Origin of the sequence: Brachybacterium tyrofermentans, assembly GCF_014897585.1 — a bacterium.
Classification (GTDB): domain Bacteria; phylum Actinomycetota; class Actinomycetes; order Actinomycetales; family Dermabacteraceae; genus Brachybacterium; species Brachybacterium tyrofermentans.
On record NZ_JABUXW010000011.1, the window covers coordinates 115,344 to 167,361 of the forward strand.

A 52,018-nucleotide genomic window follows, 5' to 3' on the forward strand; every position below is an offset into this window, starting at 1 on the left:
GCGCTGCACCAGGCGGCGCTCGTGGGCGCCGGCTACGGGGCAGGATCGCACCTCGCGATCCTCGGTCCCAGCCGCATGGACTACGTCGCCGGCATCTCGACCGTGCAGGCCATCGCCCGGTACGTGTCGCGCTATCTCGAATGACCCGGTGGCGCGCACGCATGGCGCCCCGGCTCCCCGCAGGACCCCACAGCATCCATCACTGACCGTGCCCGTCCGCCGCCTGCCGCGGCCCCGGGCGCCCCGACTCCCCGGTAAGGATCCTTCACCGTGAACGACGACTACTACGAGCTCCTCGGCGTCTCCCGCGACGCCTCGACCGAGGAGATCAAGAAGGCGTACCGGAAGCTCGCCCGGACCCTCCACCCGGACGTCAACCCCGACCCCGAGGCCTCCGAGCGCTTCAAGAAGGTCTCCCAGGCCTACGAGACCCTGTCCAATGCGGACAAGCGCCGCCAGTACGACATGGGCGGCGGCCCCGGCATGGGCGGTGGCGGCGGATTCGGCGGCTTCGGAGGCGGAGCCGGATTCGACGTCAACGACATCTTCGACATGTTCGCCGGGGCGACCGGCATGCGGGGTCGCAACCAGGGCCCCGTGCCCCGCCAGCGCCGTGGCGGAGATGTGCTGCGCCGGGTGAAGATCGACCTGCGCGACGTGGTCTTCGGCACCGAGAAGGAGGTCTCCTTCCGCACCGCGGTGCTCTGCGAGCACTGCCACGGTGCCTGCGCCGAGCCCGGCACCAGCCCCACCCGATGCACGGCCTGCAACGGCAGCGGCCACGTCCAGCGCGTCGCCCAGTCACTCCTGGGCCAGATGGTGACCATGGCGCCATGCCCCACCTGCGAGGGCCACGGCGACGTCATCGAGACCCCTTGCACCGGCTGCTCCGGCCACGGCCGCACACCGTCCGAACGCTCCGTCACCGTGCGCATCCCCTCCGGCGTCGAGAACGGCACCCGGATCCAGCTGCGCGGCGAGGGCGAGACCGGTGAGGCCGGCGGCCCCTCCGGTGACCTCTTCGTGGAGCTCGCCGTCGCCGAGCACGAGATGTTCGTGCGTGACGGGGAGGACCTGGTGATCACCATGGCCGTGCCGATGACCTCGGCGGCGCTCGGCGCGACCATCCCGCTGGAGACCTTCGACGGCACCCAGGAGATCGATGTGAAGCCGGGCGCTCAGCCCGGGGACGAGATCACCCTCAAGGGCCTCGGCGTCACCCCGCTGCGCCGCGAGCGCCGCGGCGACGTGCGCGTCGTGCTCGATGTCGCCGTGCCCACGACGCTCAGCGACGAGGAGCGTGAGCTGCTCCAGCAGTTCGCGGATCTGCGAGGCGACGAGACCACACGGCGCAAGGGCCACGGTCCCTTCGCCAAGCTCCGCGACCGCCTGCGCGACCTCTGAGGCGCTGATATGCCCACCACCCCGCCCGGGTTCCTGATCCTCGACGCCGCTCTCGAGACGGCGCGCGAGGGCGACACGCTGACCCTGGGTGGGGACGAGGGCAAGCACGCCGCCAAGGTGGCCCGGATCGGGGTGGGGGAGCAGATCCTGCTCACCGACGGCCCGGGTCGCCAGGTGCTCGCCGAGGTGACCGTGGCCCGCAAGGAGGCCCTCGACCTGCGTCTGCTCGAGGAGCCGTCGCCTGCTGTCCAGCGCCTGCCGAGGCTGGCGCTCGTGCAGGCGCTCGCGACGGGCGGTCGCGACGAGCAGGCCGTCGAATCCGCCACCGAGCTCGGGGTGGACCGGGTGGTGCCGTGGATCGCCCGGCGCTCCGTCTCGGTGTGGCGGGGCGACAAGCTCGTCAAGGGGCGTGCCCGCTGGACCGGCACGGTACGGGCCGCTGTGAAGCAGTGCCGTCGGCCCGGGATCCCCGCGGTCGACGCCCCTGTCACGACCCGCGAGCTCGTCGCCGATCTGCGTGAGCGCTCCGCCGCCGGCACCCTCGTGCTGGTCCTCCACGAGCAGGAGTCCGTGGGTCTCATGGAGCTCGCCGACGAGCTGTGGGCCGCGAGCGAGCACGGGGTCGAGGAGATCGTCGTGATCGTGGGCCCCGAAGGCGGCATCGCCCCCGAGGAGCTCGACTCGCTGCGCGAGGCCGGAGCCCGCTCGGTGCTGCTGGGCCCCGAGGTGCTGCGCTCCTCGACCGCAGGGCCCGCGGCGCTCGCGGTGCTCAGCGGGCTCCTCGGCCGCTGGGGCTGAGCCTTTCTCGCCCTGCCCTGAGCTTCCATCGCCTAGCGCGCGTCGCCGCTCAGATCGGAGCTCGGACGTCTCGCACGCCCCGAATCCCTCGATTCGTGTCGCTCGTGGGACGTTTCTGAGGAATCGGTGCTGAGGAATCGGTGCTGGGGAATGCGTGCTGTGAGGCGAGCAGGGGCTGTGGTGCCGTTTTCCCTCGATTCGTGTCGCTCGTGGGACGTTTCTGAGGAATCGGTGCTGGCGGCGTCTGGCTCGGGGTGAGCAGGGGCTGTGGTGCGGTTTTCCTTCGATTCGTGTCGCTCGTGGGATGTTTCTGAGGAATCGGGACAGAGGTAGGGGCAGAGGTGGGGAGCGACGCCGGGACGTCGCGTCGTCGGTCCGCGTGAGGCCCGTGCCGCGGCACGGGTCCCTCCGACCCCTGTTCGCCGTGTGAGGCAGGCCACGGTTGTGTAGTGTCATCCGCTATGCGCCGCGTCGACACCTGCCACGAGTCCCCGGCGACCGCTGATGGGTCCGGTGAGCGGCGATGATCCTCGCCGAGAACCTGGTCAAGGAGTTCAGCAGGCCCCGTCGGGTCGAGGGCAGGATGTCCGGCCTGCGATCCTTCTTCAGCACACAGAAGATCACCACGCGAGCGGTCGACGACATCTCCCTGCGCATCGACGACGGGGAGATCGTGGGCTATCTCGGCCCCAACGGCGCCGGGAAGTCCACCACCATCAAGATGCTCACCGGCATCCTCGTGCCCACGTCCGGACGCATCGAGGTCGAGGGGATCGTGCCCTGGAAGGACCGGCGCACCAACGCCCGCACCATCGGTGCCGTGTTCGGCCAGCGCACCCAGCTGTGGACCGATCTTCCGCTGCGGGAGTCCTTCGACCTGATCGCGAAGCTCTACGGGCTCTCGCCCGAGGACTATCGCCGATCGCTCGACGTCTTCGTGGACCTGCTGGACATGGGCCCCTTCCTCGACACCGCCGTGCGGTCGCTGTCGCTCGGGCAGCGGATGCGCGGGGACATCGTGGCCGCGATGCTGTACCGGCCGCCCGTGCTCTACCTCGACGAGCCCACCGTCGGACTCGACGTGGTCGCCAAAGCGCGGATCCGGGACTTCATCGGGGAGCAGAACCGCTCCGAGGGGACGACGGTGCTGCTGACCACGCACGACATCTCCGATATCGAGCAGCTCGCCCGGCGCGTGATCATCATCGACGAGGGCCGGATCCTCTACGACGGCGGGCTGGACAGCCTCCGGGCCCGCTACGCGCCCTTCCGAGAGATCCAGGTGAGCGCCCCCGAGATCCCGGAGTCCCTCGAGATCGAGGCGCTCACGCTGACCACCCTGGTCCCGGCCGGTGAGGAGATGCGCGCGACGTTCCGCTTCGATCCGGCGCAGATCCCGGCACCGGCGGCGATCGGCCGGCTCACCGCCGCGCTGGAGATCACTGATCTGTCCTCCCGCGAGCCGAGTGTCGAGGACGTGATCCGCCGGATCTACACCGACCGCGGGATCGAACCGCCTGTGGAACCGGCCGCCGCGGGACCGGGCGCCCCGGGACAGCGGTGAGCGCCCCCGCGCAGCGGCTGTCCGCTCCGCAGGTCCGCGTCGCGCTGCGGGCCTCGGTGGGCCATGCGGCGCGGTCCCAGTTCGCCTTCCGGGCCTCGACCTGGACCGGGATCGTGGCCTGCGTGCTCCAGGTGATCCTCGTGCACCTCGTGTGGACCGCCGTCTACGGCGGGCGTCCGGACGTCGCGGGCGTCGCCCAGGTCGACGCGGTCACCTATGCCGTGCTCGGTGTGCTCACCACCACGCTGTTCCAGCCGTTCATGTTCGACTCCCTGCTGGGGAGGCTGCGCACCGGGGCCATCGCCTTCGACGTCATGCGGCCCGTCTCCGCCGTCCCCGTGGCGCTGGCCCGGCAGCTGGGCGGCACGATCGCGCAGCTGCCGGCAGCGGTCGCGGCCCTCGTCGTAGGCCTGGCGCTCGGCGCGATCGCCCTGCCCGGCTCCTGGGCCTCCGGCCTCGCGTGCCTGCTGTCGCTGGTCCTCGGATTCGCGATCGCCCTGATCGTGAACTTCACCGTGGGGCTCGTGGGCTTCTGGACTCTGGAGACCGGCGGCGCCTTCCTCATCTACCGGATGCTCGCGCAGTTCTCCTCGGGCGCCCTGATCCCGCTGTGGTTCATGCCGGACTGGCTCACCGGCATCCTCACCCTGCTGCCGTTCTCCGCCCAGGTCTTCGTCCCGCTGTCGATCTACGTGGACCGAGATCCCGGCTGGCACACCGTGCAGGCGATCGGGCTGCAGGCCCTGTGGATCGCGATCCTGCTCGCCCTGGCAGCCCTGGTGTGGCGGCGAGCGATCCGCCGGCTGGTGATCTTCGGTGGCTGAGATCCCGATGACCCTGGACGACGGCCCCCGCCGGTCCCTCGCCCGTTCCGTCCCGACCTGGCGCACCTACGGCATCCTGCTGGGGGCGACCTGGCGCAGCATGCGCGTGCACCGCATGAACCTGATCCTCACCTTCCTGGGCAGCGCCGCGCTCCAGGGAACCCAGCTCGCCTTCATCGGTGTGCTGCTGGGAGCGTTCGGCACCATCGCCGGCTGGGACGTGGCCGAGGTGGCCTTCCTCTACGGCCTGCGGCTCACGGCGCACGGCGTATGCACCATCAACTTCGGGCAGCACCGTGCCAGCGCCCAGGTGGTGCGCAACGGCGACTGGGACCGCTATCTGCTGCGCCCGGCTCCGCCGCTGCTCCAGCTGCTCACCCGCTTCTTCAACCCCGGGACGATCGGGGACCTCGTGCTGGGCGTCTCGATCCTGTGCGTCGCAGCGACCGCGATCGATATCCGCTGGACCCCGTGGATCGTGCTGTACGTGGCGCTCGCGGCGATCAGCGGCGGGCTGGTCGAGGCCGGCCTGCAGATCGGGATCTCCGGTCTCGACTTCACGATGGGGCCCACGACCCGCGTGAAGGACACCATCGACCGGGTGCTGACGGATTTCGGCGCGTATCCGATGACGATCTTCGGTACCGCGGGCGCCTGGCTGCTGACCTTCCTGCTGCCGCTCGCGTTCATGGCCTATCTCCCGGCCGCGCTCGTGCTCGATCATGCCGAGGAGCTGGTCGTGCCGCTGTGGCTGGCCCAGCTCTCGCCGGTCGTGGGCCCGTTGGTGCTCATCGGCGGGATCGCGGTCTTCCGGTATCTCTCGAGGTACTACGCGAGCCCCGGGCACTGAGCAGCTGGTCCGGGGCCCCGGGCACGAGAAGACCCCGCCGACGCGATGCGCCGACGGGGCCCGGAGAACGGGGTCGGATCAGCCGACCGGAGCGAGCGCTGCCTGCTCGAGGGCGGCGAAGGCCTCCTCGAGGGCGGCGGACTTCTCCTCGGTGACGAACAGCTCGCCCTCGACCGAGAGGTCCTCGCGGAAGCCGAGGCCGATGCTGCCGATCACCTCGGCGTCCAGACGACGCATGAGGGCCTCCAGGAGCGGGAGCACCTCGCCCGCGGCGCCCCAGCCGTAGCCGACGAGCAGGGTGGGCAGCGCCGACCATTCGGCATAGAGGAAGTCGATCGCGTTCTTCAGGGCGCCGGGGTAGGAGCCGTTGTACTGCGGGGTGAGGATCACCACGGCATCCAGGGCGGCGATCCGCTCGCCCCAGGTGCGTCCGTGATCGGTGGTCTTCTCCGCACCGGACTTCGGGCTGGTGGGCTCGTCGAAGGACGGCAGGGCCACGTCGCGCAGGTCGATGAGGTCGAGGTCGAACCGGTCGCCGGCGGACTCGGCGACCCACCGGGCCACCTTCTCCCCGACGCGGTTGGGGCGGGCGCTGCTGATGATGATGCCAAGTGTCGTCATGATGCTTAAAACTTCTCATATCAGTCCCGGACTCCCAAACGGGATGTGCGCAGACTCGCTCCCGTAGACTTCCCGCTATGGGAAACACTGCTGCCGCACCGTCGGATCCGGACTGCGTCTTCTGCCGGATCGTGGCCGGGGAGATCCCGGCGGAACTGGTCCACGAGGACGATCAGGTGATCGCCTTCCGTGACCAGGCTCCGCAGGCTCCCGTGCATGTGCTCGTCGTCCCGCGAGAGCATCGCCGCGACGTGCTCGAGCTCGTCGAGCAGCCGGAGCTGCTGGGGCATATCGCCTCCGTCGGCGGAAAGATCGCCTCTGACCTGGGCGATAATGACTTCCGCATGATCTTCAACACCGGCGCCCATGCCGGACAGACCGTATTCCACGTGCACGCGCACGTCCTGGCGGGCGGGCCGCTCGCAGAAGGAGAGATGTGACGGATCTTGGCTGATGCCCTGACCCCGACGCCCGGCCGCGCCCCCGAGGTGCTGGAGCGGAAACTGGCGATCCCAGACGATCTGAGTCCGTTCCAGGTGCTCGGTGAGAACGATCAGGCACTGGCGGCGCTCGAGGATGCGGTGCCCGACACAGATGTTCATGTGCGCGGTCACGAGGTCATCCTGCGCGGCACCCAGGACGCCCTGCGGCGCTCCGAGCACATCATGCGCAGCCTCATCGACCTTGCCGGCACCGGTCAGGCCGTCACCACCGAGGTCGTGCAGCGCGCCGCGAACCTCTACGGCGACGACCGCGGTTCGGGCCAGAAGCTCGAGAAGGTGCTCTCGCGCACGGTGCTGTCCTCCCGGGGGCGCACGATCCGGCCCAAGACGCTGGGCCAGCAGAAGTACATCGAGACGATCGAGTCCTCGACGATCACCTTCGGCATCGGCCCCGCCGGCACCGGCAAGACGTACCTCGCCGTGGCGATGGCGGTCCAGCAGCTGCTAAACAAGCAGATCACCCGGATCATCCTCACCCGGCCCGCCGTCGAGGCGGGGGAGAAGCTGGGCTTCCTGCCCGGGTCCCTCAACGAGAAGATCGATCCGTACCTGCGGCCCCTCAACGACGCGCTGCACGACATGCTCGACCCGGACTCGATCCCGCGCCTCATGGCCGCGGGGACGATCGAGGTCGCGCCGCTGGCCTATATGCGTGGGCGCACCCTGAACGACGCCTTCATCATCCTGGACGAGGCGCAGAACACCACACCCGAGCAGATGAAGATGTTCCTCACCCGCCTCGGGTTCAACTCCACCATGGTGGTCACGGGCGATGTCACCCAGGTCGACCTCCCGGGCTCCCAGCAGAGCGGCCTGCGGGTCGTCGAGCAGGTGCTCTCGGGGATCGACGACATCTCCTTCTGCCGGCTCTCCTCCCGGGACGTCGTGCGCCACAGCCTGGTCAGCGACATCGTCGATGCCTACGGCCGCTGGGAGATCCGCCCCGGCGGCAGCAGGGACTCGCGCCATCGTGGCTCCACCGCGACCTGATCCCGGACCGGCCGTCGATCACCGATCCCCGAGCATTGAGCACCGAGAACCGAGAGCTGAGCAGCCAGACATGACCATCGAGATCCGCAACGAGACCACCTACGTCGTCGACGAGAACGAGTTCGTCGACTGCGCCCGCTTCGTCTTCGAGGCGATGCACCTCAACCCGGCCACCGAGATGTCGATCCTCTTCGTCGATGAGGACGCGATGGAGAAGCTCCACGTGCAGTGGCTGGACCTTCCGGGGCCGACGGACGTCATGAGCTTCCCGATGGACGAGCTCACGCCCGGCAGCGCCGAGCATCCCGCTCCGGAGGGCCTGCTCGGCGATGTCGTGCTGTGCCCGAGCGTCGCCGCGAAGCAGGCCGCCGAGGCCGGGCACAGCGCCGTCGAGGAGATGCTGCTGCTGACCTGCCATTCGATCCTGCACCTTCTGGGCTATGACCACATGGAGGAGGACGAGCGGAAGGTCATGTTCGACCTCCAGCGCCAGCTGCTGCTGACGTTCCTCGCCTCCCGGGGGAAGAGCTGAGCGCCATCGCCATGCCTGATCAACCTCCGCAGCGCGCCCTCGGCATGAGCAGTCCGGACAGAGCGGGCCTCCCATGCTGAGCACCGCGCTGCTCGTCCTCATCCCGCTGGGCCTGGCCTCGCTGGTCGTCTCGTCCCTGCTGATGGCCGTGGACGGCGCCTACCTCACGGTCTCCCGCGGTGCGCTGGAGAAGAGCCTGGCCGAGCATCCCGAGTCCGTGCGGACCCGGGTGCTCGGCCAGCACTCCGACACCGCCCGCACCCTCCTGTCCGTGTCGCTCGGGAGGATGCTCGCCGAGGCGGTGACCGTCACCGCGATCGCCGGCATCGCCTTCATGGGGGCCGACCGTCTCGGGATCGGCGCCAGCTGGCTCGCGCCGACGGTGGTGACCGTCGTCGGGGCTGCGCTGCTGCTGCTCGTGATCCTCGTGATCTCGCCGCGCACGATCGGCCGCAGCCGCCCCGAATCGGTGCTCATCTCGAGCCGCTCCGTGGTCGCTGCGGCGCGGGGAGCGCTCTGGCTGCCGGTGAGCGCGCTGACCGCGGTCGGCGCGAACCTCGCCGCCCGTCCCGGCGCGCAGGACCGAGCCGAGGACGGCGCCGAGAAGGCCCGCCAGAACGTGGACCGCGCCCTCGAGGACGAGCACGTCCAGGACGGCGAGCGGGACATGATCCAGGGCGTCTTCGAACTGCGCGATCGGATGGTGCGCGAGCTGATGGTGCCGCGCACCGACATGGTCGCCCTCTCCTGCGATGCCTCTGCCGAGTCGGCGGTCCAGCTGTTCGTGCGCTCGGGCTTCTCCCGGATCCCGGTCATCGGCGAGAGCGTCGACGACCTGCAGGGGATGCTGTACGTCAAGGACGTCATGAAGGCGATCCACGCTCCCTGGGACCCGCGCCCGGAACGTCCGGTCTCCGAGATCATGAGGCCGGCGCGCTTCGTACCGGAGTTCGTCATGGCCGACGAGGTGCTGCGGCAGATGCAGACCAGCCACGTGCACATCACCATGGTGGTGGACGAGTACGGAGGGGTCTCCGGCATCGTCACGATCGAGGACATCCTCGAGGAGATCGTGGGCGAGATCGCCGACGAGCACGATCCCGCCGAACCCGAGATCGAGGACCTCGGCGAGGGCCGCTACCGGGTCCCCGCCCGGGCCGGGCTGTCAGAGGTCGGGGATCTGTTCGACCTCGAGCTGGACGACGACGACATCGACAGCGTGGGCGGGCTGCTCGGCAAGGTGACCGGCCGCGTGCCGATCGTCGGCTCCCGCGCCGAGGCCTTCGGCCTGGTGCTCGAGGCGGAGAGCACCTCGGGGCGCCGCCGGCGGCTGAGCACCGTGATCGTCTCCCGGGTGAAGGACGCGCACGACGTGCACGACGCGCAGAACCCGCAGGACGCACAGGATGTACAGCACGCGCAGGACGACATGCATGACGCCGATCAGGAGACCGCAGATGACCGATGACCTCGACCCCACCAGCCCGGACGCCGGAGCCCCCGTCCAGCCCGACGCGCTCAGCGGGCCGGACGACCGGTCGGCGGACGGCGAGCGGCCGACGCACCGCTCGGGCTTCGTCGCCCTCGTGGGCCGGCCCAACGTCGGCAAGTCGACCCTGACCAACGCGCTGGTGGGGGAGAAGGTCGCGATCACCTCCAGCAAGCCGCAGACCACCCGTCGCGCCATCCGCGGCATCGTCACCGGTGAGGACGCCCAGATCATCCTCGTGGACACTCCGGGCGTGCACCGCCCCCGCACCCTGCTCGGCGAGCGGCTCAACGATCTGGTGCGCGAGACCCTCGGCGAGGTCGACGTGGTCGGGTTCTGCCTGCCCGCGGATCAGAAGATCGGCCCCGGTGACCGCTTCATCGCCGAGGACCTTGTCGAGATGCGCACGGGCCGACGCGGACCGCGCGTGGTCGCGGTCGTGACCAAGACCGACCTCGTGAACCGCGACCTGCTGGCCCAGCACCTGACGGCCGTGGACCAGCTGATGGACTTCGACGAGATCGTCCCGATCTCCGCCGTGAAGGGCGAGCAGATGGACGTGCTGCTCGAGGTGATCGCGAAGCAGCTGCCCGACGGGCCGCAGCTGTACCCGGACGACCAGCTCACCGAGGAGTCGCGTGATGATCGCATCTCCGAGCTGATCCGCGAGGCGGCCCTCGAGGGCGTGCGCGAGGAGCTGCCCCACTCGATCGCCGTGGTGGTCGAGGAGGTCGTGGAGACGGACCCCGACGACCCCTTCGTGCACGTCGAACCAGGAGAGGGCCGGCTCGTGGTGCGCGCGACCCTCTTCGTCGAGCGCGACAGCCAGAAGGGCATCATCATCGGCAAGGGCGGCTCGCGTTTGAAGGAGGTCGGCACCCAGGCTCGCGGGGAGATCAACCACCTCATCGGCCGCAAGGTGCACCTGGACCTGCGCGTCAAGGTCGCCAAGGAGTGGCAGCGCGATCCCAAGCAGCTGGGCCGCCTCGGGTTCTGACCCGGCTCCGGCGTTCGCATGGTGAGCGGATCCTGACGGCCGCGGCGACGGTGCTACCGTGGCGCTCATGCGTGGATCGCTGCTTCTGCTTAGCCGCCGCGACGGGACCTGAACGCCGGGACCCCGCCGCGGCTGACGTTGTGTCCGGCGACCGGTACCCCAGCGAGAAGGACCCCCTGATGACTGAATCCACCACCACCACCACCGCCCCTGCCATCGCCGCCGTCGGCGACCCCGCGGAGCCCGTCGTCGGCCCCACCGGCGAGGCCCCCCAGCAGCCCTCCGGCATGCCGATCCACAAGTACCTGCCCTTCCACGAGCAGATCCGCGTGGAGCTCCCGGACCGCACCTGGCCCACCCGCCGGATCACCCGCGCCCCCCGCTGGTGCGCCGTGGATCTGCGCGACGGCAACCAGGCCCTCATCGACCCCATGAACGCCGAGCGCAAGCTGCGGATGTTCGAGCTGCTGGTCGCGATGGGCTACAAGGAGATCGAGGTCGGGTTCCCCGCCGCGTCCGCGACGGACTTCGACTTCGTGCGCACCCTCATCGACGAGGACCGCATCCCCGAGGACGTCTCCATCCAGGTCCTCACCCCGTCCCGCGAGCACCTGATCGAGCGCACCTACCAGGCGATCGCCGGCGCCCCGCGCGCCGTCGTCCACCTGTACAACTCCACCTCGGTGGTCCAGCGCGACGTCGTCTTCCGGGCGGACGAGGACGCGGTGCTCGACATCGCCGTCCAGGGCGCGCTGCTGTGCAAGAAGTACGAGGAGACGATCCCGGACACGCAGATCACCTACCAGTACTCGCCGGAGTCCTACACCGGCACCGAGCTCGAGTACGCCCTGCGGGTGTGCAACGCGGTCATCGACATCGTGAAGCCCACGCCCGAGGACAAGATGATCGTCAACCTGCCGGCGACGGTGGAGATGGCCACGCCCAACGTCTACGCCGACTCGATCGAGTGGATGCATCGGAACCTCGATCGTCGCGACTCCCTCGTGCTGTCGCTGCACCCGCACAACGACCGCGGCACCGGCGTCGCGGCCGCGGAGCTCGGCTACCTGGCCGGCGCCGATCGGATCGAGGGCTGCCTGTTCGGCAACGGGGAGCGCACCGGCAACGTGGACCTGGTGACCCTGGGCCTGAACCTGTTCAGCCAGGGCGTCGACCCGCAGATCGACTTCTCCGACCTCGACGAGGTGCGTCGCACCGTCGAGCACTGCAACCAGATGCCGGTCCCCGAGCGCAGCCCCTACGGCGGCGACCTCGTGTTCACCGCCTTCTCCGGCTCCCACCAGGACGCCATCAAGAAGGGTCTGGAACGGATGGAGTCCGACGCGGAGAAGGCCGGCAAGGCGCTCGACGATCTGGTGTGGCGCGTGCCGTACCTGCCCGTGGACCCCAAGGACCTGGGCCGCTCCTACGAGGCCGTGATCCGCGTGAACTCCCAGTCGGGCAAGGGCGGGATGGCCTACCTGCTGCGCACCGAGCACGGCCTGGATCTGCCGCGTCGCCTGCAGATCGAGTTCTCCGGGATCGTGCAGCAGCGCACGGACTCCGACGGCGGCGAGGTGAGCCCGGACCAGCTCTGGGACGCCTTCACCGACGAGTACCTGCCCGCCACCGACGAGGCACGTCGCTGGGGCCGCTTCGCGATCACGTCCATCCATCAGGAGTCCACCGGCGAGGGCGCGGACCGCATCACGGTCACGCTCGTGGTCGACGGCGAGGAGCACACGGTCACGGGCATCGGCAACGGTCCGCTGGACGGCTTCGTCAAGGCCCTCGCCGAGCGCAAGATCGACGTGCGGATCCTCGACTACGCCGAGCACGCGCTGACCGAGGGAGACGATTCGCTGGCCGCCTCGTACATCGAGTGCGAGATCGGGGACCGGATCTTCTGGGGCGTGGGCATCGACGGCTCGATCACCCGTGCCTCGCTCGAGGCGATCATCTCGGCCCTGAACCGCGAGCACCGCGTCCAGCGCTGAGACCCGGCGCGGGCCCCGAGCGGCCGGTGCCCGCCCTCGGCGGGTCGTGTTCCGCCCTCCGAGGGACCGGCGCCCGTTCTCCGCGGGCGTGCCTCCCGTGATGTCGTGGAAGGTGCCGCTGAGCTGGCACCTTCCACGATGTGGCCCGGCTCAGTGCCGCCCGGTGTCGGTGCCGAACGCTCCGGGCGCCTCGTCGGCCCCCAGCCCCTCCTCGGGGAACACCACGGGCATCTCCCCGGTCAGGGTCGCGTGGGTCGGTGTGGGAAGCTCCCATCCGGGCTCCTCGTCGACCGGCTGGGGCTGGTCGGGAGCGGCGCCCCGGGCGGTGAGGGTGATGCCCACGCTCGCACCCACGACGAGCAGCGCGGCGGCGATGCGCAGGGCCGTCGCGTCCTGGCCGATCAGGAGCACCCCGGCGAACAGAGCGATGACCGGCTCGAGGCTCAGGAGGATCCCGAACACGTGGCGGGGGAGCCGTCGCAGCGCCGCGAGCTCGAGGGTGTACGGCAGCACCGAGGCGAGCAGCGCCGTGCCCACGGCGAGGCCGAGCAGACGCAGATCCACCAGACCCGCGACCGCTCCGGGGGCACCCAGCGGGAGCACCACGAGGGCGCCGACGGCCATGGCCACGGCGAGACCGTCCTGTCCGGGCACGAGACGTCCCACACGGGCGCTGCACAGCACGTACATTCCCCAGAACACGGCGGCGATCAGGGCGAACAGCACGCCGATGCCGTCCAGTGCGGTGTCGCCGGTGAGGGACTCCAGACCGAACAGGCTCACGCCGCCGAGGGCGAGCACCACCCACAGCAGATCGGTGCGGCGCGTGGAGAGCACGGCGGAGACGGCCAGCGGTCCGAGGAACTCGATCGCGACCGCGGTGCCCAGCGGAATGCGGCTGATCGACGCGTAGAAGGCGCCGTTCATCGCACCGATGGCGCCACCGAACAGGAGCACGGCGATCCACTGCTCGCGGGTGAAGCGGTGGAGCTTGGGCCGCACGATCACGAGCAGCACGAGGGCCGCGATGCCGAGGCGCAGGGAGGTGGTGCCCCAGGGGCCGAGCTCAGGGAAGAGCTGGGTGGCCAGGGCCGCTCCGAACTGGAGCGAGATACAGGAGCCGAGGATGAACATCACCGGGGTCAGCGGCACCCCGGAACCACCACGGGGTGCACCCGTGACCGGGGCCGATCCGGTGGAGGCAGGAGAAGCAGAGATCGTCACGCCTCCACTGTGGGGCCTCGCATCCGATCTGGTCCAGCGAATGTTTCCGACGTGTACCGTGAAGCAATGCTTAACGTCGAGAAGAGGGCGCGATGCTGAACCTCCATCGCCTGTTCCTGATGCACGAACTGCGCAGGTTGGAGACGATGTCGGCGGTCGCCAAGGCCCACTCGATGTCGCCCTCGGCGGTGTCCCAGCAGCTCTCCCACCTGGAGCGGGAGACCAAGGTCACCCTGTTCGAGCAGGCTGGCCGACGGGTCATCCTGACCGATGCGGGCATGCAGCTGGCCCGGCGCGCCGAGGAGATGCTCAGCCTGCTCGAGGCCACCGAGGCCGAGCTCGAGATGGCGCAGGGCGAGGCGAGCGGGGTGCTGCGCGTCGCCTCCTTCCAGACGCCGCTGATCGCACTCGCCCCGGCCACGGTGAGCATCCTCGAGCAGCGCCATCCCGAGCTCCGGATCGAGCTCGCCCAGCGCGAGGTCGAGGCGGCGTACGAGGGCCTCCTGGCGCATCGCTTCGAGGTGATCCTGGGCGAGGACTATCCCGGGGGCCGACGGGTCGTGCGGCGCGGCACCGACCGGGAGGACCTGCTCCGGGACCCGCTGCTGCTGGTGCTGCCGGACTCCGGTCCCTGGTCCGTGCCCGGCTCCCTCGCGGAGCTGGCCGATGCACCCTGGGCGCTGGACCCCGAGGACACCCGCACCGGGGACTGGGCGCGCACCTATCTGCGCGCCGCCGGCGTCGAGCCCCGAGTCCGCTTCGACACCCCGGACCCGCTCCTGCAGGTGCACCTGGTGCGCTCCGGCCATGCGGTTGCCTTCCTCCCGGGCATCATCGCCTCCGAGCACCTCGGTGGGACCCGACCTCTGCGGCTGCCCGGTGACCCTCACCGGTCCCTCTACACCGCGGCCCGGGCCGGGGCGGCGGGCCAGCCCGCGCTGCTGGCCTTCCGAGCCGCCCTGCTCGAGGCCGGTGGGACGCTCAGCGATCTGCACGCCCTGGATCGACTCGAGCGCTGAGCCCCCCCCCCCCCCGAGCAGTTCTCGGCGGAAGGACGGCAAGGCGGAAGGGCGAAGGGAAGGAGCGACGGGGAGGGCAGGTCTCGGAACCGCAACGGAATCCAGCACGACGGCGTTTCTCCATCGCAAGGAGGAGGCAGAAGCGGCGTCGCCCCTGTACACACGTGGTATGACGATGCGCAGCGGTCCCGACATCCCTGACCCGACCGGGCCCGAGCGACCACAGGCTGACCCGGACCAGGAGGACGAATCGTCGGCAGAGCCCAGCAGGTCCGGCGCCGCGAGGGCCCGTGCGCAGCGGCCGGGCCGCGGACGGTCCCTCCTCGTGCGCGGGCAGATTCCTCTGCTCCTGGTGGCGCTCGCCCTCGTGGTCGCCCTGGGCTTCGCCTCGCGCGGCGTCACCGCGGCGCAGGGGACGGATGCCCCGGCGGACGTCTTCAGTGCCGCACGTGCCTCCCAGGCGGCCGCAGCGGTCGTGGCCGAGCCGCGTCCCGTCGGGTCGGCGGCGAACGCCCGTGCCCACGAGGAGCTCGCTGACCAGCTGACAGAGCTCGGCTTCACGACCGACACCCAGGAGTCGATCGGGCTGCGCGCGATGGACGACGAGGGGGTCGCTGGGTATACCCGGAACCTCCTCGGAGTACGGCCCGGCACGGACCCCACCGGCACCATCGTCCTGGCGACGCACATCGACTCGGTCCCCCGCGCTCCCGGAGCGGCGGACGCCGGCGTCGGCGTCGCCACGATCCTCGAGTCGATCCGTGCGCTCGGACCGGAGGCTCAGCGCAACGATCTGGTGGTGCTCCTGGTCGACGGGGAGGAGCGCGGACTGCTGGGCGCGCAGGCGTACCTCGATGAGCGGGCCGAGGAGCTGACGCCCCCGGTGGTCGTGCTGAACCACGAGGCCCGCGGCATCTCCGGTCGCCCTGTGGTGACCCGGACGAACGGGCCGATGCACGACGTGCTCGGCGCGATGCCCCACCCCGAGTTCGAATCCTTCACCGATGCCCTGTTCGAGATCATCCCCAACGACACCGACTTCACCGTCTATCGTGCGGCCGGCTGGTGGGGGATGGACATGGCGATCATCGACGACGCGTGGGCGTATCACAGCCCCCAGGACGACGCCGCGCACCTCGATCAGAACTCGCTCCAGCATTATGGGGATCTGACCCTCGCGCTCACCCGTGACCTGGCGGGCAGGGACCTGGGCGCGCTGGAGGAGGGGTCGGGCGGGGACCCGGTGCAGACCACAGCCCCGTGGGGGATCGTCGGCATCCACCCGCTGCTGCTGACCGTGCTCGCTCTGTGCGCACCCATCGCGCTGCTGGCCGTGATCCTCGTGGAGCGCCGACGGGGACGGCTCACGCTGCTCGGCGTCGCGCTCGGGGTCGTCGCCGGGACGCTCGGCCTGGCCCTCGCGGTCGCGGCGGCGGTCGTGACCTGGCAGCTCGCCTCCGCCGCGACGCCGCAGATGCTCTCGCAGACGACCCGCGAACCGGTGCGCGCCGAGCTCTTCCTCCTCGCCGATCTCGTGGCCGGTGCGGTGGGGGTCGCCTGCTGCTGGGTGCTGGCGCGCCTTCTCATCGGTCGCGCGGCGCTGCTCACCGGCGCAGGACTCGCCATGACGGCGCTGCTCGCCGCACTGGCCCTCTATTCACCCGCGCTGGGCAGCTCGATGATCCCGCCCGCGATCCTCGCCGCCGCCGGGGCCCTGCTGGCGACGATGCTCCCCGCCGGCCCCGCGCTCGCGATCCGGGTGCTCGCCCTGCTGCCGACGGCGTGGATGCTCGGCACGCAGGTCTCCGCCCTCATGGAGTTCGGCATCGCCTCGTCCGCCGGCGGTCTCGCCGGGACCGCCGTGGTCGGGCTCGGAGCGGCGGCGCCGCTGTTCCTCGGACGCGGCGACGCCTCCCTCCCCTCCCGGCGACCGCATCGGCTCCTGATCCCGGTGCTGCCCGCCGTGATCACCGTCGGCCTCGTGGTCGGAGGCACCGCGTGGACCCAGGCCGCACCGGAACCGGTCCAGGAGCGGGTGGACGCGCACGTCGACGGCGCGACGGGAGCGACCACCTGGGAGGCGTCCGGGACGACCGCCTGGGGGCAGGCGCTGGATGGCGTCTCGGCCACCTCGGACGTGCCGCTGCCCATGATCGAGGTCGCCGATGCTGCGGGGACGCCGTCGACGGACGGCACGCGGCGCGTCCGGCTGCTCATCACCTCCCCGCGCGAGGCCGCTCAACTGGAGCTCAGCCCGAGCGTCGGGGGTCTCGAGGACGTGAGCATCGACGGGCGCAGTCTGGAATCGGGGAATCCCCTGACCGGGGTGCAGATCGTCGGTGTCCCGCAGGGGGAGGCCGTCACGGTGGAGGCGACCGTCCCCGAGAGCGCCGAGCTCACACTCCTGGAGACCACCTATGATCCGTCGATCGCCGGCGGGTGGAAGGCCCCGGGCGACGACGTCTCCCTCATGCAGCCGCGGGTCCAGGTGGCACTCGACGTCCCGCTCTGAGCCGGGTATCTTGAGATCAAGATAATTCTCGACGGTCGGAGGCCGCAGCGATGGTGCACACCTGGAGCCCGGAGCAGTACCTGAAGTTCGGCGACGAGCGCGGGCGCCCGTTCGTGGATCTCACCGCGCGGATCGGCGCCATCTCGCCCGGTCTCGTCGTCGACCTCGGCGCCGGCCCCGGCACCCTGACCGCCCAGCTCGCCGAGCGCTGGCCGTCGGCCGAGGTGCTCGCGGTCGACGCGAGCCCGCAGATGGTCGCCCGGGCCCAGGAGGTCCCCGGCATCGGGGCGCAGCGAGGGGACGTGCGCAGCTGGGAGCCTCCGCGCGGGGTCGACGTGCTGGTCACCAACGCCATGCTGCAATGGGTCCCCGGGCACCTGGAGCTGCTGCCGCGCCTGGTCGCCATGCTCGCCCCCGGCGGCTGGCTGGCGATGCAGGTGCCCGGCAACTTCGAGGAGCCCAGCCACTCGATCAGGCGGCAGCTCGCGGCGCAGCAGCCTTATGCCCGCCACCTCGACGGGGTCGATCACCCCGCCTCCCATGATGCCGCCACCTACCTCCGCGCGCTGGGGCAGCTGGGCCTCGAGGTGGACGCCTGGGAGACGACCTATCTGCACGTGCTGCACGGGCCGGATCCCGTCTTCGAGTGGGTCAGCGGCACCGGGGCCCGGCCCACGCTCCAGGCCCTGCCCGAGGCGCTGCTCCCGGCCTTCGAGGCCGAGTTCAAGGAGCGCCTGCGCCGTGCCTATCCTGACGAGGGCGGCGGCGTCATCCTCCCGTTCCGCCGGATCTTCGCGGTGGCCCGCAAGCCCGCCTGACCGGCCGCAGTCACCTGGCAGGCCGCGGGCGCCTGGCAGGTCCCGGGCGCCTGGCAGGTCCCGTCGACCAGCTCAGCGCACCGGCGGGAACGTCCGCTGCGCGGCCTTCGCGATCTTGTTCAGCTGGGCACGGTCCGCGATCGCGCCGAGCACACCGCCGAGCCCCGGGATCGCCTTGCCGAACAGCCGCGCCGACCGCAGGCCGAACTTGCGCAGGATGCGACCGCCGATCGCGCTCGCGACGGCGGACTCGGTGCTGCGGGGCAGGCGCTTGGCGACGGTACGGGTCGCGGCGCCGGCGATGGGTCCGAGCCCGATGTTCTTGAGCACGTCCCCGGACTCCTCACCCAGGAGGGAGGCGAGCACGCGCACCCGGATCTCCTCGTCGTCGAGGTCGTAGCCGCGCACCACGGCGATCGCGCCGACCATGCGAGTGGACTGGGCGTAGAACTCCACGACGTTCGTGGGCAGCAGCACGGGCAGCGTGAAGATGCCTCCGAGCCCGGTGAGGAACCCGGCGATCGTGACGCCGCGCCGATGGCGACGCACCAAGCGTCGCACCGCCTTCTCGGGGCGCTTGCGGGCACGGCCACGCTGCGCACGCTTCGCGACGTCCTGCGCCGAGGAGAAGGTCAGCTTCCCGTCCAGGCCGATGTCGCGGAACATCTCGACCATGCGCTGCAGCGCGCTCCCGTCGGAGCCGCCCTTGCCCGAGCGGGCCTCCTTCATGGCCTCCCGAGCGGTCGCTTTCGTCCTGTCGTCACGGTTCAGCATCCCGAGGATCCCCATGGCGTCTCCCTCCCGGTCGTGGTCCGACGTCCCTTCCGGGGCGACGGCTGGTGACGCCATCATGCACGTCCTGGCCCCGCAGCGTCACCGATCCGACCACTCGGTGCGGCCCAGGTGCGGCTCCGGTGCGGTCCTGGTGGGGTGCCGATGCGGTGCCGACACGGATCTGCGGGCTCCGGGGTGACGGACCTCCTGGCCGACACCGTCCCTGCCTGCAGCCAGGAGTCACCACCCCGCCGTAGGCTCGAGGGACCATGCAGCAGAAGCTCTACCGAGACGATGCGATCGTCCTGCGCACCCATCCCCTGGGTGAGGCCGATCGCATCATCACGCTTCTCACCCGGCGGCACGGCAAGGTCCGCGCCGTCGCCAAGGGTGTGCGCCGCACCGGCAGCCGTTTCGGTGCGCGGCTGGAGCCGTTCACCCTGGTCGACGTGCAGCTGCACACCGGTCGCAGCCTGCACACCGTCACCCAGGTCGTCGCGATCGAGGCCTTCGCCATCGGGATCAGCGCCGACTACAGCCGCTTCACGGCCGCGAGCGCGATGCTCGAGACCACCGACCGGCTCACCGACGAGATGGTGGACCCCAACCAGCGCGGCTTCCTCATGCTCGTCGGCGCGCTGCGGGCGATGTCGGAGGGCCGTCTCGCCCCGCCGCTGGTCCTGGACTCGTTCCTGATCCGCACCCTCGCCGTCTCCGGATGGGCCCCTGAGCTGTCCGTCTGCGCGACCTGCGGGGCACCGGGCCCGCACCATGCCCTCGACATCCGCGCCGGTGGCCTGGTGTGCACCGCCTGTCGTCGTCCCGGGGCCATCGCCGTGCGACAGTCCACGATCGAGCACATGATCTTCCTGCTCGCCGGCGACTGGGACAATGTCGTCACGGCCGACGAGACCGTCATGCAGGAGGCGGGCCGGCTGATCACCGACACGATCACGTGGCACCTCGAGCGCTCGGTGCGCTCCCTGAGCTACGTCGAACGCTGAGACCCCGACTGCTGAGACCCTGATCTCTGAGACCCCGAACGCTGCGGCAACGTCCGCCGACCGTCCGCCCGCGAGACCCCCTGGAGGCCACCGATGCCCGGCGCACCCGTTGCTGCATACGACGAGCCGTTCGAGCACCCCAGCGGTGCGCGCCCGCCGTCGTTGCCGACCCCCACGATCCCCGGCCACGTCGCCGTGGTGATGGACGGCAACGGTCGCTGGGCGAACCGACAGGGGCTCCCGCGCACAGCAGGCCATGAGGCGGGGGAGGCGGCCCTGCTCGACGTCGTCGCCGGTGCGCTGCAGATCGGCGTGACCCATCTGTCGGCCTACGCCTTCTCCACCGAGAACTGGAAGCGCTCCCCGGAGGAGGTGCGCTTCCTGATGGGCTTCTCGCGCTCGGTGCTGCGCCGCCAGCGCGACACCCTGAACTCCTGGGGCGTGCGGATCGTGTGGATCGGCCGCGAGCAGCGCCTGTGGGGCAGCGTCATCAAGGAGCTGCGCGAGGCCGAGGAGCTCACGCGCACCAACTCCCGGATGACGCTCTACATGTGCGTGAACTACGGCGGCCGCGCCGAGATCATCGATGCCGTGCGGGAGATCGCCGAGGAGGCCCGCTCCGGGCGCCTGCGCGGGCGCGGCATCAACGAACGCACCCTCGCCCGCCACCTCGCCGACCCCGACATGCCCGACGTGGACCTGTTCCTGCGCACCAGCGGGGAGCAGCGCACCTCGAACTTCCTGCTGTGGCAGTCCGCCTACGCCGAGCTCGTGTTCGTGCCGGAGCTGTGGCCCGATGTGGACCGTGTGGTGCTGTGGCGCGCGATCACGGAGTACGCCCGGCGCGATCGTCGGTACGGGGGAGCGGTCGATGTCCCCGGCGCTGCGGAGGTCGACCCCGCCTGAGGGCAGGGTCCGAGCCCGAGCACGGCCCGAACACGACCTCGACCACGACCATGAGCCCGAGTGGGTGCGAGCGGGGTCGGGTCGTCGTCTCAGGAGGCCTGATCCGTGCTGCGGCCGGCGTCCGGATCCCTGCCATCGGACGCCGCATCCTGCTCGTCGGCGGGCTCCGTGGCGATGTCATCGACGGGCGTGACGTCATCCGCGGGGGCGAGCATCCCGCCGGCGAGGCGCCGATGGCGCAGCAGCATCGCGATGAGCACCACGATCAGGGCGAGCACCGCGACCGCGGCCCACGGTGACCGCAGGAACAGCTCCAGCCAGGCGGCGAAGGCCACCAGGCCGATGGTGGCGTAGATGAACGCCCAGGCGGCGCCGCCGATCGCGAGCGCCGGCAGATACCGCCGGAGCGGCATCCCGGTGAGGCCCGCAGCGGCGTTGACCGCGGTCTGGAAGCCGACGGTCAGGAAGCTGAGGGCGACGACGGGCGCGCCCCAGCGGTTGACGATCTCCGTGGCCCGCTCCACCCGCGGGGAATCGAGGAAGGCGGCGATCCGTCCCCGATGGGCGACCCGACGGGCGCCGCGGCCGAGGGCATAGGTCGACCCGGCGCGCAGCCAGATCACCACGTACAGCACGCCCATCGCCTGGAGCAGCGGCAGCGACTCCACCCAGTCCATCATCGCCGAGGGGCCCCGCCGTCAGCCGGCTCGTCCTGGACCTGCTCGCCCTCGACCTGTTCGCTCCCGACCGACTCGCCCTCGACCTGTTCGGCGCCACCGTGGTCGGTGCACAGACCGAACACCTCGAGGGTGTGATCGAGGTCGGTGAAGCCGTGCTCCCGGGCGATGGCGGTCATGGCGCTCTCGAGCTTGGGCGCGAGGAACTCGACGGTGCGACCGCACTCCCGGCACACGAGATGGTGATGATGCCCGGTGTCCTCGCACTGGCGGTACAGCGACTCCCCGTCGCCGGCGACCAGCACGTCGAGCCGACCGGAGCGGCTGAGGGCCTGCAGGTTGCGATACACGGTGGCCAGGCCCACGGTCTCGCCGTCGGCCCGCATCTGCTCGTGGATCTGCTGGGCGCTGCGGAAGTCGTCCTGTCGGGCGAGCGTCTCGAGGATCGCGGAGCGCTGGCGGGTGTTCCGTTGCATGCCTCGATTGTCTCCCATGTCGGTCGGGACCTTCATCGCTGCCAACCGGTGTGAGGACGTGCCGCGGCGACCTCATGTGCGGTCTCGGCGGAGCGCTCCTGGCGGGTGCGGGTCTCCGCGTCCGGCTCGGTCGGCGCGGTCCCGGTCCGGCTGCGGGTGCCGAGGACCGTCCGTACGAGCAGCGCGACGATGTAGACGGCGATCGTGGCCAGCACGATCACACCGCCGGGGGGCAGGTCGACGTAGACGGTGATCAGGAGCCCGCCCAGAGCGCACACCACCGCGATCACCATGGCGGTGCGCATGGTGCGGGTGAAGCCGACGACGAGCTGCTGCGCCGCGGCGACAGGGACGATCATGAGCGCAGAGACCATCAGCGCACCCACGATGCGCATCGAGAGCGTGACGGTGAGGGCGGCCATCACCGCGATGAGGATGTTGACCGTGCGCACCGGCAGACCGGAGGCTCGGGCGAACTCCTCGTCGCCCGTGACCGCCGCGAGCAGGGAGCTCAGACCGATCCCGATCACGAGCACCACGACGGCGAGCACGAGGGCGATGAGCAGATCCGGGGCCGTGACCGTGGACAGGGAGCCGAACAGATAGCCCATGAGGTTCTGCGAGGTGCCGCCGGCGAGCTGGATGATCACGACGCCGCCGGCGATGCCGCCGTAGAACATGATCGCCAGCGCGACGTCGCGGCTGGTGTGGCTGACCTCGCGCACGTACTCGATCGCCAGCGCGCCGATGACGGAGGCGGCCAGCGCGCCCGGGATCGCGAGCAGATCGGCGGGGGTGGCGGTGGTCCAGGCGCCCACCAGCCAGCCGACCGCCACGCCGGTCAGGGCCACGTGGCCGAGGCCGTCGCCGAGCAGGGAGAGGCGCTTCTGGACCAGGTAGGTGCCGACCACCGGAGCGGTCAGCCCGATGAGCACCGCGATGATCAGCGGGTACCGCAGCAGGTCGGAGGTGAGGATGTCGAGTGGGGAGATCATGCGGGGTGGATCTCCTGTCCGAGGCATTCGTGAGGCGGGAGGCTGTCGAGCAGGTGCTCGTGCCCGGGGTCCAGCGGCGGGCGATCGCCGGCATCGCCGTCGTGCACCACCCTGCCGTGGTCCAGGACCACCGCCCGCGTGATGTCCCGTTCGAGCATCCCGGTCTCGTGCAGGACCACGAGGATGGTGGTGCCGCGCGCGGTGAGCTCGCGGAAGAGGGAGGCGATGAGCTGCTGGGTGGAGAGGTCCACGCCGGAGAAGGGCTCGTCCAGCACGAGGAACTCCGGCTCGCGCACGAGGGCACGGGCCAGCATCACCCGTCGGCGCTGCCCGCCGGACATCCGGGTGATGGGCCGGCCCGCCAGGTCCCCGAGCCCCACGGCGTCCAGCGCCGTGCGCACCCGGGGGTCCCGGGTCCGCGGCCACCAGGAGCGCGAGGTGAGCAGGCCGCTGGCCACGGACTCCCGGGCGGTCGCCGGGATGGAGCCGGCCTCCGAGGAGTCCTGGGGCACGTATCCGAGACGGTCGTGCACCGCTGCGCGGTGGACCTCCTGCCCGAAGAGCGTCGCGCTGCCGGACTCCAGGGGGAGCACGCCGACGACGGCTCGCAGCAGGGTGGACTTCCCCGAGCCGTTCGCGCCCAGCAGGGCGACCATCTCGCCGGGGGCGATCCGCAGATCGACATCGTGGAGGATACGTGTCCCGGAGAGCTGGACGTTCGCCCCCCGGACCTCGACAACGGGTTCCGCGGATCGGTTCATGCCCAGCTCTCCAGGAGCTTCCTGCTGTTCTCTCGCATCACAGCAGGGTAGTCCGTGCCCTCGTCGAGCTGGGTCTCGAGGTTGTCGAGTTCCTCACTGGCGATGCCGAGGTTCTCCGCGAGGGTCTGGGCGACCTTCGGGGACGCCGTGGTCTCGAAGAAGATCGTGGAGACGTTCTCCTCCGTCACGAGCTTCTCCAGATCGAGAAGGCGCTGGGGGGAGGGCTCGCTCTCGGGGTCCACCCCGGCGATGCCGATCTGGTGGAGGTCGTAACGGTCCGCCAGATAGGCGTACGCCGCGTGGCTCGTGATGAAGGCGCGCTCCCCGTCGACGCCCCCGTACTGCTCGGTGAGCTCCGCGTCGAGGGCCTCGAGGTCGCTGCGCACGTCGGCGGCAGCGGCGGAGAAGGCGTCGGCGCCGTCAGGGGCCAGCTCCGCCAGGCGGGCGGCGAGGGCATCGCCGACCTCCGCCATCCGCAGCGGATCGTGCCAGAAGTGGGGGTCGTTCGGCCCATGATCGTGCTCGTCGTGGCTCTCGTCCGCGGCGTGCTCGTCGCCGCCTGCGTCCGAGGCCTCCTCCTCATGCTCATGGGAGTCGCCCCCGCTGGGGAGCATGGTGACCACCTGGGAGACGTCGAGCACGTTGTCCCCGTCGCCCGAGGCGATCGCATCGTCGAGGGAGGCCTGGTAGCCCGGGATCTGCAGCACCAGCCCCGCCTCCTGGACCGCCATGACCTGGCGGACGGAGAGCTCGAGTCCGTGCGCGTCGGCGCCCGGGGTGGCGAGGTCGGTCACGTCCACGTGCTCGCCGCCGATCCGTGCCAGGAGGTAGGAGAGCGGATAGTTCGAGGTCACCACCGTGATCCCTCCACTGCCGCCGCTGCCTGAGCTCCCACCATCGCCGCAGGCGGCGAGCAGGGCGGCACCCGCACCGAGTCCGGTGAGGGCGAGCAGGGAGCGGCGCGTGGGGCGCGGAGTGAACGTCATGACAATCATTCTCACCAAGCCGGCAGGCCTGCGCAAGCCGACGGGCCGCCGGGGCCGCCCGGCGTGCGCACCGTCACACGTGCGCCGTCGGTATGCTGGGACGGTTCTGTTCCACCCTCGTCACCAGGAGTCTCCCCGTGGCCAAGGCCCCCGCCAGCACGCTGGACAACGTCATCTCCCTCACCAAGAAGCGCGGCTTCGTCTTCCCGGCAGGAGAGATCTACGGCGGTACGCGCTCTGCCTGGGACTACGGCCCTCTCGGCGTGGAGCTCAAGGAGAACATCAAGCGGCAGTGGTGGCGCACCTTCGTGCAGTCCCGCGCCGACATGGTGGGCCTGGACTCCTCGATCATCCTCCCCAAGCGCGTCTGGGAGGCGTCCGGCCACGTCGCGACCTTCACCGACCCGCTGGTGGAGTGCAAGAGCTGCCACAACCGCTTCCGCGAGGACCACCTCATCGAGGGCTTCACGGAGAAGAAGGGTCGCGCGCCCGAGGGCGGCGTGGCCGAGGTGCCCTGCCCCAACTGCGGCACCCGCGGCGAGTACACCGATCCGCAGCAGTTCTCCGGCCTGATCAAGACGTTCCTCGGCCCGGTCGACACCGAGGCCGGCCTCACGTACCTCCGCCCCGAGACCGCCCAGGGCATCTTCGTGAACTTCCTCAACGTGGTCACCGCGACCCGCCAGAAGCCCCCGTTCGGCATCGGCCAGGTCGGCAAGGCGTTCCGCAACGAGATCACCCCCGGCAACTTCATCTTCCGCACCCGTGAGTTCGAGCAGATGGAGATCGAGTTCTTCACGCCGCCCGCGGAGGCCCAGACGCACTTCGACGCCTGGGTCGAGGACTGCTGGAACTGGTTCATCGACCTCGGCATGAACCCGGACAACCTGCGCCGCTTCGACGTTCCCGAGGACGATCGCGCCCACTACAGCGCCGGCACGATCGACTTCGAGTACCGCTTCGGCTTCCAGGGCAGCGAGTGGGGCGAGCTCATGGGCATCGCCAACCGCACCGACTTCGATCTCACCAGCCACACCGAGGGCTCGGGCACGAAGATGCAGTACTTCGACCAGGCCGCCAACGAGCGGTACACGCCGTACGTGATCGAGCCCAGCTTCGGCCTGACCCGCTCGATGATGGCGTTCCTGGTGGATGCCTACACCGAGGACGAGGCCCCGAACTCCAAGGGCGGCGTCGACAAGCGCACCGTGCTCAAGCTCGACCCGCGGCTGGCCCCGATCAAGGCCGCGGTGCTGCCGCTGTCCAAGAGCGAGGACCTCGTTCCCCGGGCCACCCAGCTCGCCGATCAGCTGCGCAAGCACTGGAACGTCGAGATGGACGTCACGCAGGCCATCGGCCGTCGCTACCGTCGACAGGACGAGATCGGCACCCCGTTCTGCATCACCGTCGACTTCGAGACCGCGACGGATCAGGCCGTGACGATCCGCGAGCGCGACACCATGACGCAGGAGCGCGTGGCGCTCGACCAGGTCGAGTCCTACCTCGCCGCGCGCCTCCTCGGCGCCTGAGCCCGGGCGCGCGGGAGGCCCGGTCGTGGAGGGGAGCTCGGAGACCGGTGCCGACCTCTCGCGAGCGTATTTCGGCCAGGTCGTGCGTCCGCTGCTCGCGGCGCACGACGCAGGGCTCGAGGTCGCCGCGGCGCGGCTGGGATCGGGCTCCGATGTGCTCGGCTTCGACGACGCCCAGTCGCGGGACCACGACTGGGGCCTGCGCCTGACCGTGCTCGTCGAGGACGACCGCGCCCCGGAGATCGACGCGCTGCTGGAGAGCGAGCTGCCGGAGACCTGGCAGGGGTTTCCCACGCGCTTCGCGACCACCTGGGACCCCGTCGTGCGGCAGCGGGTGGAGGTCGCCTCGGCGGCCGGATTCGCCGCATCCCGGCTCGGCGCGGATCCCTCGAGGGGGTTGACTCTCCCGGACTGGCTGTCCCTCACCGGGCAGTCCGTCCTCGAGGTCACGGCGGGACCGGTCTTCCACGACGGTCCTGGTGTGCTGACCCGGATCCGGGAGGGGCTCGCCTGGTATCCGGACGACGTCTGGCGGTATGCCCTGGCTGCGGACTGGTCGCGGCTGGGCCAGGAGTTCCCCGACGTGGGGCGAGCAGGGCTGCGCGGGGACGAGGACGGCTCGGCCGTGATCGCCGCCCGGCATGTGCGCACCATGCTGCACATCGCCCATCTGCTGCATCGCCGCTGGCCACCGTACGGGAAGTGGCTCGCCCGCTCGGCCGCCAGGCTGCCGGGCGGGGGAGCGCTGCGCATCGCCCTGCACGAGGTGCTGCGCGCCCGGGACTGGAGATCCCGACAGGCCGCTCTGGCGGATGCCGCCGAGCTGCTCGCCATGATCCAGGGGGAGCAGGGACTACCCACGATGGAGCCCGCCACGGAACCGTTCTTCGAGCGCCCCCACATCGGCGTGCGGGAGATGGCCGAGCTGCTGACCGCGCAGATCCGCGACCCGGAGGTCCGGGCGCTTCCGGTCGGGGTCGGCACCGCCGAGCAGATCAGCGACAACGTGAGCGTGCTCGTCGATCCGGCGCTGCGCCGGCGGCTCGTCGGCGGCTGAGATCCACACCCTCTGCCCTGCGCTGATCAGCGCCGGGCGGAGATTCCCCCGCCGGCTCGCTCCGAGGCCGAGGCTGGGTCCATGACGCACACCCGTTCGCTTCCACGACTCGACGACACCTCGCCGTCCTCCGCACCGGACGCCCTCGGCGCCCTGACCGCCACCCGCCTCCTCCACCATCGGGTGCTGATCCTGGACCGTGAGCTGGATCAGGCCAACGGCGCCCAGCTCAGCGCGCAGCTGCTGCTGCTCGCCGCCGAGGAGCCGCAGCAGGACATCACCCTGCTCATCAACTCCCCGGGCGGCCTGGTGCCCGCGATGCTCGCGATCGGGGACCTCATGGACCTGATCCCCTGCGACGTGCGCACGGTGGCGCTGGGGATGGCCTACAGCGCCGGGCAGTTCCTGCTCACCCATGGCACCCCGGGCAAACGGATGATCCTTCCCCACGGCCGCGTACTGATGCACCAGGGATCGGCCGGCTTCGGAGGCAGCGCGGCCGACATCGAGCTGCAGGCCGAGGACCTCCGCCGCGGCCGCGACCTCCTCATCGAGCTGACTGCGCAGCGCACCGGACAGAGCGTGGAGACGATCGCCCGGGACTCGGAGCGGGATCGGATGTGGGATGCGCGCGGCGCCGTCGACTACGGATTCGCCGACCGCGTCGTCACCTCCCTCGAGGAGGTCCTGCCGCTGGGCATCCCGTCCCGCGGGGGCACATCGCTCGGCTCCATCACCCCCACCTCGGCACGTCCCGGTTCCGCAGCGGCAGGAGATCTCCGATGAGCACCTACACGATCCCCAGCGTCATCGAACGCACCCGTACCGGCGTCGAGCGCAGCGCGGACGTCTACTCGCGCCTGCTCTCGGATCGCATCATCTACCTCGGCACCCCGATCGATGACGGCGTCGCCAACTCGGTGATCGCGCAGATCCTGCACCTGGAGAACGAATCCTCCGACGCGCCGATCCACCTCTACCTCAATTCAAGCGGCGGTGACGCCCAGGCGGTGCTGGCCATCTACGACACCCTCGCGTACGTGCGCAGCACGGTGGCGGTCACCTGCGTGGGCCAGGCGGTCGCGGCGCCGGTGGTCCTGCTCGCCGCGGGGACGCCCGGGATGCGGTCGGTGCTGCCCCACACCCGGGTGGTGCTGCATCCGCTCGAGGCGCAGGGCCGCGGAGCGGTGCCGGATCTGATCCTCGCCACGGAGGAGGTGGAGCGGATCCGTCGGGCGTTGGAGGCGCTGATCGCCGAGCACTCCGGGCGGTCCCTGGAGCAGGTGCGGCGTGATCTCGAGCGGGAGCAGGTGCTCGACGCCGAGGCGACCGTCGCCTACGGCCTCGCCGATGAGGTGCTGCTCAGGCGGCCGACAGCAGGCTGAGGCGGGGCCGGGCGGCGAGGGAGACCTCGCCGCCCGGAGCCCTCTGCCCGGTGCGCTCAGCGGCGGCGGAGGTGAGATCGAGGGTTGTCGGGCGCACCGGTGCGGGCCTGCGGAAGGTCTCGCCCGCCCGCACGTCCACGGGCTCGTCGGCCCGTGCAGGCCGTTGGAGCAGGGCGTCGTCGGCCGCCCGGAGCAGGAGCTGCCCGACGGTGACCTCGAGGGCGCCGGTGACAGCGGCGAGCAGCTCGGAGGAGGGGTCCTTGCGGCCGCGCTCGACATCGGAGAGATGCTGCATGCTGATCCCCGCGGTGGCGGCGACCTGGGCGAGCGTTCGGCCCTGCCGTCGGCGCTCGTCGCGGAGCACCGCGCCCATCAGCTCGCGCAGCAAGGGTTCCAGATGCTCATCCATATCCCGAGGCTACGCGCGCGCTCCGGGGTGCGCGGCGGGCTCTGCCCAGGGCGGAACCGGGACCCGTCCGAGCGTCCTCCCCATCCGGTGTCGATGCACATCACCCTGCCCCTCCCTCCCGGACGACGGGCCCAGGTGGGACAATCATCCTGATGACCACCCTCGACGCCCCCACCGCCCCGCCCGCGCAGCCCGCCGGCGCCGCTCGTCGATCCCTGACGATCGGCCCGCACACGATCGACACGCCCGTGGTGCTCGCCCCCATGGCCGGCATCACGAACATGGCGTTCCGTCTGTTGTGCCGCGAGTTCGGTGCGATGCACAGCGACGACGACGGCGGGCTGTTCGTCGGCGAGATGGTCACCACCCGTGCGCTCGTGGAGGACCACAAGGAGTCCTGGCGCATGGTGACGATGGGCGAGCGCGAGACACCGCGCTCCGTGCAGCTGTACGGCGTGGACCCGGCCACGGTGCGCCGAGCCGTCGAGATGATCCGCGAGCGCGATCTCGCCGATCACATCGACCTCAACTTCGGCTGCCCGGTCCCCAAGGTGACCCGCCGCGGGGGCGGCGGCGTGCTGCCCTGGAAGTCGGAGCTGTTCACGCGGATCGTGCGCGCCGCGGTCGAGGCCGCCGGCCCCGAGGTCCCCGTCACCGTGAAGACCCGTATCGGCATCGACGACGAGCACCAGACCTTCGCCGACGCCGGGCTCATCGCGCAGGAGGTCGGGGCGGCGGCGATCGCCCTGCACGGCCGCACGGTGGTCCAGCACTACTCCGGCACCGCCCGCTGGGAGAAGATCACCGAGCTCAAGGAGCTGGTCACCGGCATCCCGGTGCTCGGCAACGGCGACATCTGGTCCGCGGAGGACGCGATCTCGATGATGGACCAGACGGGCTGCGACGGGGTCGTCGTGGGTCGCGGCTGCCAGGGCCGCCCGTGGCTGTTCGCCGACCTCGCCGCCGCCTTCGCCGGGAAGCCTGACCGGGTGCAGCCCACGATGGGTGACGTCGCGACGATCTTGCGCCGTCACGCCGAGTTGCTCGTGGAGTTCTACGAGGACGAGGGGCGCGGTCTGCGCGACCTGCGCAAGCACGTCGCCTGGTACTTCAAGGGCTATCCCGTGGGCGGCGAGATGCGCCATCGCCTGGCGACCATGGAATCCCTCGCCGACCTCGATGCCAAGCTCGCCGAGCTCGATCTGTCCAGCCCCTATCCGGGTGCGGCGGTCGAAGGCCCCCGGGGCCGGGCCGGGACCCCGAAGAAGGCCGTGGTGCCCGAGGGCTGGATGACCTCCCGCGAGCTGTCCGCCGACCATGCCGCACGCCTCCACGAGGCCGAGCTCGACACGTCGGGGGGCTGAGCCGTGACCACCTCGCGCACTCCGGGAAGCGTCCCGGAACCGGCAACCGGCTACACGCAGGCCGACGTCGAACGCTGGGCCGACGAATCCCCGAAGTCCCAGGCCCGCACCCCGTTCCAGCGGGACCGCGCCCGCGTGCTGCACTCCTCGGCCCTGCGCCGGCTGGGCGCCAAGACCCAGGTGCTCGGTGCCGGGGCCAACGACTTCGTGCGCACGCGGCTCACCCACTCCCTCGAGGTGGCGCAGGTGGGCCGTGACATCGGCCTAGAGCTCGGCTGCGACCCCGACATCGTCGATGCCGCCTGCCTCTCCCACGATCTCGGCCATCCGCCCTTCGGGCACAACGGCGAGAAGGTGCTCGACACCCTGGCCGCGGATTTCGGCGGCTTCGAGGGCAACGCCCAGACCCTGCGCCTGCTCACCCGGCTGGAGCCGAAGGTGCTGGGGGAGGAGCGCCCCTTCGGTCTGAACCTCACCCGAGCGAGCGTCGATGCGGCGATCAAGTATCCCTGGGCGCGGGGCGAGGGCCCGGACCCGAGGTCTCCGAAGTTCGGTGCCTACGCGGATGATCTCGACGTCTACGAGTGGGCCCGCCAGGGCGCCGTCCCGGGCCGGAAGTGCTTCGAGGCGCAGGTCATGGACCTCGCCGACGACATCGCGTACTCGGTCCACGACATCGAGGATGCGATCACCGGGCGCACCCTGGACCTCGGGAAGCTGCGCGAGCCGATGGAGCGCTCCGCGGCGCTCTACGTCGTGCAGGACTGGTACATGCCGGGTGAATCCCTCGACGCCCTGGACGCGGCGCTGCAGCGCCTCGAGGCGGATCCCTCCTGGATGCTGTCCTTCACCGGCACGATGCGCTCCGCCGCCGCCCTGAAGAACATGGCCAGCCAGCTCATCGGGCGCTTCACCCGCTCCGCGATCACCGCGACCCGCGCCGCCCATGGCGACGGAGCGATGTCCCGCTACGCCGGGGACATCGTGGTGCCGGAGGAGACCCATCTCGAGATCGCCGTGCTCAAGGGCCTCGCCGCGGCCTATGTGATGTCCTCGGCCTCCCAGCAGCCCGTCTACGAGGCGCAGGAGGAGATCATCCACGACCTCTACTCGCGGCTGTGGAACACCGGCACCCAGTACCTGAGCCCCCTGTTCGCCGAACTGTGGGAGGCTTCGCAGGACGACGACACCCGCCGCCGGGTGGTCGTCGACCAGATCGCCTCCTACACGGACGTCACCGCCCGTCGGCTCCACGATGTCCTGTTCGACCGCGCGATCACCCACATCACGGCCGCGGACACCCCGCTGCCCGGACTCGGATCGGAGCTGTGAGGAGTTGGCCCAGGGACTGATCCGGCGTGCTGATGTGGAGCTGGTCCGCGAGCGCTCCCGGCTGGACGAGGTCGTCGGCGAGCACGTCACGCTGCGCACCGGCGGGATCGGTTCCATGAAGGGGCTGTGCCCCTTCCACGACGAGAAGACCCCCTCCTTCAACATCCGCCCGCAGCTGGGCCACTGGCACTGCTTCGGCTGCGGCGAGGGCGGGGACGTCATCTCCTTCGTCCAGAAGATCAACCACCTCAGCTTCGTCGAGGCCGTCGAGGTGCTCGCGGGCCGCTACGGCGTGCAGCTGCACTACGAGGACTCCAAGGACGGGAAGGGCGATCGCCCCGACTTCGGCACCCGTCGCCGCCTGCTCGACGCGCATGCGATCGCCGAGGAGTACTACCGCGAACAGCTCGACACGCCCGAGGCGGAAGTGGGGCGCAGGTTCCTCGCCGAGCGCGGCTTCGACCGCGCCGCCGCCGAACGGTTCGGCGTGGGCTTCGCCCCGGAGGGCTGGGACTCCATCACCGGTGTGCTGCGCAAGCGGGGGTTCACCGAGGACGAGCTGGTGGCCAGCGGCATCGTGTCCCAGGGCCAGCGCGGGGTCTACGACCGCTTCCGCGGCCGGTTGATCTGGCCGATCCGCGAGATCACCGGCAACACCATCGGCTTCGGGGCGCGCCGTCTGCTGGAGTCTGACAAGGGCCCCAAGTACCTCAACACCCCCGAGACCGCGATCTACCACAAGTCCAACGTGCTCTACGGGCTGGACCTCGCGCGCAAGGACATCGCCACCCAGAAACGGGTGGTGGTCGTCGAGGGCTACACCGACGTGATGGCCGCGCACCTCGCAGGCATTCCCACAGCGGTCGCCTCCTGCGGCACCGCCTTCGGTGCGGAGCACGTGAAGATCGTGCGTCGCGTGATGGGGGACTCGAACCGCAGCGCCGGCCTGCGCCTGAACACGGACGGCCGCGGGCTGGCCGGCGAGGTGGTCTTCACCTTCGACGGCGATGCCGCCGGGCAGAAGGCCGCGCTGCGCGCCTTCGAGGAGGACCAGAAATTCGTCGCGCAGACGTACGTCGCCGTCGAGCCCCACGGGATGGACCCCTGCGATCTGCGCCTCGCCCAAGGGGATCAGGCCGTCGTCGACCTCATCGAGGGCCGCAAGCCGATGTTCGAGTTCGCCATCCGTTCCGCGATCTCCCAGGTCGACCTCGACACCGTCGAGGGGCAGGTCACCGCGCTGCGGATGGCGGCCCCGGTGGTGGCGAGCATCCGCGACCGGGCCATGCGCCCGGAGTACGCGCGCCGTCTCTCCGGCTGGCTCGGCATGGACGAGCGGACCGTGCTGCGGGCGGTGCACGATGCGGCACGGAGCGAGGGGCGCGGCGGACGGCACGCGGAGCCGGCGACCCTCGCCGAGCGCCCCGGCGCCCTCGACAACGGCAACGGGCACGCGGGCGCTCACGGCACCGGGAACGGCGCCGGGGCCGGGGGAGAGGGCCAGGAGGCGCTCCCGGCGGCGCGACTCTCGGACGTCGTCAACCCCCGCGACCCCGTCGGCCAGGTCGAGACCCAGTCCCTCGCCGTCATGCTGCAGGCTCCGCAGCTCCTGGACACCGAGACGGTCGGGTCCCTGCCCGACGACGCCTTCCACGTGCCGGCCCTCCAGGGGGTCTGGGACGTCATGCTGGCTGCCGGGACTCTGCTCGATGCCGTGATCGGCACCCTGCACCCGGCGCGCTATCTCGAGCAGGTCCTCGAGATCTCCGGAGAGACCGTGCGGCCGCTGATCGTCGAGATCGCCAACCTGGACCTCCCGGCGCGGGACGAGGCGGGGCTGCAGAAGCTGGGCGGCTCGCTCCTGTCCCGTCTCAGCGAGCTGTCCATCACCCGCGAGTACTCCGTGCTCAAGCAGCGGCTGCAGCGCACCGATCCCTCCGATGCGGAGCGCCATCAGGAGATCCTCACGCGCCTCGCGCAGGTGCAGGAGAAGCGGCGCGCGCTGCGCTCACCGGAAGACTGAGCGCCGTCCGCCGGCGGCGTCGTCGGGCACGCAGCGCGCGCATCCCTTCGATCGATCCGCCCACGGCGAGCGCGAGCCCGATGCCGAGAGCGACGCCCATCAGCGGCTGCTCATGGAAGGCGAGTCCGCCGAGCATGCCGATCCCCACGCTGTAGAGCGACCACAGCAGCCCCGCGATCGCGGCGAAGCCCACGAAGCGCGCCCGCGGGTAGCCGATGGCCCCGGAGGCGACGGTGGTCGCCGTCCGCCCGCCGGGGATGAAGCGGGCGGAGATCAGGAGCATCCCTCCGCGCGTGGTCAGCTCCCGCCGGGCCCACTCGAACAGGGCGCCGCCCCACCGCCGGCGTCGGAACCAGGCCGTCAGCGGCCCGGCTCCGCGACCGAGATGATGAGCGATGACGTCCCCGCCGAGCGCCCCGGCCCAGGCGGAGAGCAGCACCCACGATGCCTCGGGGCCGCTCCCGGTGACCGCGTAGGCCGCCGCGGTGATCACCAGGGTCTCGCCCGGCACCAGCGGGATCACGGCATCCAGCATCGTCACCCCGAGCACGAGGGCGTAGAGCCAGGGAGAGATCAGAAGGGTCTGGGCGAGGTCCAGCACGGCATCCATGGACGAGCTCCTGCATCGGTCGGGCGAGTCGGTCGGGGCGGGGAGAGATCGATCGGTCCGGGAAGGCGGTCCGGGGAGGACCGGTGCAGGGATCCGAGGAGGACCGATGCAGGGACGACGCTAGGGACCGGTGGCGGCACCCCGGAACGGAGCCGGCCCCGCACTCCTGACGGCGCACCGGCACGAGGTTTACGGTTATCCGTCATCGCCCTGGAGGCAGGCCGCCTGCCGCGTCACCGCCCAGCGTTGATAGCTTGCTCAGCGACGGCGGCGATCGCCCCGTCGGCGGCACCCCTCTCTCGGTCCAGGAGCTTCGACCATGCGACTGCCCGATCTCTCCGGCATCCAGCTGCCGCGCGAGCCTGCCCGGATCGTGCGCAGGTCGCTGCGCCACGTCGCGGGCACCGCGCTGGGCCTGGTCCTCGGCCCGCTCCTGCTGCTGACCGCCGTGCTGATGCTGGTGCGCTGGCGAGCGCCCTTCCGTCGGGTGCGCCGTTGGGAGCTGACTCGCCTGCGCCGCGCCTACCGCCTGCAGCTCGGGGACGAGGACGGACGTTTCCTCGGGGGCCGACGGGCGCTGCTCCACGGCGCCCTCGCCGGTCTGCTCGGATACGTGATGATGGATCTGCTGATCCTGGTCGCCGCCGTCGTGCTGGGCAGCTTCACGCAGTCCTTCTACGGCAGCCCCGTCACCCTCGAGTTCGATCTGTGGGTGATCAGCCGTCCGGCGCCGTCCGTGCTGCTGATCTTCGGCACCTCGAGCCTGGTGGCCGCGGCGCTCTACGCGGAGTTCGCGGTGTGGCTGCAGACCCTGCTCCTGCGGCGCTGGACCGGCGTGGTGCGCACCGACGCGCTGGAGAGCCGCATCAGCCGCCTGCTGACCACGCGGCGCGGCGTGGTGCTCGCGATCGATGACGAGCGGCGCCGGATCGAGCGCGATCTCCACGACGGCGTGCAGCAGAACATCGTCTCGCTCTCGGTCACCCTCGCCCGGGCCCGGCGCGCCACGGATCCCGAACGCAGCTCTCAGCTGCTGGAGCAGGCACACACCCAGTCCCAGGCCCTCATCGATGAGGTGCGTCAGGTCGCCTGGCGGATCTATCCGACCGCCCTGGACGAGCACGGTCTGGCGTCGGCGCTCGACGGCGTCGCCGAGACCTGCCCCGTGCCGGTGCACGTCGATGTGCGCCTCGAGGGGGAGGTCCCGCAGGCGGTGGAGTCCGCCGCGTACTTCGTGGCGCGCGAAGCCGTCACCAACGTGGTCAAGCACGCGGTGGCGAGCGATGTGCGGATCACGGTGGTGACCCTCGCGGAGTCCGACCGGCGCATGCTGCGCCTGAGCGTCCAGGACGACGGCATCGGCGGCGCGAACCCCGAGGGTGGGGGCCTCCAGGGTCTGGCCCGCCGCGTGGCCGCCCTGGACGGTAGCGTGAGCGTGGACAGCCCGCTCGGCGGGCCGACGATCATTTCCGCGGAGATCCCCTGTGACTGAGCACCAGAACCGATCCGATCCGTCCCGCGGGCAGCGTCCGCTGAGCGTGATCCTCGCCGATGACGCGGTGCTGCTGCGCGAGGGGGTGCGGAGCCTGCTCGCCGACGAGGGCATCAAGGTGCTCGCCTCGGTCGGTGACGGCGAGGCTCTGCTGGAGGAGGTATCCCGTCACCGGCCCCGCCTGGCCATCGTGGACGTGCGGATGCCGCCGACCCACACCGACGAGGGCCTGATCGCGGCGCTGCGCATCAAACGGGAGCACCCCGAGGTGGGTGTGCTCGTGCTCTCGCAGTACGTCGCGAGGGAGTATGCCAGCGACCTGCTGAGCACGGAGACGCCCGGCATCGGCTACCTGCTCAAGGACCGCATCACCGAGATCGACGGGTTCCTGCGTGCCGTGCATGACGTCGCCGACGGCGGCACCGTGATCGACCCGGCCGTGGTGCGGGCGCTCCTGCGCAACCCCGAGCAGCGGAAGGCCGTCAGCCGCCTGACCCCGCGTGAGGTCGAGGTGCTGGAGACCATGGCCGAAGGGCTCTCCAACCGGGGGATCGCCGACCGGCTGTTCCTCTCGCTGAGCACCGTGGAGAAGGCGATCAGCGCCATCTTCGACAAGCTCGAGCTCACCGGCGACGAGCAGACCAGCCGCCGCGTGCGAGCGGTCCTGCGGTTCCTCGACGAGCAGTGACGGGGCGCGGCCGCGTGCTCATCGGGGTGGCGAGGTGATTGACGCCCGGGTGCCCCGGTGGAATGCTCGACGCCGTCCGTGAACGATCACGGCACGAGCAGAGCGTTCACTGACCGAGCGCCACGATCGGGAGCCCCATCGATGAAGATGTCACGCCGCACCCTTGCCGCCCTCACCGCCGCCGCCCTGCCAGCGCTCGGAGCAGCCTCCGTCGCGAACGCGGCGCCGCCAGAGCTCCCACGGGTCCGAGGCGACGAGGCGCTCGCCCGTGCTCGGGTCGCCGCGGATGTGCTGATGGGGGACTACGACCAGATCAAGGCATGGTTCCCCTCGAGCTGGTGGAACTCCGCCGTCGCCCTGCAGACCATCGGCGACTACATGCTGCGCAGCGGCGACCGTCGCTATCTGGACCAGCTGGACCACACCTTCGAACGCAACAAGGGCCCCTTCCCAGCCGGGGAGCTCTCCGGTGATGAGCTGTACGGCAACTTCACCAGCCGCGCCATCGACGACTCGGGCTGGTGGGCGCTGACCTGGATCACCGCCTACGACCTCACCGGCGAGCAGAAATACCTCGACATGGCCGTGACCATTGGCGAGTTCATGGACGACTTCTGGGACCCCAGCACCTGCGACGGAGGGATCTGGTGGAACGAGGAGCGCACCTACAAGAACGCCGTCACCAACGGGCAGTGGATCCGCCTGACGGCCGAGCTGCACAACCGCCTCCCGGGCGACTCCGCCTGGCTCGAGCGCTCCCAGGTGGCCTGGGACTGGTATCTCGCCAGCGGAATGGCCAACGAGGCCGGGCTGCTCAACGACGGGCTGACGGATGCCTGCGAGAACAACGGCGACCACGTCTACACGTACAACCAGGGTCTGGCGATCGGTGCCCCTCTGGAGCTGTGGCGTGCCACGGGTGATCCCCAGCTGCTGGAGCAGGCGCGCTACTTCGCGGACTCGGCGCTCGCACAGGGAGCCCTGTTCACGGAGGGGATCCTCACCGAGTGGACCGATGTGCTGGGGGAGAGCACCAACGACAACCACAAGCAGTTCAAGGGCATCTTCCTGCGCTACCTGATGGACCTCGCCGACACCACGGGCGATGCCCGGTACCAGGACGTCGTCGCGACGCAGGCGGCGACGATCTGGGAGCAGGACCGCAGCATCACCGACGAGCTCGGGGTGCGCTGGGCCGGCGCGAGCACCGAGGCGTCCCCGAATGTCTTCGACTGGCGCACCCAGGCGAGCGCCCTCTCCGCCCTGATCGCGGATCTTCCGCAGGACGGCGCACGGCGGTCGCTGTCGGCCTCGCTCTCCCAGGCGCCGGTCGTCATGCCCGACACGGACCTGATGACGGTCGACCTCGAGCTGCACGTCGCGATCACCTCCACGCCGGCCCGCGACGTGCGCATCCGCCTCGAGGCCGAGGGTCCCGACGGCTGGGCTCTCGAGGCCGCGGACCACGTCAGCCTGGAGACCTCGGAGACCGAGGGCGAACCGGTGCTCGCCACGGTCCCGGTGCAGGTGACAGTCCCGGCCGACGCCGCCGAGGGCACCCAGCTGATCACCGTGACAGCGAGCGCTCCCGGCGGCCTGGAGTACGCAGCCCGGAGCGAAGTCGTGGTGGCCCGCAGCATCGACTTCGACGGCGGCACCCAGGACGGCCCCTGGCTGTGGGACGCCGGCGGCTCCGGCGTCACCGACGAGCCCGGCCGCTTCGCCGACGGGAGCAGCTACTTCATCTACCGCTTCCCGTTCCCGGCGAGCACGGCGACGGCGGAGCTCACGGTCACGATCAGCAACCAGTATCTGGTGGATCTCGGGGCCGACGGGGAGACCTGGACCAGGGTGCTCGCCGAGGACGAGCCGCTCCGAGATGCCTCGAACCGCGCCGATCACACCTTCGACCTGGCTCCGTACCTCGAGGGGGAGGACAAGGATGTCTACCTGCGCGTGTCCGACGCCTTCCCCGAGGACGGCTGGGGCGGTCAGGTGCACCATGTGAGCGCGCAGTACAGCGGATCCTGAGGGGGAGCCGCCTGGTGGCTGTGCGGCGGCGAAGGTCCTCGATCCCTCGTGGACGGACCTCCGCCGTCGGAGGTCGGTTCATCGAGATGACAGCCGAGCGACCAGGGGTGGCGTAGGGTCCATCCACCCCAGTCCACGAGATCTCGGAGGACACGCCATGACCGCCTCAGGGTCGCGCCGCGGATTCCTGCTCCTGGCGGGCTCCTGCGCAGTTCTGCTCGCCGGCTGCTCGGATGCCCTCCCTCGGGACTCCCAGGGAGCATTGCGTCGGGCGACCGGGGGCACCCTGTACGTCGGCGCCTCCGAGAACGCGCCGTGGACGGAGTTCGACTCCCCCGGCAGCGTGAGCGGGACGGAAGCGGACCTCATCGAGGGCTATGCGGCACGCATCGGCGCGAGCATCCACTGGGAGACCGCGGCGATGAGCGACCTGGCGACGATGATGACGGACAACGAGCTGGATCTGATCATCGGCGGTCTCACGGCCGACACCCCCTGGTCGGACAAGATCTCACCGACCCGGCCGTACCAGGAATCCCGCGGCGTCGATGGCTCGACGGAGAAGATGGTCATCGGCGTCCGGCCCGGCGAGAACGCTCTGCAGGTCTCCCTCGAACGGTTCCTCGCCGAGGAGAAGGGGGAGCTGTGAACGAGCGCGGCGAGCCGGCCCCGGAACGCACCTCGACGTCCGGGCGCGATGCCCTGCCCGAGGAGCAGCAGAAGATCCTGGCGTCGACGATCCGGTTCCAGTGGGTCTCCATCGTCGTCCTCGTCGTCTCGATCCTGGCGGTCGCGATCGTGGCGGGGTCTTCGCAGGCGATGAAGGTCGCCTGGCTCGAGGACTCGATGTCCCTCCTGCCGCCCATCGCCTTCCTGGTCGCCGCCCGCCGGATCCGCAAGCCGTCCAGCAGGGAGTTCCCCTACGGTCACCATCGCTCGATCGGGGTCGCGCACGTGGTCGCGGCCGCCTCGCTGCTGGCGATGGGTGCATTCCTGGTTATCGACTCGACTATGACGCTCGTGAAGGTCGAGCGGCCGCCCGTCGGGTTGATCGTCCTGTTCGGTCACGGGATCTGGGCGGGCTGGTTGATGATCGGCGTGATGGTCGTGACGAGCATCCCGCCCGTGTTCATCGGTCGCCGGAAGATGAAGCTCGCGGAGTCGCTGCACGACAAGGTGCTGTACGCCGACGCGGACATGAACAAGGCGAATTGGACGTCCGCCCTGGCGACGATCATCGGGGTGCTCGGCATCGGTGTCGGTCTGTGGTGGGCGGATTCCATCGCGGCGATCGTCGTGTCGATCTCGATCCTTCACGACGGGGTCAAGAACTTGCGGGCATCGATCGGTGGTCTCACCGACGGTCGTGCCCGGACCTTCGACGGCAAGGAGCCTCATCCCCTGACCGAGAAGGTGGAGGAGGTCGCTCGGAGCACGGCGTGGGTGGCCGACGCCGTGGGCAGGGTCCGCGACGAGGGGCACGTCTTCCACGTCGAGATGTTCGTCGTGCCCGTCGAGGGCGCTGTGGTGACCGGTCAGCACTGCGAGGATCTCCGCACCGCGTTGTCGGAGGTGGAGTGGAAGATCCATGACGTCGTCATCGCTCCGGTCGCTGAGATCCCCGCAGAGCAGGCGTTCCGCGCTGACTGACCGGTCGTGTCCCGGCACACCGCCGTCTCGTCGCCTCTACGGAGCACCCGCCCGCACGACGCGCGCTGTCCAGCACGGAGGATTCTCTCGCGGGACCCGCCATACTCAGTGGACCGTCGAGGAGAGGTCGTAGAGGCATGAGCGAGAACGTCGATTCCGGGTCCGCGGTGTCGACCGTGGTGCGGCAGCGCATCCGGGGGCTGCGTCAGGCACGGGGCTGGAGCCTGGAGGCTCTTGCGGCGCGCTGTCAGCTCAGCACATCGACCCTGAGCCGGATCGAGACCGGCCATCGCAGCATCGGCCTGGAGCAGCTGGCCCCCTTGGCCCGGGCGCTGGAGACGACGATCGATCAGCTGGTCGCCTCGGATCAGGACGACGACGTGGTCATCCGCCCGGTCGCCCACGAGGAACCGGGCCTGACCGTGTGGGCGCTCTCGCGGGATTCCCCGCAGCATGGCGGGGCCATGGTGGCCAAGATGCGCATCACCAGCCAGCGTCGGCATGGGCCCGGAAGTCTGGCCGTCCATCCTGGTCGAGAGTGGTTCATGGTCCTCTCGGGAGTCGCGATGCTGCATCTGGGGGAGCGACGGATCACCGTGGAGGCCGGCCAGGCTGCGGAGTTCAGCACCATGACACCGCACTCCATCGGCACGCTCGAGGGGACGGTCGAGCTCCTGACCATGTTCGATGCAGAGGGCGAACAGGCCCATCAGCAGTCCAGCCGACCCGGGAAGTAGTTCTGCCCCAGAGCAGATGTTGCGGTTATCGCAAAGCGCGTTGTGCATTATGGGATGACTGGGCATCCTGGATGCATGCAGACAGATCCATCGGGCCTGAGCCCTTCCATTCCCGGGAGCCACCGCCACCACGTCGGCGGCCCCGGTCTCGCCGACATCGCTCCGACGGACGGCACGACGCGTGACGACTCTGCGATCAGGGGCGGCGCCGCGGGGAGCATCGCGCAGGTGCTCGAGCTGGATGCAGACGTCATGGCGGAACATCTCCAGGCGGTGATCGCGTGGATGCCTGTGCACGGCGCTCCGGCGCGGATCGTCGATCTCGGTGCCGGGACGGGCGCGGGGACCTTCGCCTTGCTCCGCGCGTTCCCCGCCGCGACGGTGACTGCTGTCGATTCGTCGGCAGAGCACCTCGAGCTACTCCGGGACCGTGCGCGCCGTGAGGGTCTCGAGCACCGCGTTCGCACGCTCGAGGTCGATCTCGACGCGCCAGACTGGCCTGATCTGGGCCGGCCGGATCTCGTCTGGGCCTCTGCCTCGATGCATCACCTCGCCGACCCTGATCGCGCGATCCGCACCGTCCGCGAGGCACTCGAGCCGAAGGGTCTGTTCGTCGTCCTCGAGCTCTCCGGCATGCCCCGATTCCTCCCACCGGACGCCCCGGAGAGCCGCCCCGGCCTCGAGGAGCGCAGCCATGCTGCCCTCGCCCCGGCGACGACAGCTCACATGCCCCATCGGGGTGCGGACTGGGCGCCGAAGCTCACCGCCGCCGGCTTGGACGTCGCTGCTCATCTGCCTCTGGACGTCACCATCGAGTCCGCCCGGAGCGACGCGATCGGGCCCTATGCGCTCGCCGTGTTCACGGGACTCCGCCGCGCGTCCGCGGGACTCCTTCCGGCCGAGGACGTCGAGGCGCTCGACGAGCTCCTCGACACCGCCGGTCCGCACAGCATCCTGGATCGATCCGACCTCACCCTGCGGACCACCCGCCGCGTCTGGGCCGCGCGCAAGCCGGCCCGCGTGGACGGCCCCGGGGGCTACGCGTCGTTCTCTGCAGCGGCAGAGGCCGCGAACTGCGAGCGGGTGCTCGGGAACAGACGGCACGGCCTCGGGGCCGACGTTCGAGGCTGACCCTCTCTGGCGTCGTGCGCTCCCGTCGCTCTGTGCGGGTCAGCGGCGGGTGCGGACGGCGGCGACGCTCGCCTCCGGTCGGAGGTCGAGTCGTCGCAGGAGCTGGGCGTTCAGGGCGACCACGATGGTGGACAGGGACATGAGGATCGCGCCGACGGACATCGGCAGCACGAATCCGATGGGGGCGAGGACTCCGGCCGCGAGCGGCACGGACAGCAAGTTGTACCCCGCAGCCCACCAGAGATTCTGTCCCATCTTGCGATAGGCGGCGCGGGAGAGCTCGATGACCGAGAGCACCGAGCGCGGATCGGAGCTGGCGAGCACGACCCCGGCCGAGGCGATCGCCACGTCGGTGCCCGCACCGATGGCGATGCCGACGTCGGCCTGCGCGAGGGCGGGGGCGTCGTTGACGCCGTCGCCGATCATCGCGACCTTCTTGCCCTCCTTCTGGAGCTGCGCGACCTTCGAGGACTTGTCCTCGGGGCGCACCCCGGCGAAGACCCGGTCGATCCCGAGCTCACGGCCCACGCTGTTCGCGACCGCCTCGGCGTCGCCGGTGATCATGACGACCTCGACGCCCAGGCTGTGCAAGGCATCGATGGCCTCACGAGATTCGGGGCGCACCTCGTCGTGGAGCTTGAGGCCACCGATCACGTCGCCGTCACGGAGGACGTGGAGGATGATCGCGCCCTCCTGGCGCCAGGCCTCGGCCTCTGCGATCTCGCCCGCTCCCGTCTCGTCGAGCAGGCGTGGACCGCCGACGCGGATCTCGTGCCCGTCCACCTGGGCGCTCACGCCCAGAGCGGGGGTGGAGCTGATGTCGGAGCCCGCAGGGATCTGTGTCCCCTCGGCCTGAGCTCTGGCGATGATGGCGCGGGCGAGCGGGTGCTCGCTCTCCGTCTCGGCGGCGGCCGCCAGGGCCAGCACCTCGGTCTCGTCGACGCCGACGGTGATGATCTCGGCGAGGCTGGGCTCGCCCGTGGTGAGGGTGCCGGTCTTGTCGAACAGGACGGCGTCGACCGTCCGCATCGCCTCCAGCGCCAGGCGGTCCTTGATCAGGACGCCGCCGCGGGCAGCGCGCTCGGTGGCGATCGAGACGACCAGCGGGATCGCGAGGCCCAGGGCGTGGGGGCAGGCGATGACCAGGACGGTCACCGTGCGGACCACGGCCTCGTCGGGCATGCCGAGCAGCGACCAGACGATCGCGGTGATCACGGCGGCTCCGAGCGCGAACCAGAACAGCCACGCCGCAGCGGTGTCTGCGATGCGCTGGGCCCGGGAAGAGGAGTTCTGGGCTTCGGTCACCAGGCGCTGGATGCCGGCGAGCGCGGTCTCGTCGCCGGTGGCGGTGACCTCGATGCGGAGGCTGGAATCGGTGGCGACCGTGCCGGCCACGACGGAGTCTCCGGTGGATCGCGACACGGGGCGGGACTCGCCGGTGACCATGGATTCGTCCACGTCGGCGCGGCCCTCGCGGATCGTGCCGTCGGCCGGGACGCTCGCTCCGGGTCGCACCAGGACCAGGTCCCCGTGTCGCAGCTCGGCGGGCGGGACGCTCACCAGCTCGTCCCCGTCGATGCGCTCGGCCATGTCGGGAAGCAGCGCGGCGAGGGAGTCGAGCGCGGACGTCGTCCGGGCGAGAGAACGCATCTCGACCCAATGCCCCAGCAGCATGATCACGACCAGCAGGGCGAGCTCCCACCAGAACTCGAGCTGGTGGTCGAGGAGCCCCAGGGTCGCTCCCCAGGAGGCGAGGAAGGCGACCGTGATCGCGAGCCCGATCAGGAGCATCATCCCGGGCTGGCGCGAACGGATCTCGGAGACGGCCCCGGTGAGGAAGGGGCGCCCGCCCCAGATGTACATGACGGTGCCGAGGAAAGGACCGATCCAGGCGGCGCCGGGGAACTCGGGAATGCTGTAGCCGAGCAGCATCGCGAACATCGGCGAGAACACGACGACCGGAACCGCGATGAGCAGGTTGATCCAGAACAGCCGACGGAACTGCCCGACATGGTCTCCATGGCCGGCGTGGCCACCGTGCCCGGAGTGACCCTCGTGGCCCGGTTGGTCGTCGTGGCCCGAGTGGTCGTCGTGTCCCGGGGGACCGTCGCCGACGTCGAGGGGCCCGTGGTCGCGGTGGGTGCGGGGAGCGTCGTGCTCCGCGGCGCGAGGATGGGCGCCATGAGAGGTGGGGGAGGGATGGGAGTGCTGCATGCCGGCATCTCCGCGGGCGTGACGGGGTGAGTGGTCGTCAGCGTTCATAGCCCCGACTGTATACCCGTAGGGGGTATGTGTCGAGGGTGTGGATTCCGCTGTGAGCCTCGATCGCGGCGCCGTCTGGGACCTCCGGTCAGCAGGCAGCGCTTCGCGGGGACACCTCAAGATCTGCTCTAGATGTTCCGTGAACGGCCTCGCAGCGCCACGGCGCCCGGCATCGAGGATCAGACTGGTGCTCATGAGGAGTGAATCGGATCGAGCGGCAGCGATGGTCCTCGTCGTCGAGGACGAGGTGGCGCTCTCGCATGTGATCCAGGCGTACTTGGCGACGGCCGGCTACGCGACGGCCAGTGCGCGGAGCGGACCGGAGGCGGTGGAGCTGGCTCGCATCGTGTCGCCGGATGTGATCATCCTCGATCTCGGACTGCCCGGTCTCGACGGGCTGGAGGTGATGCGGAGGATCCGTGCGTTCTCCGACTGCTATGTGCTGATCACGACGGCTCGGACCGAGGAGGTGGATCGCCTGATCGGCCTGTCGGCGGGCGCTGATGATTACCTCACCAAGCCCTTCAGCGTGCGCGAGCTCGTCGCCCGGGTCCAGGCAGTGCTGCGGCGATCCCGTTCCGAGTTCGAGGCACCCGATCGGCGAACGGTACGTACCTTCGGGGACCTGGAGATCGACATGACTGCGCACGAGGTGCGCCTCGCCGGTCGGCCGGTTCCGCTGACCCCTACCGAGCGCGGCCTGCTGATGACCTTGGCCGATCGACCCGGGCAGGCATTCAGCCGCCGCCAGCTGATGGAGACCGTGTGGGGCGACGGCTGGGTCGGGGACGACCACATCGTCGATGTGCACATCGCCAACCTGCGACGGAAGCTCGAGGAGACGGCGGAGTCCGCGCGCTACGTCACCACGGTGCGCGGGATCGGATATCGGATGGGAAAGGGGTGAGCTCGTGACCGCACCCAGCTCATCGGCTCGCACGGATCCCTCTGGCACGAGCCTGGCCTCACGGCTGATGACCGGCCAGCTCATCGTGCTGCTCGCGGGCGCCCTCAGCATCACCGTCCTGACGGTGCTCATCGGGCCCGCCGTCTTCCACTACCACCTGCTCCAGACCGACCTTCCCGTCGGCAGTGCGGAGCTTCTCCATATCGAGCGTGCCTACCGCGATGCGCTCGCGCTGGCCCTCGGCGTCGGACTGGTCGTCTCCCTCCTGGCGGCGGGACTCGTGACCTGGCGACTGGCTCGACGACTCCGCCAGACACTCGTCGGCCTCACCCAGGCTGTCGACGAGCTGTCGCGGGGCCACTACTCCACCCGAGTACCTGCCCTCGGCTCAGGGACCGAGCTCGACGCGCTGGCGGCCACACTCAACGACATGGCAGCACAGCTCGATGCCGTCGAAGAGACCCGACGACGACTCCTCTCCGATCTCGCCCATGAGCTGCGCACACCCATCGCCACGCTCTCGGCGCATCATGAGGCGATGGCCGACGGGGTCATCGAGCCGGAGGCGGCCATGCCCGTCCTCGTCAGCCAGACCGTGCGACTGTCCCGGCTGGCCGACGACGGGAGCGAAGTGTCCCGGGCCGAGGAGGGCCAGCTCCCAGTGGAGCTCCGGCCCATGACCGTCGACGATCTGCTGGAGTCGACCATCCAGGAATGGGAGGAGAGGTTCGAGGCAGCAGGCGTGTCGTTGACCCTCGAGACTGCACCGGGCCGACCTCCGACGATCCAAGCAGACGCGGACCGCCTCTCCCAGGTGCTCGGGAACATTCTGAGCAATGCTCTGCGGCACACCCAGGCAGGAGGCACCGTCGCCGTCTCGGCAACCACGCGAGCCAGCACGGTGGAGATCACGGTGGCGGACGACGGCGAAGGATTCACCACTGAGGACGGCCCCCGCCTGTTCGAACGCTTCTTCCGCGCCGACACCTCCCGCACCCGCGAGAACTCGGGGTCGGGCATCGGGTTGACGATCAGTCGAGCCCTGGTCGATGCGCACGGCGGGATCATGACCGCCTCGAGTGACGGGCCCGGCCGGGGAGCCACCTTCACGATCAGCCTTCCCCGCGCGACCGCTGAGCGCTGGGCCGTCGCGGAGGGCGGGCTCAGCGGGCGGACGATCGTGGTGAAGCTGCCGATCCGGGGCCCGTGCTCGGCGCAGCCGTCTTCAGCGCCGGGGCCTCCAGCCGGCACGGTGGGCGGGAGGCGAACCGGACAGTGATCACCACGGGGAGCCGAGCAGCGCCGTGGACTCGACGGCGTCGCGGTCGTCGGTCCTTCCCTGGATCTCCAGGGGTCCCCGCGACATTCAGGGGGATCCCGACCACGACACCATCTCCGGAGACATTCCCGGCACTCGCATCGCTCGCCGCGTTCGAGCAGCTGCCGCCGCACGCCTAGATGACAGGGGTGCCGGCGAGCAAGTCCCTGGTCAGGCGGAGCACAGTGCGCCGGCTCGGGCCGCTCATGTCAGCTGGAGACTGGTCAGGCAGGTCAGAGCATCCTCCGCCTGGGTGTCGATCGAAGCGGTCCCGGTGACGTCCTCGACGGTGCAGGTGAGCTCGACGGTGATGCCGCGCGGCATCCAGAGACCGAGGAATCCGTTGTCATGCGTCGTGCGGGTGCCATCTTCGAGCGTCTCTCCCGAGCTGCTGTCGACCGCCCTCACGGTGATCTCGCGGTTGCTCAGCTCTCCGCGGCAAGTGGTGAGGCTGTGGAAGGCGCACTCATGGGTGGTCTCCAGGTACGGGGCCACCGACAGGTAGAACAGGCCCTCAGGCAGGGGCAGCTCAGCCTCGCGTCCTACCTCGTCCTGGAGCTGGAGTGACACGGGGGTGACGCTCGCGATCAGGTCCTGAGGGCGCTCGGCCACCGGGAGCGCTTCGAGCTGATCGATGATCGCGCGCGCGTCGGCGTCTGCGAAGCCGTGCGCTTCGAGCAGGTCCTCGTCGCCCGTGGCGACCGTGCGCTCGGCAACGCCGGTGCCGCAGCCGGCGATCACGATCGGGAACAGTCCGGCACCGATCATGAGCGAACGTCGGGGAAGTCGGGCGCCGCGGCCGCGGCGCCGTGGGAGTGCGTTCATCAGGCAGGCTCGATCTCGCTCTCGACGACCCACTTATGGTTCGTCATCATCATCCCGTCGGACTCGTAGTCGACCATGTACACCGTCTCCTCGATGACGCTGTCGATGGTGGCTTCGGCGCCCTCCATGCCGGCCATGTGATCGGCGGTGATGGTCACCGCGGTGCCCTCGGCTAGCGATGCCTCGCCCGGGTTCTCGAGCTCCTCGTGGACGACCCACTTGTGGTCGGTGACCGGATCGCCGCCATCGGTGGGCGTGAAGCTTACCGAATAGGTGGTGGTGTCGAAGGCGCCCGAGATCGTCGCCGTGGCTACCTCCATGCCCTCCATGTGGTCCGCGGTGAGCGTCACCTCCGCGCCGACTGGATACTCGGGATCCTCCGCGGGCAGCATCCACTCGGGGGCAGGCCCGCCGTCCATCGGGTGCTCCATGTCCCCGTGGCCATCACCATCGGACGCCTCTGACCCGCCCGAGGTCAGACCGCCATCAGACCCGCTGTCAGAGCATCCAGCAAGGACGATCGAACCGGCAACGACGAAGGTTGCGAGTCGACCGAAAGAACGACGGGATTGCATACGTTTCTCCTAGTCAGAGGATACTTTGTGCCAGCTTATGACCCGTGGGTCAAGGTCTCCTCAAGATCAGATCCGGTTCTCTTGAGCACACTGTTCACCAGTGGGTCACTACCGTCTCAAGACCACACGGCCCACTCACGTCCGCCGCTCATGGCGCGCTGGCTGCCGTCGAGGAACGGGCTGGTGAACGCTTGTCTCTTGGGAGCGAGAAGGAGCAGGCCGAGCTCCGCACGTCGCATCGAGGCTTCGGACCCACCCGAAAGACGTCGGCGCGATCGACCAGCAGATGCTCGCCGCATATATCCGGGCCGGCTTCGGGGGCGACCGGACCTGCACGGCGTGCGCAGGCACGTGCTCGGACGAAGTCGCGGTCACCGGCCTGACCCCGTTCATCCGCAGGAAGCAGGATGTCGCCGATGACTGCGAGGCCATCTGACGGGTCGGATCCCGTCAGGCGGGCACAACGTCGCCCTCAGTCGTGCCCCAGCTCGAGGCGAGTCAGGCAGCATGCCGGGCCGGCGCCGAGGGGCGCGAGAAGCATGCCGGCATGCACGAGGACTCAGCACGGGCGGACGTCTGCCGCCGCTGTGAAGAGGCTCGTGCCGACCTGCTGGACGCCATCGCCTGAGGCACGGCATCTCTGCGTAAAGGGAGCCCCGACCGCCGGTCGGGGCTCCCGTTACACTGGTGTCGGCGCGTCGGATCAGCGGAACGTGACGAAGGTGGGATTGCCCCAGATGGTCCGCTCGGTGACGGAACCGGCGCTGTTGCCGGCGTCGATGACCGTGTCGCCACCCGCGTAGACCCCCAGGTGGCCGGGCCACACCACGAGGTCGCCGGGCTGGGCCTCGGACTTCGAGATCGTGGTGCCGGCCGCCTCCTGCTGAGACGAGGTGCGGGGCAGATCGATACCGACCTGTGCGTACGCGTAGGCGCTCAGGCCCGAGCAGTCGAAGCTGACGCCCGGCTTGGACGTGCCCCACGAGTACGTGACGCCGACCTGGCTGCGCGCGGCGTCGACGATCGCCTGCCCCGAGCTGCTCGCCGAGGACGCGGCGGCAGGAACAGAGGTCCCCCCGCCGGAGACCGGCGCGGCGCTGCCAGTCAGCGCGCCCTGGGTCTTCGGTCCCACGACTCCATCGACCTGAAGGTCGTGGCTGCGCTGGAAATCCTTCACGGCCCCGTTGGTGAGTCCGCCGAACTTGCCGTCGACCGACAGCGAAGCACCGTGCTCGTTCAGGGCCGACTGGAGCTGCTCGACGGCGGTGCCCTCAGAGCCCCACCGCAGCTTCTCGGATGCCACGGCAGACTTCGCGTGCGCAGGAGCCGGCGCAGCCGGAGCGGCAGCTGCCGCCGAAGCGGCAGGCGCGGCAGGTGACGCCGCAGGAGCGGCCTGCGCCGGGCCCGCGAGCAGAGCGGAGCCGATGACGACTGTGCCGAGGACAGCGGCACCGCCGGTGCCCCGCAGAGCGCGGCCAGCGGTCCCGGCGGGGGTCACTGCTCGGCCGAAGGCGCGGTGGGTGTTGGTCTGGGCCATGGTTCTACTCCGTAATTTTCCCTCCTCGAGACGAGAGGGAGTCGATGACTTCGTCAGCGCCACAGCGACGGCCGAGCAAGCAGCGAGGCGCCGGCTCATGTCGTGGGCAGTGAGTTCAACGTACGGGCCGCGCCGCTCGATCTACGGAGGCATGGAACGTCCTGCTTGAAAATTTAACCGCGGCTTTACTCACGATCCTCAGATACACCAGGAGGGTAGGTCCACCTTTACTCGTGCGGTCAAAAGGATGACGCGCGAGATCGAACGCCGTCTCAAGATTGTCTTCAGACAGCGCTGTGTCATGCAGTGGACCAGCCCAGCGTGCGAGCGTGGACGCACCGCGGTGCGTCAGGTCATGGCGTTCCGATGAACAGAACGGACTGGTGGGCAACGGCTCGGGCGATCTCCGTCGTCTGCGGTCGGTTCTCGTGCGTCCGGGACGGGGACGCCTGATCGGCACCGGAGAAGTGGACGAGGCCTATTTCGGCGCGGATGAGCCGGGATTGCCTGGCGGGCCAACGGTAAGAGGACGCTGGTCGGAGCAGCCGCCGAGATCGCCGAGTACCTCGAATACGGCCGCGATCGCACGAGGACCCTCGCAGACGGGCCTGCCTCCGCCAGTATCCCGTCACCACCGGCCACATCGAGCTCGGTGCCATGGTCAACACTGACGCGTGGTCGAGCCGGTAACCATGGCATTGGGCAGGTGCTGAGTCTACGGTCAGCGGTCCTGCTCGCCGCCAGAGAGGCGACGCATGAATGCTCGTTGAACTTTGTTCTGGTCGCGTTCGGCCAGGGTGAGCACGAGGCGCGATTGCTCGCCTGTGACCTTCGGTGCCTCGGGCAGGACATCTTCTGCAATACCGGCGAGCTCCGCCGCGAGGCCGTCGAGCTCCGCCGTCGATGTCCTGTCGTCGATGTCGTCGAAGCGCTCCTGGGCCGCAACGATTCTCGACCGCACCTCGGGTCGGAGCTGGTTCGGCCCAAGCGCAGTGAAGTCCCGTTCAACCAGGTCAGGACGACGATCGGATACTCCCGAGGGGGTAGTCGTGAGCGCTTTGCGGCCACGGCGAACCCCTTCCAGGCCACCTACTTTCATCAACCGAGCAGTCTGGTCCCGGCCGATGTCCCAACCGGCCCGGCGCATCGCCTGGTGCATCTTGCGATACCCGTAGACGCCGTAGTTCTCGGCGTGGATCCGTCGGATCTCACCAATCAGCACCTCGTCGCGGAGGGCCCGGGCAGAGCTCGGGCGCTGCGTCGCGGCTCGATAGCTGCGGGAGGTGAGGAACCCACAGTCTGTCGCGCTGAGCACGCGGCAGAAGGCCTCGACCCCGAACTGATCACGGTGCACGTCGATGAACCGGATCATTTCGGCTGCGGAGGCTCTCGCGTGACATACGAGAGATCATTTCTCGCTCTTAACTCGCTCCTCCGCGGCCCGGAATGTACCGAAACGGGTAAACCTGCTGGTCAAGTAGCCCAGGCGGGGCTTGAACCCGCGACCGACGGATTCTCGGTTAGCTAGTCTGCCACCTGCACCAACCGTCTGCGTCGTGCCTGGACACGGCTAGATCCTGTGCGTAGTTGTTGACGCTGAGATATGCATGGGGACGGCAAAACACAGGACAGACACAGAGCTCTGTGTTTTCACGAGGTCTGGTCTGTCTCAAGGTCGAGAAGCTGCACCAGGTCCTCCAGTGAGCCCCAGAGTGACGGGAGGGCAGGGTGCTCCTGTACGGCGTCGGCACCGAGCTCGTGCACGGGGAGGGCGTCGGGAGTCCATAGCGCTACTTCGTCGCCGTTCTCGTCCCAGGCGGCGCAGGTGCCGAGGAGCATCAGGGGCAGGCGGTCGGGCTCGTCGGGTAGCAGGGCCACGGGCACTACGTCGAACGCCAGGAGGTCCCCCTCCCACGAGGTGCGGTCCTCCCACCACGTCGTGATGCAGGCGGCGCAGTCGCACCAGTGCGGCACCTCGACAGCTACGCCGATCCCGTGGTCCAGGTCCAGCACTGCTGCACGCCAGGTGCTCGTCACGCTCTCGATCATCGCTCCCTCTCCTCCCCGAGCACGATGCCCTGGGGTCGGATTAGCGTACTGACCTGCGAGTCTGTGCACCTGCTAGGTGGCCGGCGCCTGGGATAGCAGGTGCACCTTCAGGCGCTCGAGCTGCACAGCGGCGTGCACGTCATGGCAGGTCGAAGGGGTGCCTGCTATCTCTCAAGGTGCAGGTGAGTGCTGGGGGAGGACGGCCCGACCACTTGGTAGGGAGGGGTTGAAGCGCTTGGAGGTCAAGGCTCTGACCTGCACGTCTGGGGATCGTTATCGTTTCGTTACCAGAATGGCCGTGGAAACGTCCTGACAAAAGGGGTCTACGTACCTAGTGGCGCGTGTCGTTAGTTAGTTTACGGTTCGTGGTTTGGGATCATGGGGGC

49 protein-coding genes (1 of these 49 running past the window's edge) are annotated in these 52,018 nt (G+C 70.1%); 33 read left to right on the forward strand and 16 right to left on the reverse strand.

Going from position 1 to position 52,018, the window contains the following annotated elements; translation table 11 throughout:
* From hrcA to INT49_RS09910, 6 genes are all read left to right on the forward strand, one after another.
* A protein-coding gene (gene hrcA, locus INT49_RS09885) for a heat-inducible transcriptional repressor HrcA (RefSeq protein ID WP_193117566.1) crosses the window boundary here: on the forward strand, positions 1-144 show its 3' end. Its footprint begins 867 nt before the window's first position; only the last 144 of its 1,011 coding nucleotides appear in the window; its start codon lies beyond the left edge, outside the window; the stop codon is at positions 142-144.
* A 126-nt stretch (positions 145-270) separates the two neighbouring features.
* Entirely contained in the window at positions 271-1,404 is a 1,134-nt protein-coding gene (dnaJ, locus tag INT49_RS09890) for a molecular chaperone DnaJ (RefSeq protein ID WP_193117567.1), read from the forward strand.
* Positions 1,405-1,413: 9 nt separating this feature from the next.
* Complete coding sequence (locus tag INT49_RS09895; protein WP_193117568.1) at positions 1,414-2,202, forward strand: 16S rRNA (uracil(1498)-N(3))-methyltransferase; 789 nt, start codon at positions 1,414-1,416, stop codon at positions 2,200-2,202.
* A gap of 523 nt (positions 2,203-2,725) precedes the next feature.
* Positions 2,726-3,766 carry an ABC transporter ATP-binding protein gene (locus INT49_RS09900; protein WP_193117569.1) on the forward strand — a complete coding sequence of 347 codons (1,041 nt, stop codon included), beginning with the start codon at positions 2,726-2,728 and terminating at the stop codon, positions 3,764-3,766.
* Positions 3,763-4,590, forward strand: a complete 828-nt coding sequence (locus tag INT49_RS09905; RefSeq protein ID WP_193117570.1) for an ABC transporter permease — start codon at positions 3,763-3,765, stop codon at positions 4,588-4,590. Before INT49_RS09900 ends, INT49_RS09905 begins: the two co-directional genes overlap by 4 nt.
* Positions 4,583-5,440 (forward strand): ABC transporter permease, encoded by an 858-nt coding sequence (locus INT49_RS09910; protein ID WP_193117571.1) that lies wholly within the window; start codon positions 4,583-4,585, stop codon positions 5,438-5,440. Before INT49_RS09905 ends, INT49_RS09910 begins: the two co-directional genes overlap by 8 nt.
* A 78-nt stretch (positions 5,441-5,518) precedes the next feature.
* On the opposite strand, the gene INT49_RS09915 is transcribed toward INT49_RS09910, so the two are convergent.
* Positions 5,519-6,061: an NADPH-dependent FMN reductase gene (locus INT49_RS09915; RefSeq protein ID WP_193117572.1), complete on the reverse strand. Its 543-nt coding sequence runs from the start codon at positions 6,059-6,061 to the stop codon at positions 5,519-5,521.
* Between the two features lie 77 nt (positions 6,062-6,138).
* On the opposite strand from INT49_RS09915, the gene INT49_RS09920 reads away from it, so the two are divergent.
* The 6 genes from INT49_RS09920 to leuA all read left to right on the forward strand — a co-directional run bounded on the left by INT49_RS09920 (position 6,139) and on the right by leuA (position 12,569).
* Positions 6,139-6,501, forward strand: coding sequence for a histidine triad nucleotide-binding protein (locus INT49_RS09920; protein ID WP_193117573.1), 363 nt, complete (start codon positions 6,139-6,141; stop codon positions 6,499-6,501).
* A gap of 6 nt (positions 6,502-6,507) precedes the next feature.
* Positions 6,508-7,554, forward strand: coding sequence for a PhoH family protein (locus INT49_RS09925; RefSeq protein WP_193117574.1), 1,047 nt, complete (start codon positions 6,508-6,510; stop codon positions 7,552-7,554).
* Between the two features lie 70 nt (positions 7,555-7,624).
* Positions 7,625-8,086, forward strand: a complete 462-nt coding sequence (gene ybeY, locus INT49_RS09930) for an rRNA maturation RNase YbeY (protein ID WP_193117575.1) — start codon at positions 7,625-7,627, stop codon at positions 8,084-8,086.
* A gap of 73 nt (positions 8,087-8,159) precedes the next feature.
* Positions 8,160-9,554: a hemolysin family protein gene (locus tag INT49_RS09935; protein ID WP_193117576.1), complete on the forward strand. Its 1,395-nt coding sequence runs from the start codon at positions 8,160-8,162 to the stop codon at positions 9,552-9,554.
* Positions 9,544-10,572, forward strand: coding sequence for a GTPase Era (gene era / locus INT49_RS09940; RefSeq protein ID WP_193117577.1), 1,029 nt, complete (start codon positions 9,544-9,546; stop codon positions 10,570-10,572). The genes INT49_RS09935 and era overlap by 11 nt, the downstream gene beginning before the upstream one ends.
* A gap of 179 nt (positions 10,573-10,751) precedes the next feature.
* Positions 10,752-12,569: a 2-isopropylmalate synthase gene (gene leuA, locus INT49_RS09945; protein ID WP_193117578.1), complete on the forward strand. Its 1,818-nt coding sequence runs from the start codon at positions 10,752-10,754 to the stop codon at positions 12,567-12,569.
* Between the two features lie 150 nt (positions 12,570-12,719).
* On the opposite strand, the gene INT49_RS09950 is transcribed toward leuA, so the two are convergent.
* Positions 12,720-13,793 (reverse strand): EamA family transporter, encoded by a 1,074-nt coding sequence (locus tag INT49_RS09950; RefSeq protein WP_319021572.1) that lies wholly within the window; start codon positions 13,791-13,793, stop codon positions 12,720-12,722.
* A gap of 92 nt (positions 13,794-13,885) precedes the next feature.
* Here INT49_RS09950 and INT49_RS09955 point away from each other — a divergent pair, with 92 nt between their 5' ends.
* From INT49_RS09955 to INT49_RS09965, 3 genes are all read left to right on the forward strand, one after another.
* The gene (locus tag INT49_RS09955; RefSeq protein ID WP_193117579.1) at positions 13,886-14,812 is read left to right on the forward strand and encodes a LysR family transcriptional regulator; all 927 of its coding nucleotides are present in this window, start codon (positions 13,886-13,888) and stop codon (positions 14,810-14,812) included.
* 169 nt (positions 14,813-14,981) lie between these two features.
* Entirely contained in the window at positions 14,982-17,324 is a 2,343-nt protein-coding gene (locus INT49_RS09960) for a M28 family peptidase (protein WP_226850147.1), read from the forward strand.
* 50 nt (positions 17,325-17,374) lie between these two features.
* Positions 17,375-18,142: a methyltransferase domain-containing protein gene (locus tag INT49_RS09965; RefSeq protein WP_193117580.1), complete on the forward strand. Its 768-nt coding sequence runs from the start codon at positions 17,375-17,377 to the stop codon at positions 18,140-18,142.
* A 72-nt stretch (positions 18,143-18,214) separates the two neighbouring features.
* Here INT49_RS09965 and INT49_RS09970 read toward each other — a convergent pair whose 3' ends face one another.
* Positions 18,215-18,994 carry an EcsC family protein gene (locus tag INT49_RS09970; RefSeq protein WP_226850149.1) on the reverse strand — a complete coding sequence of 260 codons (780 nt, stop codon included), beginning with the start codon at positions 18,992-18,994 and terminating at the stop codon, positions 18,215-18,217.
* 191 nt (positions 18,995-19,185) lie between these two features.
* On the opposite strand from INT49_RS09970, the gene recO reads away from it, so the two are divergent.
* Both recO and INT49_RS09980 read left to right on the forward strand, forming a co-directional pair.
* Positions 19,186-19,920, forward strand: coding sequence for a DNA repair protein RecO (gene recO / locus INT49_RS09975; RefSeq protein WP_193117581.1), 735 nt, complete (start codon positions 19,186-19,188; stop codon positions 19,918-19,920).
* Between the two features lie 93 nt (positions 19,921-20,013).
* Positions 20,014-20,826 carry an isoprenyl transferase gene (locus INT49_RS09980; protein WP_193117582.1) on the forward strand — a complete coding sequence of 271 codons (813 nt, stop codon included), beginning with the start codon at positions 20,014-20,016 and terminating at the stop codon, positions 20,824-20,826.
* A gap of 89 nt (positions 20,827-20,915) precedes the next feature.
* On the opposite strand, the gene INT49_RS09985 is transcribed toward INT49_RS09980, so the two are convergent.
* From INT49_RS09985 to INT49_RS10005, 5 genes are read right to left on the reverse strand one after another with little or no spacing between them, the layout of a single operon-like run.
* On the reverse strand, positions 20,916-21,503 hold the full coding sequence (locus tag INT49_RS09985; RefSeq protein WP_404801947.1) for a DedA family protein: 588 nt from the start codon (positions 21,501-21,503) through the stop codon (positions 20,916-20,918).
* Positions 21,503-21,979, reverse strand: coding sequence for a Fur family transcriptional regulator (locus INT49_RS09990; protein WP_226850152.1), 477 nt, complete (start codon positions 21,977-21,979; stop codon positions 21,503-21,505). Before INT49_RS09990 ends, INT49_RS09985 begins: the two co-directional genes overlap by 1 nt.
* 32 nt (positions 21,980-22,011) lie before the next feature.
* Complete coding sequence (locus tag INT49_RS09995) at positions 22,012-22,974, reverse strand: metal ABC transporter permease (RefSeq protein WP_193117584.1); 963 nt, start codon at positions 22,972-22,974, stop codon at positions 22,012-22,014.
* The gene (locus INT49_RS10000; protein WP_193117585.1) at positions 22,971-23,735 is read right to left on the reverse strand and encodes a metal ABC transporter ATP-binding protein; all 765 of its coding nucleotides are present in this window, start codon (positions 23,733-23,735) and stop codon (positions 22,971-22,973) included. The genes INT49_RS09995 and INT49_RS10000 overlap by 4 nt, the downstream gene beginning before the upstream one ends.
* Positions 23,732-24,721, reverse strand: coding sequence for a metal ABC transporter substrate-binding protein (locus INT49_RS10005; RefSeq protein WP_226850154.1), 990 nt, complete (start codon positions 24,719-24,721; stop codon positions 23,732-23,734). Before INT49_RS10005 ends, INT49_RS10000 begins: the two co-directional genes overlap by 4 nt.
* Before the next feature lie 92 nt (positions 24,722-24,813).
* Here INT49_RS10005 and INT49_RS10010 point away from each other — a divergent pair, with 92 nt between their 5' ends.
* The 4 genes from INT49_RS10010 (at position 24,814) to INT49_RS10025 (ending at position 28,692) form a co-directional block, all read left to right on the forward strand.
* Entirely contained in the window at positions 24,814-26,250 is a 1,437-nt protein-coding gene (locus INT49_RS10010; RefSeq protein ID WP_226850157.1) for a glycine--tRNA ligase, read from the forward strand.
* A gap of 25 nt (positions 26,251-26,275) precedes the next feature.
* Entirely contained in the window at positions 26,276-27,307 is a 1,032-nt protein-coding gene (locus INT49_RS10015; RefSeq protein WP_193117588.1) for a DUF4037 domain-containing protein, read from the forward strand.
* A gap of 81 nt (positions 27,308-27,388) precedes the next feature.
* Positions 27,389-28,093: a ClpP family protease gene (locus INT49_RS10020; protein WP_193117589.1), complete on the forward strand. Its 705-nt coding sequence runs from the start codon at positions 27,389-27,391 to the stop codon at positions 28,091-28,093.
* A complete protein-coding gene (locus tag INT49_RS10025; protein WP_193117590.1) occupies positions 28,090-28,692 on the forward strand; it encodes a ClpP family protease in 603 nt (200 codons plus the stop codon). The genes INT49_RS10020 and INT49_RS10025 overlap by 4 nt, the downstream gene beginning before the upstream one ends.
* Here the strand turns inward: INT49_RS10025 and INT49_RS10030 are convergent.
* Positions 28,670-29,101 carry a helix-turn-helix domain-containing protein gene (locus tag INT49_RS10030; RefSeq protein ID WP_193117591.1) on the reverse strand — a complete coding sequence of 144 codons (432 nt, stop codon included), beginning with the start codon at positions 29,099-29,101 and terminating at the stop codon, positions 28,670-28,672. The genes INT49_RS10025 and INT49_RS10030 overlap by 23 nt on opposite strands.
* 152 nt (positions 29,102-29,253) lie before the next feature.
* Here INT49_RS10030 and dusB point away from each other — a divergent pair, with 152 nt between their 5' ends.
* From dusB to dnaG, 3 genes are read left to right on the forward strand one after another with little or no spacing between them, the layout of a single operon-like run.
* Complete coding sequence (gene dusB, locus INT49_RS10035) at positions 29,254-30,465, forward strand: tRNA dihydrouridine synthase DusB (RefSeq protein WP_193117592.1); 1,212 nt, start codon at positions 29,254-29,256, stop codon at positions 30,463-30,465.
* Between the two features lie 3 nt (positions 30,466-30,468).
* Positions 30,469-31,797, forward strand: coding sequence for a deoxyguanosinetriphosphate triphosphohydrolase (locus INT49_RS10040; RefSeq protein WP_193117593.1), 1,329 nt, complete (start codon positions 30,469-30,471; stop codon positions 31,795-31,797).
* Between the two features lie 4 nt (positions 31,798-31,801).
* Positions 31,802-33,820, forward strand: a complete 2,019-nt coding sequence (dnaG, locus tag INT49_RS10045) for a DNA primase (protein ID WP_193117594.1) — start codon at positions 31,802-31,804, stop codon at positions 33,818-33,820.
* On the opposite strand, the gene INT49_RS10050 is transcribed toward dnaG, so the two are convergent.
* Positions 33,762-34,430 (reverse strand): DedA family protein, encoded by a 669-nt coding sequence (locus tag INT49_RS10050; protein ID WP_193117595.1) that lies wholly within the window; start codon positions 34,428-34,430, stop codon positions 33,762-33,764. The two genes, dnaG and INT49_RS10050, sit on opposite strands and share 59 nt — an antisense overlap.
* 319 nt (positions 34,431-34,749) lie before the next feature.
* Here INT49_RS10050 and INT49_RS10055 point away from each other — a divergent pair, with 319 nt between their 5' ends.
* From INT49_RS10055 to INT49_RS10085, 7 genes are all read left to right on the forward strand, one after another.
* Positions 34,750-35,922, forward strand: a complete 1,173-nt coding sequence (locus INT49_RS10055) for a sensor histidine kinase (protein ID WP_226850159.1) — start codon at positions 34,750-34,752, stop codon at positions 35,920-35,922.
* Positions 35,915-36,610, forward strand: coding sequence for a response regulator (locus INT49_RS10060; RefSeq protein ID WP_319021573.1), 696 nt, complete (start codon positions 35,915-35,917; stop codon positions 36,608-36,610). The genes INT49_RS10055 and INT49_RS10060 overlap by 8 nt, the downstream gene beginning before the upstream one ends.
* Positions 36,611-36,751: 141 nt before the next feature.
* A complete protein-coding gene (locus tag INT49_RS10065) occupies positions 36,752-38,641 on the forward strand; it encodes a glycoside hydrolase family 76 protein (protein ID WP_193117596.1) in 1,890 nt (629 codons plus the stop codon).
* Between the two features lie 157 nt (positions 38,642-38,798).
* Entirely contained in the window at positions 38,799-39,290 is a 492-nt protein-coding gene (locus INT49_RS10070; RefSeq protein WP_193117597.1) for a transporter substrate-binding domain-containing protein, read from the forward strand.
* A complete protein-coding gene (locus INT49_RS10075; protein ID WP_193117598.1) occupies positions 39,287-40,291 on the forward strand; it encodes a cation diffusion facilitator family transporter in 1,005 nt (334 codons plus the stop codon). The genes INT49_RS10070 and INT49_RS10075 overlap by 4 nt, the downstream gene beginning before the upstream one ends.
* A 137-nt stretch (positions 40,292-40,428) precedes the next feature.
* Entirely contained in the window at positions 40,429-41,028 is a 600-nt protein-coding gene (locus tag INT49_RS10080; RefSeq protein ID WP_193117599.1) for a helix-turn-helix domain-containing protein, read from the forward strand.
* Between the two features lie 75 nt (positions 41,029-41,103).
* Positions 41,104-42,159 (forward strand): class I SAM-dependent methyltransferase, encoded by a 1,056-nt coding sequence (locus tag INT49_RS10085; RefSeq protein WP_193117600.1) that lies wholly within the window; start codon positions 41,104-41,106, stop codon positions 42,157-42,159.
* Positions 42,160-42,198: 39 nt separating this feature from the next.
* On the opposite strand, the gene INT49_RS10090 is transcribed toward INT49_RS10085, so the two are convergent.
* Positions 42,199-44,421, reverse strand: coding sequence for a heavy metal translocating P-type ATPase (locus tag INT49_RS10090; protein WP_226850163.1), 2,223 nt, complete (start codon positions 44,419-44,421; stop codon positions 42,199-42,201).
* Between the two features lie 193 nt (positions 44,422-44,614).
* On the opposite strand from INT49_RS10090, the gene INT49_RS10095 reads away from it, so the two are divergent.
* Positions 44,615-45,328 (forward strand): response regulator transcription factor, encoded by a 714-nt coding sequence (locus INT49_RS10095; protein WP_226850166.1) that lies wholly within the window; start codon positions 44,615-44,617, stop codon positions 45,326-45,328.
* 67 nt (positions 45,329-45,395) lie between these two features.
* Positions 45,396-46,607, forward strand: coding sequence for a sensor histidine kinase (locus tag INT49_RS10100; RefSeq protein WP_193117621.1), 1,212 nt, complete (start codon positions 45,396-45,398; stop codon positions 46,605-46,607).
* A 243-nt stretch (positions 46,608-46,850) separates the two neighbouring features.
* Here INT49_RS10100 and INT49_RS10105 read toward each other — a convergent pair whose 3' ends face one another.
* From INT49_RS10105 to INT49_RS10125, 5 genes are all read right to left on the reverse strand, one after another.
* Complete coding sequence (locus INT49_RS10105; RefSeq protein WP_226850169.1) at positions 46,851-47,471, reverse strand: CueP family metal-binding protein; 621 nt, start codon at positions 47,469-47,471, stop codon at positions 46,851-46,853.
* Positions 47,471-48,046: a YdhK family protein gene (locus INT49_RS10110; RefSeq protein WP_193117601.1), complete on the reverse strand. Its 576-nt coding sequence runs from the start codon at positions 48,044-48,046 to the stop codon at positions 47,471-47,473. Before INT49_RS10110 ends, INT49_RS10105 begins: the two co-directional genes overlap by 1 nt.
* Positions 48,047-48,749: 703 nt before the next feature.
* A complete protein-coding gene (locus tag INT49_RS10115) occupies positions 48,750-49,583 on the reverse strand; it encodes a C40 family peptidase (protein ID WP_193117602.1) in 834 nt (277 codons plus the stop codon).
* 721 nt (positions 49,584-50,304) lie between these two features.
* The gene (locus INT49_RS10120) at positions 50,305-50,955 is read right to left on the reverse strand and encodes an IS3 family transposase (protein ID WP_193117603.1); all 651 of its coding nucleotides are present in this window, start codon (positions 50,953-50,955) and stop codon (positions 50,305-50,307) included.
* 278 nt (positions 50,956-51,233) lie between these two features.
* On the reverse strand, positions 51,234-51,632 hold the full coding sequence (locus INT49_RS10125) for a hypothetical protein (protein ID WP_193117604.1): 399 nt from the start codon (positions 51,630-51,632) through the stop codon (positions 51,234-51,236).
* Between the last annotated feature and the right edge of the window lie 386 nt (positions 51,633-52,018).

Excerpts from the sequence above, each read along its gene's own strand:
- INT49_RS10090 (WP_226850163.1), bottom strand. The coding sequence starts at position 44,421 with ATGAACGCTGACGACCACTCACCCCGTCACGCCCGCGGAGATGCCGGC.
- INT49_RS10125 (WP_193117604.1), bottom strand. The coding sequence starts at position 51,632 with ATGATCGAGAGCGTGACGAGCACCTGGCGTGCAGCAGTGCTGGACCTG.
- INT49_RS10080 (WP_193117599.1), top strand. The coding sequence starts at position 40,429 with ATGAGCGAGAACGTCGATTCCGGGTCCGCGGTGTCGACCGTGGTGCGG.
- INT49_RS09995 (WP_193117584.1), bottom strand. The coding sequence starts at position 22,974 with ATGATCTCCCCACTCGACATCCTCACCTCCGACCTGCTGCGGTACCCG.
- INT49_RS10055 (WP_226850159.1), top strand. The coding sequence starts at position 34,750 with ATGCGACTGCCCGATCTCTCCGGCATCCAGCTGCCGCGCGAGCCTGCC.
- INT49_RS10115 (WP_193117602.1), bottom strand. The coding sequence starts at position 49,583 with ATGGCCCAGACCAACACCCACCGCGCCTTCGGCCGAGCAGTGACCCCC.
- INT49_RS10070 (WP_193117597.1), top strand. The coding sequence starts at position 38,799 with ATGACCGCCTCAGGGTCGCGCCGCGGATTCCTGCTCCTGGCGGGCTCC.
- era (WP_193117577.1), top strand. The coding sequence starts at position 9,544 with ATGACCGATGACCTCGACCCCACCAGCCCGGACGCCGGAGCCCCCGTC.
- INT49_RS10110 (WP_193117601.1), bottom strand. The coding sequence starts at position 48,046 with ATGCAATCCCGTCGTTCTTTCGGTCGACTCGCAACCTTCGTCGTTGCC.
- INT49_RS09935 (WP_193117576.1), top strand. The coding sequence starts at position 8,160 with ATGCTGAGCACCGCGCTGCTCGTCCTCATCCCGCTGGGCCTGGCCTCG.
- dusB (WP_193117592.1), top strand. The coding sequence starts at position 29,254 with ATGACCACCCTCGACGCCCCCACCGCCCCGCCCGCGCAGCCCGCCGGC.
- INT49_RS10020 (WP_193117589.1), top strand. The coding sequence starts at position 27,389 with ATGACGCACACCCGTTCGCTTCCACGACTCGACGACACCTCGCCGTCC.
- INT49_RS10065 (WP_193117596.1), top strand. The coding sequence starts at position 36,752 with ATGAAGATGTCACGCCGCACCCTTGCCGCCCTCACCGCCGCCGCCCTG.
- INT49_RS09985 (WP_404801947.1), bottom strand. The coding sequence starts at position 21,503 with ATGGACTGGGTGGAGTCGCTGCCGCTGCTCCAGGCGATGGGCGTGCTG.
- INT49_RS09965 (WP_193117580.1), top strand. The coding sequence starts at position 17,375 with ATGGTGCACACCTGGAGCCCGGAGCAGTACCTGAAGTTCGGCGACGAG.
- INT49_RS10085 (WP_193117600.1), top strand. The coding sequence starts at position 41,104 with ATGCAGACAGATCCATCGGGCCTGAGCCCTTCCATTCCCGGGAGCCAC.
- INT49_RS09990 (WP_226850152.1), bottom strand. The coding sequence starts at position 21,979 with ATGCAACGGAACACCCGCCAGCGCTCCGCGATCCTCGAGACGCTCGCC.
- ybeY (WP_193117575.1), top strand. The coding sequence starts at position 7,625 with ATGACCATCGAGATCCGCAACGAGACCACCTACGTCGTCGACGAGAAC.
- recO (WP_193117581.1), top strand. The coding sequence starts at position 19,186 with ATGCAGCAGAAGCTCTACCGAGACGATGCGATCGTCCTGCGCACCCAT.
- INT49_RS10100 (WP_193117621.1), top strand. The coding sequence starts at position 45,396 with ATGACCGGCCAGCTCATCGTGCTGCTCGCGGGCGCCCTCAGCATCACC.
- INT49_RS10010 (WP_226850157.1), top strand. The coding sequence starts at position 24,814 with ATGCTGGGACGGTTCTGTTCCACCCTCGTCACCAGGAGTCTCCCCGTG.
- INT49_RS10030 (WP_193117591.1), bottom strand. The coding sequence starts at position 29,101 with ATGGATGAGCATCTGGAACCCTTGCTGCGCGAGCTGATGGGCGCGGTG.
- INT49_RS09915 (WP_193117572.1), bottom strand. The coding sequence starts at position 6,061 with ATGACGACACTTGGCATCATCATCAGCAGCGCCCGCCCCAACCGCGTC.
- INT49_RS10120 (WP_193117603.1), bottom strand. The coding sequence starts at position 50,955 with ATGATCCGGTTCATCGACGTGCACCGTGATCAGTTCGGGGTCGAGGCC.
- leuA (WP_193117578.1), top strand. The coding sequence starts at position 10,752 with ATGACTGAATCCACCACCACCACCACCGCCCCTGCCATCGCCGCCGTC.
- INT49_RS10005 (WP_226850154.1), bottom strand. The coding sequence starts at position 24,721 with ATGACGTTCACTCCGCGCCCCACGCGCCGCTCCCTGCTCGCCCTCACC.
- INT49_RS09970 (WP_226850149.1), bottom strand. The coding sequence starts at position 18,994 with ATGATGGCGTCACCAGCCGTCGCCCCGGAAGGGACGTCGGACCACGAC.
- INT49_RS09920 (WP_193117573.1), top strand. The coding sequence starts at position 6,139 with ATGGGAAACACTGCTGCCGCACCGTCGGATCCGGACTGCGTCTTCTGC.
- INT49_RS09895 (WP_193117568.1), top strand. The coding sequence starts at position 1,414 with ATGCCCACCACCCCGCCCGGGTTCCTGATCCTCGACGCCGCTCTCGAG.
- INT49_RS09960 (WP_226850147.1), top strand. The coding sequence starts at position 14,982 with ATGACGATGCGCAGCGGTCCCGACATCCCTGACCCGACCGGGCCCGAG.
- INT49_RS09900 (WP_193117569.1), top strand. The coding sequence starts at position 2,726 with ATGATCCTCGCCGAGAACCTGGTCAAGGAGTTCAGCAGGCCCCGTCGG.
- INT49_RS10000 (WP_193117585.1), bottom strand. The coding sequence starts at position 23,735 with ATGAACCGATCCGCGGAACCCGTTGTCGAGGTCCGGGGGGCGAACGTC.
- INT49_RS10050 (WP_193117595.1), bottom strand. The coding sequence starts at position 34,430 with ATGGATGCCGTGCTGGACCTCGCCCAGACCCTTCTGATCTCTCCCTGG.
- INT49_RS09955 (WP_193117579.1), top strand. The coding sequence starts at position 13,886 with ATGCTGAACCTCCATCGCCTGTTCCTGATGCACGAACTGCGCAGGTTG.
- INT49_RS10105 (WP_226850169.1), bottom strand. The coding sequence starts at position 47,471 with ATGAACGCACTCCCACGGCGCCGCGGCCGCGGCGCCCGACTTCCCCGA.
- INT49_RS10025 (WP_193117590.1), top strand. The coding sequence starts at position 28,090 with ATGAGCACCTACACGATCCCCAGCGTCATCGAACGCACCCGTACCGGC.
- INT49_RS09980 (WP_193117582.1), top strand. The coding sequence starts at position 20,014 with ATGCCCGGCGCACCCGTTGCTGCATACGACGAGCCGTTCGAGCACCCC.
- INT49_RS10095 (WP_226850166.1), top strand. The coding sequence starts at position 44,615 with ATGAGGAGTGAATCGGATCGAGCGGCAGCGATGGTCCTCGTCGTCGAG.